The 56721-nt window shown below is 46.9% G+C and carries 60 protein-coding genes (2 of these 60 only partly in view); 31 read left to right on the plus strand and 29 right to left on the minus strand.

The window, feature by feature from the left end; all coding sequences use genetic code 11:
* The 7 genes from proW to ACTU3N_RS04845 form a co-directional block, all read right to left on the minus strand.
* Positions 1-455, minus strand: partial view of a glycine betaine/L-proline ABC transporter permease ProW gene (proW, locus tag ACTU3N_RS04815; protein ID WP_443084996.1) — the 5' portion only. The gene continues 613 nt to the left of window position 1, outside the view; 455 of the gene's 1068 nt are visible here — the first part of the coding sequence; the start codon lies at positions 453-455; its stop codon lies beyond the left edge, outside the window.
* Positions 448-1650: a glycine betaine/L-proline ABC transporter ATP-binding protein ProV gene (proV, locus tag ACTU3N_RS04820; RefSeq protein ID WP_443084997.1), complete on the minus strand. Its 1203-nt coding sequence runs from the start codon at positions 1648-1650 to the stop codon at positions 448-450. The genes proW and proV overlap by 8 nt, the downstream gene beginning before the upstream one ends.
* Before the next feature lie 387 nt (positions 1651-2037).
* Positions 2038-3000, minus strand: coding sequence for a class 1b ribonucleoside-diphosphate reductase subunit beta (gene nrdF / locus ACTU3N_RS04825; protein ID WP_443084998.1), 963 nt, complete (start codon positions 2998-3000; stop codon positions 2038-2040).
* Positions 3001-3010: 10 nt separating this feature from the next.
* Entirely contained in the window at positions 3011-5155 is a 2145-nt protein-coding gene (nrdE, locus tag ACTU3N_RS04830) for a class 1b ribonucleoside-diphosphate reductase subunit alpha (RefSeq protein ID WP_443084999.1), read from the minus strand.
* Complete coding sequence (gene nrdI / locus ACTU3N_RS04835) at positions 5128-5538, minus strand: class Ib ribonucleoside-diphosphate reductase assembly flavoprotein NrdI (RefSeq protein ID WP_443085000.1); 411 nt, start codon at positions 5536-5538, stop codon at positions 5128-5130. Before nrdI ends, nrdE begins: the two co-directional genes overlap by 28 nt.
* Entirely contained in the window at positions 5535-5780 is a 246-nt protein-coding gene (gene nrdH, locus ACTU3N_RS04840; protein WP_443085001.1) for a glutaredoxin-like protein NrdH, read from the minus strand. Before nrdH ends, nrdI begins: the two co-directional genes overlap by 4 nt.
* Before the next feature lie 248 nt (positions 5781-6028).
* Entirely contained in the window at positions 6029-6355 is a 327-nt protein-coding gene (locus ACTU3N_RS04845) for a DUF883 domain-containing protein (RefSeq protein ID WP_443085002.1), read from the minus strand.
* A 150-nt stretch (positions 6356-6505) separates the two neighbouring features.
* Here ACTU3N_RS04845 and ACTU3N_RS04850 point away from each other — a divergent pair, with 150 nt between their 5' ends.
* Entirely contained in the window at positions 6506-6850 is a 345-nt protein-coding gene (locus ACTU3N_RS04850) for a DUF2002 family protein (protein ID WP_443085003.1), read from the plus strand.
* 7 nt (positions 6851-6857) lie between these two features.
* On the opposite strand, the gene alaE is transcribed toward ACTU3N_RS04850, so the two are convergent.
* Complete coding sequence (gene alaE / locus ACTU3N_RS04855) at positions 6858-7307, minus strand: L-alanine exporter AlaE (RefSeq protein WP_443085004.1); 450 nt, start codon at positions 7305-7307, stop codon at positions 6858-6860.
* A 281-nt stretch (positions 7308-7588) separates the two neighbouring features.
* Positions 7589-7768, minus strand: a complete 180-nt coding sequence (locus ACTU3N_RS04860) for a hypothetical protein (protein ID WP_443085005.1) — start codon at positions 7766-7768, stop codon at positions 7589-7591.
* Positions 7769-7939: 171 nt separating this feature from the next.
* On the opposite strand from ACTU3N_RS04860, the gene ACTU3N_RS04865 reads away from it, so the two are divergent.
* Complete coding sequence (locus ACTU3N_RS04865; protein WP_443085006.1) at positions 7940-8098, plus strand: YqaE/Pmp3 family membrane protein; 159 nt, start codon at positions 7940-7942, stop codon at positions 8096-8098.
* An 88-nt stretch (positions 8099-8186) separates the two neighbouring features.
* Here the strand turns inward: ACTU3N_RS04865 and tcp are convergent, their stop codons facing one another.
* The 4 genes from tcp to ACTU3N_RS04885 form a co-directional block, all read right to left on the minus strand.
* The gene (tcp, locus tag ACTU3N_RS04870; protein WP_443085007.1) at positions 8187-9851 is read right to left on the minus strand and encodes a methyl-accepting chemotaxis citrate transducer; all 1665 of its coding nucleotides are present in this window, start codon (positions 9849-9851) and stop codon (positions 8187-8189) included.
* 213 nt (positions 9852-10064) lie between these two features.
* Positions 10065-11477: a DNA cytosine methyltransferase gene (locus tag ACTU3N_RS04875; protein WP_443085008.1), complete on the minus strand. Its 1413-nt coding sequence runs from the start codon at positions 11475-11477 to the stop codon at positions 10065-10067.
* A gap of 57 nt (positions 11478-11534) precedes the next feature.
* Positions 11535-12059: a rhodanese family protein gene (locus ACTU3N_RS04880; protein ID WP_443085009.1), complete on the minus strand. Its 525-nt coding sequence runs from the start codon at positions 12057-12059 to the stop codon at positions 11535-11537.
* Complete coding sequence (locus ACTU3N_RS04885) at positions 12059-12373, minus strand: ArsR/SmtB family transcription factor (RefSeq protein WP_443085010.1); 315 nt, start codon at positions 12371-12373, stop codon at positions 12059-12061. The genes ACTU3N_RS04880 and ACTU3N_RS04885 overlap by 1 nt, the downstream gene beginning before the upstream one ends.
* A gap of 407 nt (positions 12374-12780) precedes the next feature.
* Between ACTU3N_RS04885 and ACTU3N_RS04890 the strand changes: the two genes are divergently transcribed.
* From ACTU3N_RS04890 to hdeA, 3 genes are all read left to right on the plus strand, one after another.
* Positions 12781-14184 (plus strand): glutamate decarboxylase, encoded by a 1404-nt coding sequence (locus ACTU3N_RS04890; protein WP_443085011.1) that lies wholly within the window; start codon positions 12781-12783, stop codon positions 14182-14184.
* A gap of 68 nt (positions 14185-14252) precedes the next feature.
* Positions 14253-15800 (plus strand): glutamate:gamma-aminobutyrate antiporter, encoded by a 1548-nt coding sequence (gadC, locus tag ACTU3N_RS04895; RefSeq protein WP_443085012.1) that lies wholly within the window; start codon positions 14253-14255, stop codon positions 15798-15800.
* A 94-nt stretch (positions 15801-15894) separates the two neighbouring features.
* The gene (hdeA, locus tag ACTU3N_RS04900; protein ID WP_443085013.1) at positions 15895-16224 is read left to right on the plus strand and encodes an acid-activated periplasmic chaperone HdeA; all 330 of its coding nucleotides are present in this window, start codon (positions 15895-15897) and stop codon (positions 16222-16224) included.
* Between the two features lie 72 nt (positions 16225-16296).
* Here the strand turns inward: hdeA and phnE (ACTU3N_RS04905) are convergent, their stop codons facing one another.
* The 4 genes from phnE (ACTU3N_RS04905) to phnC all read right to left on the minus strand — a co-directional run bounded on the left by phnE (ACTU3N_RS04905) (position 16297) and on the right by phnC (position 19930).
* Positions 16297-17175 (minus strand): phosphonate ABC transporter, permease protein PhnE, encoded by an 879-nt coding sequence (gene phnE / locus ACTU3N_RS04905; RefSeq protein ID WP_443085014.1) that lies wholly within the window; start codon positions 17173-17175, stop codon positions 16297-16299.
* A complete protein-coding gene (phnE, locus tag ACTU3N_RS04910; RefSeq protein WP_443085015.1) occupies positions 17172-18044 on the minus strand; it encodes a phosphonate ABC transporter, permease protein PhnE in 873 nt (290 codons plus the stop codon). The genes phnE (ACTU3N_RS04905) and phnE (ACTU3N_RS04910) overlap by 4 nt, the downstream gene beginning before the upstream one ends.
* Positions 18045-18114: 70 nt before the next feature.
* The gene (gene phnD / locus ACTU3N_RS04915) at positions 18115-19056 is read right to left on the minus strand and encodes a phosphonate ABC transporter substrate-binding protein (RefSeq protein ID WP_443085016.1); all 942 of its coding nucleotides are present in this window, start codon (positions 19054-19056) and stop codon (positions 18115-18117) included.
* A 31-nt stretch (positions 19057-19087) separates the two neighbouring features.
* Positions 19088-19930, minus strand: a complete 843-nt coding sequence (gene phnC / locus ACTU3N_RS04920; RefSeq protein WP_443085017.1) for a phosphonate ABC transporter ATP-binding protein — start codon at positions 19928-19930, stop codon at positions 19088-19090.
* 775 nt (positions 19931-20705) lie between these two features.
* Between phnC and ACTU3N_RS04925 the strand changes: the two genes are divergently transcribed.
* Entirely contained in the window at positions 20706-21398 is a 693-nt protein-coding gene (locus ACTU3N_RS04925) for a winged helix-turn-helix domain-containing protein (RefSeq protein ID WP_443085018.1), read from the plus strand.
* Positions 21399-21634: 236 nt separating this feature from the next.
* Here ACTU3N_RS04925 and ACTU3N_RS04930 read toward each other — a convergent pair whose 3' ends face one another.
* From ACTU3N_RS04930 to ACTU3N_RS04965, 8 genes are read right to left on the minus strand one after another with little or no spacing between them, the layout of a single operon-like run.
* Positions 21635-22138: a lytic transglycosylase domain-containing protein gene (locus tag ACTU3N_RS04930; RefSeq protein ID WP_443085019.1), complete on the minus strand. Its 504-nt coding sequence runs from the start codon at positions 22136-22138 to the stop codon at positions 21635-21637.
* 51 nt (positions 22139-22189) lie between these two features.
* Positions 22190-22546, minus strand: a complete 357-nt coding sequence (locus ACTU3N_RS04935) for a hypothetical protein (protein WP_443085020.1) — start codon at positions 22544-22546, stop codon at positions 22190-22192.
* On the minus strand, positions 22547-23218 hold the full coding sequence (locus tag ACTU3N_RS04940) for a hypothetical protein (RefSeq protein WP_443085021.1): 672 nt from the start codon (positions 23216-23218) through the stop codon (positions 22547-22549). It lies immediately after the preceding gene.
* A complete protein-coding gene (locus ACTU3N_RS04945; RefSeq protein ID WP_443085022.1) occupies positions 23196-23753 on the minus strand; it encodes a hypothetical protein in 558 nt (185 codons plus the stop codon). Before ACTU3N_RS04945 ends, ACTU3N_RS04940 begins: the two co-directional genes overlap by 23 nt.
* Entirely contained in the window at positions 23750-24538 is a 789-nt protein-coding gene (gene sctJ / locus ACTU3N_RS04950; RefSeq protein WP_443085023.1) for a type III secretion system inner membrane ring lipoprotein SctJ, read from the minus strand. The genes ACTU3N_RS04945 and sctJ overlap by 4 nt, the downstream gene beginning before the upstream one ends.
* Positions 24538-24861 (minus strand): type III secretion system inner rod subunit SctI, encoded by a 324-nt coding sequence (gene sctI / locus ACTU3N_RS04955; RefSeq protein WP_443085024.1) that lies wholly within the window; start codon positions 24859-24861, stop codon positions 24538-24540. Before sctI ends, sctJ begins: the two co-directional genes overlap by 1 nt.
* Before the next feature lie 49 nt (positions 24862-24910).
* Positions 24911-25174, minus strand: coding sequence for a type III secretion system needle filament subunit SctF (sctF, locus tag ACTU3N_RS04960; RefSeq protein ID WP_443085025.1), 264 nt, complete (start codon positions 25172-25174; stop codon positions 24911-24913).
* Positions 25174-26409 carry a PrgH/EprH family type III secretion apparatus protein gene (locus ACTU3N_RS04965; RefSeq protein WP_443085026.1) on the minus strand — a complete coding sequence of 412 codons (1236 nt, stop codon included), beginning with the start codon at positions 26407-26409 and terminating at the stop codon, positions 25174-25176. Before ACTU3N_RS04965 ends, sctF begins: the two co-directional genes overlap by 1 nt.
* Positions 26410-26915: 506 nt before the next feature.
* Between ACTU3N_RS04965 and ACTU3N_RS04970 the strand changes: the two genes are divergently transcribed.
* The 21 genes from ACTU3N_RS04970 to ACTU3N_RS05070 all read left to right on the plus strand — a co-directional run bounded on the left by ACTU3N_RS04970 (position 26916) and on the right by ACTU3N_RS05070 (position 50865).
* Positions 26916-27773, plus strand: coding sequence for a helix-turn-helix domain-containing protein (locus tag ACTU3N_RS04970; RefSeq protein WP_443085027.1), 858 nt, complete (start codon positions 26916-26918; stop codon positions 27771-27773).
* On the plus strand, positions 27766-29544 hold the full coding sequence (gene sctC, locus ACTU3N_RS04975; protein ID WP_443085028.1) for a type III secretion system outer membrane ring subunit SctC: 1779 nt from the start codon (positions 27766-27768) through the stop codon (positions 29542-29544). The genes ACTU3N_RS04970 and sctC overlap by 8 nt, the downstream gene beginning before the upstream one ends.
* Before the next feature lie 14 nt (positions 29545-29558).
* Positions 29559-30674: an HrpJ domain-containing protein gene (locus ACTU3N_RS04980; RefSeq protein ID WP_443085029.1), complete on the plus strand. Its 1116-nt coding sequence runs from the start codon at positions 29559-29561 to the stop codon at positions 30672-30674.
* A gap of 36 nt (positions 30675-30710) precedes the next feature.
* Positions 30711-32774 (plus strand): EscV/YscV/HrcV family type III secretion system export apparatus protein, encoded by a 2064-nt coding sequence (locus ACTU3N_RS04985; RefSeq protein WP_443085030.1) that lies wholly within the window; start codon positions 30711-30713, stop codon positions 32772-32774.
* Positions 32775-32787: 13 nt separating this feature from the next.
* Positions 32788-33195 (plus strand): hypothetical protein, encoded by a 408-nt coding sequence (locus ACTU3N_RS04990; protein WP_443085031.1) that lies wholly within the window; start codon positions 32788-32790, stop codon positions 33193-33195.
* A gap of 17 nt (positions 33196-33212) precedes the next feature.
* Positions 33213-34508 carry a type III secretion system ATPase SctN gene (gene sctN / locus ACTU3N_RS04995; RefSeq protein ID WP_443085032.1) on the plus strand — a complete coding sequence of 432 codons (1296 nt, stop codon included), beginning with the start codon at positions 33213-33215 and terminating at the stop codon, positions 34506-34508.
* Entirely contained in the window at positions 34492-34953 is a 462-nt protein-coding gene (locus tag ACTU3N_RS05000) for a hypothetical protein (protein ID WP_443085033.1), read from the plus strand. Before sctN ends, ACTU3N_RS05000 begins: the two co-directional genes overlap by 17 nt.
* A complete protein-coding gene (locus tag ACTU3N_RS05005; RefSeq protein ID WP_443085034.1) occupies positions 34934-35986 on the plus strand; it encodes a SpaN/EivJ family type III secretion system needle length determinant in 1053 nt (350 codons plus the stop codon). The genes ACTU3N_RS05000 and ACTU3N_RS05005 overlap by 20 nt, the downstream gene beginning before the upstream one ends.
* Positions 35983-36909 carry a FliM/FliN family flagellar motor switch protein gene (locus ACTU3N_RS05010; protein WP_443085035.1) on the plus strand — a complete coding sequence of 309 codons (927 nt, stop codon included), beginning with the start codon at positions 35983-35985 and terminating at the stop codon, positions 36907-36909. Before ACTU3N_RS05005 ends, ACTU3N_RS05010 begins: the two co-directional genes overlap by 4 nt.
* On the plus strand, positions 36896-37567 hold the full coding sequence (locus tag ACTU3N_RS05015; RefSeq protein ID WP_443085036.1) for an EscR/YscR/HrcR family type III secretion system export apparatus protein: 672 nt from the start codon (positions 36896-36898) through the stop codon (positions 37565-37567). The genes ACTU3N_RS05010 and ACTU3N_RS05015 overlap by 14 nt, the downstream gene beginning before the upstream one ends.
* Positions 37564-37818, plus strand: a complete 255-nt coding sequence (gene sctS, locus ACTU3N_RS05020; RefSeq protein ID WP_443085037.1) for a type III secretion system export apparatus subunit SctS — start codon at positions 37564-37566, stop codon at positions 37816-37818. Before ACTU3N_RS05015 ends, sctS begins: the two co-directional genes overlap by 4 nt.
* Before the next feature lie 12 nt (positions 37819-37830).
* Positions 37831-38595: a type III secretion system export apparatus subunit SctT gene (sctT, locus tag ACTU3N_RS05025; protein WP_443085038.1), complete on the plus strand. Its 765-nt coding sequence runs from the start codon at positions 37831-37833 to the stop codon at positions 38593-38595.
* A 15-nt stretch (positions 38596-38610) separates the two neighbouring features.
* Positions 38611-39726 carry an EscU/YscU/HrcU family type III secretion system export apparatus switch protein gene (locus tag ACTU3N_RS05030; protein WP_443085039.1) on the plus strand — a complete coding sequence of 372 codons (1116 nt, stop codon included), beginning with the start codon at positions 38611-38613 and terminating at the stop codon, positions 39724-39726.
* Between the two features lie 132 nt (positions 39727-39858).
* A complete protein-coding gene (gene sicA, locus ACTU3N_RS05035) occupies positions 39859-40410 on the plus strand; it encodes a type III secretion system translocator chaperone SicA (RefSeq protein ID WP_443085040.1) in 552 nt (183 codons plus the stop codon).
* Entirely contained in the window at positions 40411-42465 is a 2055-nt protein-coding gene (gene sctE / locus ACTU3N_RS05040) for a type III secretion system translocon subunit SctE (protein WP_443085041.1), read from the plus strand.
* Positions 42466-42510: 45 nt separating this feature from the next.
* Entirely contained in the window at positions 42511-43875 is a 1365-nt protein-coding gene (locus tag ACTU3N_RS05045; protein ID WP_443085042.1) for a hypothetical protein, read from the plus strand.
* A gap of 65 nt (positions 43876-43940) precedes the next feature.
* Positions 43941-45014, plus strand: coding sequence for an IpaD/SipD/SspD family type III secretion system needle tip protein (locus tag ACTU3N_RS05050; protein WP_443085043.1), 1074 nt, complete (start codon positions 43941-43943; stop codon positions 45012-45014).
* 156 nt (positions 45015-45170) lie between these two features.
* Positions 45171-47696 (plus strand): hypothetical protein, encoded by a 2526-nt coding sequence (locus ACTU3N_RS05055; protein WP_443085044.1) that lies wholly within the window; start codon positions 45171-45173, stop codon positions 47694-47696.
* A 2-nt stretch (positions 47697-47698) separates the two neighbouring features.
* Positions 47699-47938 (plus strand): acyl carrier protein, encoded by a 240-nt coding sequence (locus tag ACTU3N_RS05060; RefSeq protein WP_443085045.1) that lies wholly within the window; start codon positions 47699-47701, stop codon positions 47936-47938.
* 78 nt (positions 47939-48016) lie between these two features.
* The gene (locus tag ACTU3N_RS05065) at positions 48017-48874 is read left to right on the plus strand and encodes a hypothetical protein (protein WP_443085046.1); all 858 of its coding nucleotides are present in this window, start codon (positions 48017-48019) and stop codon (positions 48872-48874) included.
* A gap of 344 nt (positions 48875-49218) precedes the next feature.
* On the plus strand, positions 49219-50865 hold the full coding sequence (locus ACTU3N_RS05070) for an SgrR family transcriptional regulator (protein WP_443085047.1): 1647 nt from the start codon (positions 49219-49221) through the stop codon (positions 50863-50865).
* A 736-nt stretch (positions 50866-51601) separates the two neighbouring features.
* On the opposite strand, the gene ACTU3N_RS05075 is transcribed toward ACTU3N_RS05070, so the two are convergent.
* The 4 genes from ACTU3N_RS05075 to flgA form a co-directional block, all read right to left on the minus strand.
* Positions 51602-51835: a hypothetical protein gene (locus tag ACTU3N_RS05075; protein ID WP_443085048.1), complete on the minus strand. Its 234-nt coding sequence runs from the start codon at positions 51833-51835 to the stop codon at positions 51602-51604.
* A gap of 811 nt (positions 51836-52646) precedes the next feature.
* Positions 52647-53093 (minus strand): flagella synthesis protein FlgN, encoded by a 447-nt coding sequence (locus tag ACTU3N_RS05080; RefSeq protein WP_443085049.1) that lies wholly within the window; start codon positions 53091-53093, stop codon positions 52647-52649.
* Between the two features lie 15 nt (positions 53094-53108).
* On the minus strand, positions 53109-53405 hold the full coding sequence (gene flgM, locus ACTU3N_RS05085) for a flagellar biosynthesis anti-sigma factor FlgM (protein WP_443085050.1): 297 nt from the start codon (positions 53403-53405) through the stop codon (positions 53109-53111).
* A gap of 73 nt (positions 53406-53478) precedes the next feature.
* Positions 53479-54174, minus strand: coding sequence for a flagellar basal body P-ring formation chaperone FlgA (gene flgA / locus ACTU3N_RS05090; RefSeq protein ID WP_443085051.1), 696 nt, complete (start codon positions 54172-54174; stop codon positions 53479-53481).
* Positions 54175-54454: 280 nt separating this feature from the next.
* Here flgA and flgB point away from each other — a divergent pair, with 280 nt between their 5' ends.
* The 4 genes in view from flgB to flgE are tightly spaced (at most 48 nt apart) and all read left to right on the plus strand, a layout consistent with a single transcriptional unit that may run on beyond the window.
* Positions 54455-54868, plus strand: coding sequence for a flagellar basal body rod protein FlgB (gene flgB, locus ACTU3N_RS05095; RefSeq protein WP_443085052.1), 414 nt, complete (start codon positions 54455-54457; stop codon positions 54866-54868).
* Positions 54869-54876: 8 nt separating this feature from the next.
* Positions 54877-55281, plus strand: coding sequence for a flagellar basal body rod protein FlgC (flgC, locus tag ACTU3N_RS05100; protein WP_443085053.1), 405 nt, complete (start codon positions 54877-54879; stop codon positions 55279-55281).
* 11 nt (positions 55282-55292) lie between these two features.
* Positions 55293-56030, plus strand: coding sequence for a flagellar hook assembly protein FlgD (locus ACTU3N_RS05105; protein ID WP_443085054.1), 738 nt, complete (start codon positions 55293-55295; stop codon positions 56028-56030).
* A 48-nt stretch (positions 56031-56078) separates the two neighbouring features.
* A protein-coding gene (gene flgE, locus ACTU3N_RS05110) for a flagellar hook protein FlgE (RefSeq protein WP_443085055.1) crosses the window boundary here: on the plus strand, positions 56079-56721 show its 5' portion. Its footprint extends 560 nt past the window's final position; the window shows 643 of its 1203 coding nt (coding positions 1-643); it begins with the start codon at positions 56079-56081; its stop codon lies off the right edge, out of view.

A 56721-nucleotide genomic window follows, 5' to 3' on the forward strand; every position in this document is an offset into this window, starting at 1 on the left:
AGCGCCAGCGTCACCATTGCCTGTGACCAGGCGCCAATGGCACCAATCGCAATCAGCGAAACCAGCGTAGCGATTCCCATGCCAGCACTGCTCATCTGCCAGGCAATCAGCGAAAACACAATAATGGCGACCGGCGCAGGCATACCCAGCAAAAGCTGCTGGAACGCGCTGAGGATATAATCCACCGGCACGCGGATGCCCTGAAATACCGGGCGGAAATGCATCACCACCCAGTCGATGCCTTGCGTGACCCAACTGTCGAGCGGGATCAGCGTTTTATGGAACGGATCCATAATATTAAAATGCTCAGGCGCCGGTGCGGGTGCACTGGTTAGCCAGTCTGCGCTACCGCCATCAGCGGGCGCGGCAGGCTGACCGCCGCCCCATGCATCGGCAGATTGTGCTGCGCTATCCGTTGCCGGTGCGCTATCCCACGGATTATTTTGATCAGCCATTGTTTACCCCCTCGCGATCTAAAGCTTGCAGCAGCATCCGTTTCGAGATGATGCCAACATACTGTTGTTCTTCCCCGACGACCGGTACGGCGCAGGGCGCGTATCCGACGTGGGAGAGCAACTCGCTGAGCGGCGTTTCTGCGTCCACCGCAAGGGGATCGTTAAGAAGCGCCGCATCAATACCCAGATTTTGCCCTAAGGCTTCTTTCAGGGAGTCGATGGAGACAATGCCGACAAATTTATTTCCGCGTTCAATCACATAGCCATATTCTCTGTCTTCATCCTGCAACAATTTGAGCGCAGATCGCGGGCCGAAGCCTGGCGTTTTGCGAATTAGCCCAACCGGGGTACGTCGCGCAATATCTTTTGCGCTGAACACCTGGCTAATATCCACGCCACGGAAGAAGGTGCGCACATAATCATTGGCCGGATTATTCAATATTTCATCCGGCGTGCCGACCTGCACCACTTCACCATTTTGCATAATGGCAATACGGTCGCCAATACGCATGGCTTCATCCAAATCGTGCGAAATAAAAACAATCGTGCGCTGGTGTTTCGCCTGCAGCTTCACCAGTTCATCCTGCATTTCGGTACGAATTAATGGGTCGAGCGCCGAGAAGGCTTCATCCATTAATAAAATATCCGGGTTGATGGCTAATGCGCGCGCCAGACCAACACGCTGGCGCATACCGCCAGAAAGTTCATCCGGGTAGGCGTGCGCATAATTTTCCAGCCCCACCTGACGTAGCGCATCCAGCGCTTTTTCCTGGCGTGTTTGTGCGGGCGTACCGGCTAATTCCATACCGAACGCAGTATTATCCAGCACGGTCATATGCGGCATTAACGCAAATGACTGAAAGACCATCGCAATCTTTTTCCTGCGCACCTCGCGTAATTCAGCATCTGATATTTTGGCAATATCCACGCCATCAATCAGCACCTGCCCGCGGGTGGGTTCAATCAGGCGATTGAGAAGGCGTACCATTGTGGATTTACCCGAACCGGATAATCCCATGATGACAAATATCTCGCCTTCTTCAATGGCCAGACTGGCGTCTTTTACGCCAAGCGATAGGCCCGTCTTTTCCAGTATTTGTTCTTTTGAAAGTCCTTTTTCAATATATTTGAAAGCCCGCTGTGGGTGCTCGCCAAATACTTTATACAGATTTTTCACTTCTAATTTAATTGCCATGCAATAAGAGTGTTCCTGTTATTTATAGTTTCGATAGAATATCCAGTGAGAATAATTGACTGGCTATACCCTAACATAGTTAGAATCTGAGACAACCCTCAATTTCCGCGCCTTTAGTATTTTCCCCGCGCGCAATCCTCTCTATTTCCCATGAGATAAGGCCTAACGGCGAGTGATGATTTTTTCGCATCATCGCGAAATCGCATCTGAATTGTGGGGATTCAGACGAAAATGACCAGAGAATTACAGTGTAGTGGCTGCAGGAATAATGTGCAGAGAAAATAAAAAATATTACGAAATGAAGAATAACCTTTTTAGTAAGAAGGTAATTTAAATTTAATTAATTAACCGATATTTCCCCCTCGCCTGGGCGGCGAGGGGCAACATTTAAAAATCCCAGTCTTCATCTTCGGTTTCGACAGCTTTGCCCATGACGTATGACGAGCCGGAGCCGGAGAAAAAGTCGTGGTTTTCGTCAGCATTGGGAGACAACGCTGCCAGAATGGCCGGGTTCACTTCCGCCATTTCCGCCGGGAAAAGCGCCTCATATCCCAGGTTCATCAACGCTTTGTTGGCGTTATAGCAAAGAAACGCCTTCACATCCTCCGCCCAGCCGCTGCCTGCATACAGAAAGTCGGTATACATCAGCTCGTTATCATAAAGATCCATCAGCAAGTCCAGCGCGAAGCTTTTCAGTTCTTCGCGCCTTTCAGCGCTCACTTTTTCCAGTCCTTTCTGATACTTGTAGCCAATATAGTAACCGTGTACCGCTTCATCACGAATAATCAGGCGAATCAAATCCGCCGTGTTGGTCAGCTTGCCACGGCTTGACCAGTACATCGGCAGCCAGAAGCCTGAATAGAAGAGGAATGACTCCAGAAACACGCTGGCGATTTTCTTCTTTAGCGGGTCGTCGGCGCGGTAATGGTGCAAAATCAGCTGCGCCTTGCGCTGTAGCGCGTTGTTTTCTTCGCTCCATAAGTAGGCCGCATCCACATCTTTGCTCTGGCAAAGCGTGGAAAAAATGGAGCTGTAGGAGCGGGCATGCACCGCCTCCATAAAGCTCACATTTGATAACACCGCCTCTTCATGCGGCGTGAGTGCGTCACCCATCAGCGCCGGTGCGCCAACGGTGTTCTGGATGGTATCGAGCAGCGTCAGGCCGGTAAAAACACGAATAGTCAGCTGTTGCTCCGCCGGGCTGAGCGTCTGCCAGGCGGGGATATCATTCGACAGCGGCACTTTTTCCGGTAGCCAGAAGTTGCTGGTCAGACGGTTCCATACTTCAAGATCTTTATCGTCCTGAATGTTATTCCAGTTCACTGCGCTTACGCGTGACAGTTGATTCATCCTGTTCTCCTTATAGCGCGCAGGACACGCAGCCCTGGATTTCGGTGCCTTCGAGCGCAAGCTGGCGCAGGCGGATGTAATAGAGGGTTTTGATCCCTTTTTTCCAGGCGTAAATTTGAGCTTTGTTGATATCGCGGGTGGTGGCGGTGTCTTTGAAAAACAGCGTCAACGACAGCCCCTGATCCACGTGCCGTGTGGCCTCGGCATAAGTATCGATAATTTTTTCTGGCCCAATGTCGTAGGCATCCTCGTACAGTGCGAGATTGTCGTTGGTCATAAACGGCGCCGGGTAGTAAACGCGCCCGGTTTTGCCTTCCTTGCGAATTTCAATTTTCGAGACTATCGGGTGGATGCTTGACGTTGCATGATTGATATAAGAGATAGACCCGGTTGGCGGCACCGCCTGCAGGTTCTGGTTATAGATGCCATAGCGCATCACCGCTTCGCGCAATTGCAGCCACATCTCGCGCGTGGGAAGGGTGATGCCGGCACGTTCAAATAGCGCACGGACACGTTCTGTTTTGGGTTGCCAGTCGCCTTCCAGATACTGGTTAAAATAGTCGCCGCTGGCGTAGCGTGAAGCCGGAAAACCGGCAAACGTCTGCCCGCGCTCACGAGCGATAAGCATCGACGTGTGCAGCGCGTGCCAGGTGATGGTATAGAAATAGACGTTGGTAAAATCCAGCCCCTCTTCGCTGCCATAAGCGATACCTTCCCGCGCCAGATAGCCGTGCAGGTTCATCTGACCCAGCCCGATAGCGTGTGAGGCAGCGTTGCCGGTCTCGACCGACGGCACGGAGCGGATATGGCTCATATCCGACACGGCAGTCAGCCCGCGAATTGCGGTTTCAACCGTGCGGCCAAAGTTGGGGGAGTCCATGGTATGGGCAATATTGAGCGAGCCGAGATTGCACGAGATATCGTGCCCGGTGGTGGCGTAATCCAGGTTCTCATCAAAGGTCGAGGCGCTGTTAACCTGTAAAATTTCCGAGCACAGGTTACTCATATTAATGCGCCCGGCAATTGGGTTCGCGCGATTAACCGTGTCTTCAAACATGATGTACGGGTAACCGGACTCAAACTGAATTTCTGCCAGCGTCTGGAAGAAATCCCGCGCCTTGATGTAGCTTTTACGCACTCGCGGGTCGGCGACAAGCTGGTCATACATTTCGCTGATGGCTACATCGCCAAACGGCTTACCGTACAGGCGCTCCACATCGTACGGAGAGAAGAGCGCCATCCCGGCATTCTCTTTTGCCAGTTGGAAAGTAATATCCGGGATAACTACGCCGAGCGACAGAGTTTTGATACGAATTTTTTCGTCGGCGTTTTCCCGCTTGGTATCCAGAAAACGCAAAATATCCGGGTGATGAGCGTGCAGATACACCGCGCCCGCGCCCTGGCGTGCGCCGAGCTGATTGGCATACGAAAAGGCATCTTCCAGCATCTTCATCACCGGGATCACGCCGGATGATTGATTTTCGATACGTTTAATCGGCGCGCCCGCTTCACGCAGATTGGAGAGCAAAAACGCCACGCCGCCGCCGCGTTTGGAGAGTTGCAACGCTGAGTTTACCGCGCGGCCAATGGACTCCATATTGTCTTCAATGCGCAACAGGAAGCAGGAAACCAGCTCACCGCGCTGCTGTTTGCCACAGTTAAGAAAGGTGGGCGTGGCTGGCTGAAAGCGCCCGGAGAGGATCTCTTCGCTAAGCTGCAACGCCAGCGCTTCATCGCCCTGCGCAAGCGTTAGCGCGACCATGCAGGCGCGGTCTTCGAAGTGCTCCAGGTAACGCTTGCCATCGAAAGTTTTGAGGGTATAGCTGGTGTAAAACTTCCACGCGCCCAGGAATGTCCGGAAGCGAAAACCGCGCGCGTGCGCTTTATCAATCAGCGAGATAACAAACGCCCGGTCATAACGCGCCAGCACGTTCTCATCGTAATAACCTTCCGCAACCAGATAATCCAGCCGGGCTGCCTGGCTGGCAAAGGTGACGGTGTTTGGGCGAACGTGGTGCGCCATAAAAGCGTCCACGGCCTGGTGGTCTTTCTCAAACTGTATGCGCCCGTCTTTATCATACAAGTTGAGCATCGCGTTCAATGCATGGTAGTCGGGCGCTTGTTGCATTACGCGCTCTGCGGTTGTCGTTGCCAAAATTCGCTCACTCCTTTACGCACGTTTTCGATGTCCTGGTGAGTACCCATTAGCTCAAAGCGATACAGATACGGCACGGCGCATTTTTGCGCGACCACATCGCCTGCGCGGCCAAAAGCGTCGCCAAAATTACGGTTACCCGCAGCAATCACGCCGCGAATTAACGCTCTGTTATGCGGATCGTTTAAAAAGCGGATTACCTGGCGCGGCACAGCGCCAGCCGTTCCACCGCCGCCATAACTGGGTACGATCAGGATATAGGGTTCGTCTACCTGGATGCGTTCGCGCTCATTAAGCGGTATGCGCACTGCCGGCAGCCCAAGACGCGTGATAAAGCGCCGGGTATTTTCTGAGCTGCTGGAGAAGTAGACGAGGGTGCTCATGCGCTGACCGCGCGCGCAGTGGGGCGTAAACGGTTGATCATATCCGGGCGAAAGCCGGACCATTTTTCTTCTCCGGCGATAACCACCGGCAACTGACGAAAGCCCATCGCGCGCAGCGCATCTGCCGCTTGCGGCGTATGGTCAACGTTCACCATTTCAAACGCCAGGCCGCGACTTTCCATAGCACGTTTGGTGGCATGGCACTGGACACAATCGTTTTTAGTGTAAATGGTAATGCGCATAATTCGTATTTCCGTTTAGAATGAAAGAACGGCGCGAAGAGTCGCGTCAGTTGTGTTTTGGTGCTTACAGGAATACTAGATGTAGATATAAAAAGTTTCAACCACACAATATATGGGAAAATGCCATAAGAAATGCCTGGCTAATAAGCAGAATGGGTAAGGGCAGATATCGCGCAAAGCACAGGCAAAACGGCAAAGAAAAACCCCTGCCGGGCGCGGATCCCGACAGGGGCTGTGTATTTTACGGTTTAGCGGCGCAGGCTTAACAGCGCGCCCAGGAAAATACCGACGGCGGCCGCAGCACCGACGCTGCACCAGGGTTTGTCACGGATAAAGGTATCCGCACAGCCAACGGCATCGCGCGCGGCTTGTTGCACACGGGTGCGGCCATGCATGCGCGCACGAGTTTCTTTCAGTAACGCTTTTGCTTTCAGGCGTGCGGCATCAGCTTCGCCTTTCGCATCACTACCCCAGGATTTCAGCACTTCTTCCAGGCTATCGGCTAACTGGCTGACATCATTCTGGATATCCTGAACACCGTCATCCACATCGCTACGATTGGGTCTGTTAAACATAGGCTTCTCCCTCCTTATTGGTATAAACAATGAGTTTAGACCAAATTTTGTATGCCAGACGGCGTGCCGGGCTTTATGGAATTTTCTGAAAGCAGCGGGTATGCCGAGTAATGTAAGGTTGCGGGGCTATAGCGTTGACGAGGATTTGATATGTATTTACGACCCGATGAAGTGGCACGTGTTCTGGAAAAAGTGGGCTTTACGATGGAGGTGGCGACGCCGAAAGCTTATGGTTATCGCCGCGGCGAAAACTATGTGTATGTGAACCGCGAGGCGCGCATGGGGCGTACTGCGCTGGTGATTCACCCCACGCTTAAGGAACGCAGTTCAACGCTTGCGGACCCCGCTTCGGACATTAAAATGTGCAATCACTACGAGCATTTTCCGCTCTACCTGGCGGGCGACACGCAGGAACATTACGGCATTCCGCACGGTTTTAGCTCACGCATCGCGCTGGAAAGGTTTATCAGCGGGTTGTTTGGCGAGTCGCATTAAAAGAACATCAGGCTTTGGCCTGATGATAACGGCTGACCCGGAACAGGCGACGGCAGTAATCAAGGAAGTAGCCGTATGCTGCACCCATCAACATTGACACCACGATATTGGAGCTGACCGCCGCAACGATCTGGTGCCAGTCTGCGCCAACCGACCATAAAATGGCGACATAGACCGGTGACTGGAAGGTCACATAGGCCACCACATCTGCCAGGTTTTTCATCCAGCCCGCCGGACTCACGCGACGGGCCAGGCGCATGACCGCATCGCGGTACAATCCATAGGGCCAGGCAATAATAATGTTCACCGGGATCGCCACCAGGCGTGAAGAAAGGGACTGCTCGAAGCTCATTCCTGAGAGAAAAACTTCAATCAACATGTTCACTACCGAGCAATAGACCACCATAGCAAAGGTGTCTGCTGCGGCGTGACGCAGGCGTGACTGCGAAGAGAACATGGTACTGCTCCTCAATAAGCGCTAAAAAGGATAATGGGCTGGTGGAATCAGGGTTTTAAAATGGCTGTTTCTATGTGCATAGATTATCTATCTGGTTTAAAACTCACAACTAGCGATAAATTTTTATTTTGTTAATTTTGTTGGATAAAGTGCTCTGTAAAAGAGAGTTTTTACCCCATTTCATTATTTTGAATCGCTGAAGTGTTAAATATGATAATAATCAATAAGTTAGTTTTGCGTGGTCAAGGAGAAGCGGCAAGCGAGCGCTCACCGCCGAACTGTCAGCAAACGCCGAAATCGCCGTCTTCTTTATACAGTGAGACGTCGTCCGCCTTCAGGGTAATTTTGGCCGCTTGTTCGTCGTGAGCCGGTACCGCTACGATTTGATCCTCATGCACTTCCAGCACTTTTAATTTCGGCCCGCCGACGCGTGGTTGCACAATGTCACCAGCAGAAAACATACGTTGCTCCTTTGTTACTTAAACGTGTGTCTAACCATAGTCTGCGGCGGCATAAAGTAAAAGAGGGTAAAAGCGGCAGATGCAGCTGGCAGCGGTGCGCACAGACGCTATCATTAAAGAGAAAATATTTTTCTTTCAACAACCTGGAATTTTTGTTGCTATGGAGGCTTTATGGGTTTCTGGCGTATTTTGATTACGATTATTGTCCCGCCGCTCGGCGTACTGCTGGGCAGGGGCTTCGGCTGGCCGTTTATTATTAACATTCTGCTGACGCTGCTGGGATACCTGCCGGGCGTAATACACGCGTTTTGGGTACAAACCAACCGCTAAAGCGTCAGGCAGATCCCGCAGCGCTGCTGATGAGGCTTCTTATTAATGTGTTTGCCCGGCGCAAATCTCTGCACCGGGCAGGTTAATGTCAGAACGTTTCCCAGTTATTATCACCGCTAGCCGGAGCCGCAGAGAGCGCCGGGCGAAGCAGCGCTGGCTGAGGTTTAAGCGGCTTGTTAACCGAAGCTGTGCCGTGGTCATTGACCCGGAATACCGCGACGGCCTGGCGCAGCTGTTCGGCTTGTTCTTCAAGTGCGGCGGAGGCGGCGGCAGACTCCTGCACCAGCGAGGCGTTTTGCTGCGTGACGCTGTCCATCTGCGAAACCGCCAGGCTTACCTGCTCTATACCTTTGCTCTGCTCATCCGATGCCGAGGCAATCTCACCCATAATGTCCGTCACGCGGGTCACGGCGGTGACAATCTCCTTCATCGTGTCGCCCGCTTCTGCCACCAGCGTTGTCCCGGAATTGACCCGGCCAACGGAGTTCTCAATGAGGGTTTTGATCTCTTTTGCCGCCTGGGCGCTACGGCTTGCCAGTGTGCGCACTTCGCCAGCCACCACCGCGAAACCACGCCCTTGTTCCCCGGCGCGGGCGGCTTCTACTGCGGCGTTGAGCGCCAGAATATTGGTCTGGAAGGCGATACCGTCGATAACGCTGGTGATATGTGCGATTTGCCGGGAGCTGTCGGAAATCTCGCTCATGGTGCGCACCACGTTACTGACCACTTCACCACCGCGAGCGGCGGTATCAGAGGCATTTTTCGCCAGTTGAGAAGCCTGGCGGGCGTTATCCGTGTTCTGTTTCACCGTCGCGGTTAATTGCTCCATGCTGGCAGCGGTTTCTTCGAGCGACGCGGCCTGCTGCTCGGTGCGTGAAGAGAGGTCGTTGTTACCGGTGGTGATTTCGCTGGCTCCGGTATAAATCGAATCTGAACTGTTACGTACCGCGCTGACGGTTTTGACCAGCGATTGCTGCATATTGCGCAAATCAGCCGAGAGCTGGCTCATTTCGTTACGCCCCTGAGCGGGGATATTTTGCGTCAGGTCGCCCCCGGCGATGGCGCGAATATGCCCCATCACGCTGTGTAAGGGTTTGAGCAACAAATGTTGCAAGCCCAGCCAGATAAGCGTGATGACCGCAATGACCAGCAGGAAAATGATACCGAGCGTCCATTGCATGCTGGTAAAACTGCTCTGGTTCTGTGCGGTGGCGACTTTCTGGAAATGGCTGTTCTCCAGGCGCCACTTCGCGTAACTGGCATCCATCGCGTCCTGTGCGGCTTGCGCATCCAGATTACCGTAAGCTTCGTAATTGTTTGCCCGCAGGAAGGTAATTGATTGTTGTAATACGTCGTGCATTTTCGCCACATCTGCGGCGATGGCGTCGGCTAACGCCGCGTCCTGCCCGGCCACACGCGGTGCGCCTTTATAGGTGTTGAAATAGCCTTCTGCCTGGTTGAGTGATTCGCTGGCAGCGGTAAGCAGTTTATCGATGCTGGCAAGCGAGGCCGGATCGCGCTGATTTTTTAAAAAGCGGATAGCTACGCGGGTGACGGTGACGCGCGTTTTGATAAGCGTGTTCACGCTGTCACCGAGGTTTTCCTGCTGGATGTTAAGTATGCCGGTGTTCTGGAAGTTCAGCCTGTCATTATTGACCGCCGAGTAGAACAGCCCGCCGGTGACCATCTGGAGAAGACAGAAAATGGCAAGAGCAATGATGATGCCGGTAATAACCCGTATATTTTTAAGCATGGCCGTAGTCCATAAAAGAGTCGGGATTGCTTAAATAGTATCGACCCGGCCGCAACTAACTTTATGTACGCTGGCTTGATAGTTTATTGATACTTAACTAAGTGCTTAATCAGATTAAGTTTTATTCTTTTTGTTGCCACGGTGTTAATTATAAGATCTATGGAAGGAAACTGCGCCAACCTCTGCTGGCGCGTTTCTCGTATTGCGAAGGGGTTAAGCGCGGCGCTTTCTAAGCTTTACCGCACGTTCAATGCGCGGTTCCAGTAACTTTGCCACAGCAGCAAATACCGGGACGACAACGGAGTTACCAAACTGGCGATAGGCCTGCGTATCAGATACCGGGATACGAAACGGTTTTCCACCGGGTTTCTCGAAACCCATCAAACGCGCGCATTCACGCGGCGTCAGGCGGCGCGGGCGGCGCGCCTGGTTTTCTGCATTGCTGAAATCGCGCTCGCCCAGCGCTTTGTCCCAGCCTCTGTCGATAAGGATCTCGCTGCCATCTTTGTGATAGCGTGCCGACAAGGTGCGGGCAACGCTGTCGGCGCGGGTTGGGTCCACCAGCCCGAAACCAAAGCCATTGCCTTTCGCCGCGTGTTTTTTCGCGTAGCGGTAGAGATAATCCCATAGCTTTTGGGAAAGCACATACTTACTGTCGAGAGTCGGTTCCAGCAACTGGGCGAAGCCGGGTCTTTGCGCGGGGTAGAAGCGGTCGATATCGCGCAGAGTGAAGCCTTCGCTAAGCTGAAGATCGCGGCGAAAACCCACCAGCACAATGCGTTCACGGTGCTGCGGCAGAAAATGTTTGCCGTCGATTATCTTCGGATCATCTTTACCGTTCGCCTGCGCATCGGCAACGTCGTAACCCAGTTCATCAAGGGTATTCATAATCACGCTAAACGTTTTGCCTTTGTCGTGGCTTTTGAGGTTTTTAACGTTTTCCAGCACGAAAATCGCCGGACGCCGGGCTTTGATGATCCGCGCGACATCGAAAAACAGCGTGCCCTGCGCTTCGCACTCAAAACCGTGTGCGCGCCCGAGCGCGTTTTTTTTGCTGACTCCCGCAAGGCTGAACGGTTGGCAGGGAAAACCCGCCAGCAATACATCGTGCTCAGGAATATGCTCAGTTATATGGGCGTAGGCTTCTTCTTCGCCGACCTGCGGGTTGCCGCTCAGCGTGACTTCGCGAATATCCTGGTTGAAGGTATGCCCGGTTTTGTCGTTATACCAGTTGGCTTTATAGGTGCGCACCGCGTTTTTATTCCATTCGCTGGTAAAAACGCATTGCCCGCCAATGGCTTCAAACCCGCTGCGAATGCCGCCAATACCGGCAAACAAGTCGATAAAACGAAAGCGGTAATCAGGATGATGCGGCGGCGGAGAGGGCAGCAATGCGCGCAGCAACGACTCTTCCGCGGCGGTCAGGGTCTTCGCCACACCTTTTCCGCTCATCCAGCGATTAAGCGACTCGCGGCTCCACGCCTGTTGGCCTGCGTTTTTTAACTGCTCCGCCACAAACTTCGGACCATAGATTTCGAGCACCTGTTCCAGTAACGCCCGGCAGCGTTCCTGCTCAATCTCTGTCTGCGTCAGCAGATCCTGCACCAGTGAATCAATTTCCGCCATGACATCTCCTTGGGGTTTCGCGTCGAAATATATCACTCATTTGGCTACAAGGAGAATTTAAGGCTTGTTCCACGGCATTTTTGCCAGCAGAAGCGCCATTCCGCACCAGCCGCTTAGCCCGGCGAATAGCAGCCCGGCTCCCACGAATGTGGCGAGCAGAAAAAAGCCCGGATGCAGCGTGAAACCCAGGATCTGGCCGAGCAGAATCAGGCTACCGGCAACAATTTGCACCTGCTGCATTAAAGGGCGCGGCTGGCGTTTATCCTGCACCGTTGGCAACTGCGCACGCTTCCAGTTGTTTAACCCACCTTCCAGGATTAGTGCGCTCGCAGGCTCAGCCGCGCGAGTGAGTGCCTCACTATTCTGCTCCGTGCGCATGCCTGACTGACAATGGAAAATCACGTGTTGTACCGAAGCGTCAATGTTCAGGTTTTTTCCGGCGAGCAGATCGGCCAGTGGAAAGGAAATGGCGCCCGGCAGATGCTCGCGACGAAACTCATCGGGTTGGCGAATATCAATGATTAGCGCGCCGGCTTGTTGCAGGTCTTGCGCTTGCGCAGGTGTGGTTTTTTGGGTGTTCACTATTCTTCCTCCGGGCAATACAGCCCCTTGAGTGTGTTAATTATTTTTTTTACCGCATCATCTTTGATGAAGTAGTTCACCCGCTGCGCCTGGCGCAAGCTTTCGATTAATCCTTCCTCTTTCATACGCGCCAGGTGCTGCGATGTTGCCGAAGGGCTGAGGCCTGTCGTGGCGCTTAGCTCTCCGGCAGGAGTGCCCGGCGTATCAATCAGCATGCATAAGATAAGCAGGCGATGGGGATTACTCATCGATTTGAGCAGGATAGAGGCTTTGTTAGCCTGTTGTTGTAAGCGGGTGAGTTCAGCGTTTTTCATCTTAGTTTAGATTTTTCTAAATTTAGATAAATCTAAACCTTTCGCAGGCACGTTGCAAGCGAAGCGGATAAAGAAGCTCTGTTGGCTATTTATATTACACCCAATAAAATATCGGAAAAAATTAATGTTTTTCTATTTACAACTAATGATTTTAATATATTTACGATGCGGGAAGGATAACTTATTAGTAATATTCTTTATGATTTTTTATGACGTTAAATAAACTATTTTGCCAGTGGGGTTGCAAGCATTTCAGATATCATCATGAAAAAGATAAAAAATATTCACTATTCTCCATCAGGTAATAATTTGGCTCGGAAATATTTATTTGAAAAGTTCCGGATTAGGGTTTATAGCTGTATTGTTATAAAAACGCTGTTTCTATCGGAACCATAAGGAGATTGGTGATGAGCAAAAGTGTAAATAACTACAGTGAAATAGATGATGTCTATGCCTCACTGGAACTTTCAACAACCCTGCCTAAGACAAAATTTCCCCGGGAAGAGCGGGATCCACGCAATGTTTTCGCCGCCGTTCGCGATGAATTAATGCTGGATGGTAATTCCCGGCAGAACCTGGCGACTTTTTGCCAGACTTGGGTGGATAAAGAAATCCGCGAATTAATGGATTTATCGATCGATAAAAACCTGATTGATAAAGACGAATATCCGCAAACAGCTGAAATTGAACAACGTTGCGTACATTTAATTGCCGATCTGTGGAATTCGCCGGATGCGGAAAATACGCTGGGTTGCGCCACCATCGGTTCGTCGGAAGCGGCCATGCTCGGTGGTCTGGCATTAAAATGGCGCTGGCGGAAACAACGTCTGGCCGCAGGCAAACCGGCAGATAAACCGAATATGATTTGCGGGCCGGTGCAAATTTGCTGGCATAAATTTGCGCGTTATTTTGACGTGGAGCTGCGCGAAGTGCCGCTTGAAGGCGATTGCCTGTTTATGAGCCCGGAAGAGATGCTTAAACGTGTCGATGAAAACACCATCGGCGTGGTACCGACCATGGGCGTGACCTTTACCTGCCAGTATGAGCCAGTAAAAGAGATTCACGATGCGCTGGATAAATTACAACAGGAGCGCGGGCTGGATATTCCGATGCATGTTGATGGTGCCAGCGGTGGTTTCCTTGCGCCATTTTGCGCACCGGATATCCCATGGGATTTCCGCCTGCCGCGCGTAAAATCCATTAATGGTTCCGGCCATAAATTCGGCCTGGCACCGCTGGGAGCGGGGTGGGTCGTTTGGCGTGAAGCGAGCGATCTGCCGGAAGAGCTCATCTTTAACGTCAACTACCTGGGCGGCAATATGCCCACCTTTGCGCTGAACTTCTCACGCCCCGGCGGGCAAATTATTGCGCAGTATTATAACTTCCTGCGCCTGGGGCGCGAAGGGTACACAAAAGTGCATAACGCCTGTTATGCGACGGCGCGATATCTGGCGAGCGAAATTGAAAAAATAGGGCCGTTTAAAATCATCTTCGATGGCGACAGCCAGAAAGGTATTCCGGCGCTGGCCTGGACGCTGAAAGAAGAGCAGGGTATCGGCGGCTATAGCCTTTACGATCTTGCCGATCGGTTACGCAGCCGCGGCTGGCAGGTTCCTGCCTATTCAATGCCGGCAAACCGCCAGGACCTGGTGATACAGCGCATACTGGTGCGCCATGGCGTTAGCCGCGACCTCGCCGCTCTGCTTATTGATGACATCAAACGCTCGCTTGAATATTTCGAAAAACATCCTGTCACTACCCCGCTGACTGAAGAAGAAGCGGGTGGGTTTAATCATGGTCAGGAGAAATAGTCGTCCGATAATTTGTTGCTGAATGGTGCTTCGGCATCATTCAGCCGTAGGAACTTTGGAGATCTGCCATGGAAAATACAAAGACAAGCGTATCGGCGAATCAATTATCAATGATAGGCTTTTTTGCCATGACCGCTTCAATGGTGATGGCTGTCTATGAATATCCGACCTTTGCAACATCCGGTTTTAGCTTAATATTTTTCTTACTGCTTGGCGGTATTTTATGGTTTATCCCTGTAGGCTTGTGCGCAGCTGAAATGGCGACAGTCGAAGGCTGGGAAGAAGGGGGCACTTTCGCCTGGGTATCTAATACGCTAGGGGAGCGCTGGGGGTTTGCCGCTATTTCTTTTGGCTATCTTCAGATTGCAATTGGTTTTATTCCGATGCTCTATTTTGTGCTGGGGGCGCTGTCTTATATTCTCGACTGGCCGGCTCTGAATAACGATCCGGAGACCAAAACCATTGCGGCGCTAATTATTTTGTGGGTGCTGGCCTTTACGCAATTTGGCGGCACAAAATATACGGCGCAAATCGCGAAGATTGGCTTTTTTGGTGGGATTCTGCTGCCTGCGGCCATACTGGTTGTGCTGGCTATCGCTTATCTTGTTAGCGGTGCGCCGCTGGCGATTAAGATGGATGCCGCTACTTTCTTCCCGGATTTTACTAAGATTGGCACCCTGGTCGTTTTCGTCGCCTTTATTTTAAGTTACATGGGCGTTGAGGCCTCGGCCACACACGTTAATGAGATGAGAAACCCTGGCCGTGATTATCCGATGGCGATGCTGCTGCTGATGGTGGCGGCTATTTGCCTTAGCTCCATTGGTGGGCTGTCGGTGGCTGCCGTTATTCCGCATGACCAGATAAATCTTTCGGCAGGGGTCGTACAAACGTTCAATGTGCTGGTGACGCATTACGGTGCGGATCTTGAATGGATAGCGCGTATTATTGCCGTCTTGCTGGTGATGGGGGTGTTGGCCGAAATTGCCTCCTGGATTGTCGGGCCTTCTCGCGGTATGTACGTGACGGCGCAAAAAGGCATCCTGCCAGCGGCCTTTGCGAAAGTGAATAAAAACGGCGTGCCGGTGACGCTGGTGGTTTCTCAGCTTTTGATAACCTCCATTGCCCTGGTCGTGCTGACCAATTCCGGCGGCGGCAGCAATATGTCGTTTCTTATCGCGCTGACGCTGACGGTGGTTATCTATCTGTGCAGCTATTTCCTGCTGTTCCTCGGCTACATTCACCTTATTGTGAAGCAGCCTGAACTGAAACGTGCTTTTCATATTCCTGGCGGCAAGGGGTTCAAAATAACCGTGGCGGTGGTGGGATTCTTGCTTTCGCTGCTGGCGTTTGTGGTCTCTTTCTACCCACCCAGTTCGGTTGGCGGCGAGCATGCGCAGGAAACCTATGTTTCACTGCTGACCGTGAGTTTTCTTATTGTACTGGCGATCCCGTTCCTGATTTATACGTTCCATGACAAACGGGGTAAACATACCCATGTCACGCTGGTGCCTATCAGGAAGCACAACGCGCCGAAAGGACACTTTTTCACGCATCCGCGTGCGCGATCGCCTCATCATCTCGTGGTCAATGATAATTCCACGAAGAAAAAATCCTAATGTCCATTTTGTTTCGCCTGAACTAAGGAGGGGTCCTGACTATTTCTCCAGACATCAATGTTTCAATCAGTAATCAACCAATAAGGATATGGAAATGAAAAAAATACTTGGTGCAGTTATCGGCGGCATTCTTCTTATTCCGGCAGCAACCTGGGCGGCAGATACCAGCAAACCTGCAAATACGAAACCGGTGAATAGCTGGAACTGCGAGGATTTCCTCGCGCTGGAAACAACTTTCCGCCCGACGGCAGTGGGATATGCAGAAGCGCTGAATAATAAAGACAAACCCGAGGACGCCGTGATTGATGTCCAGGGAATTGAAACGGTAACGCCTGCGGTGATTGAAGCCTGCACCCAGGACAAACAGGCCAGTTTCAAAGACAAAGTACAAAGCGAGTGGGATAAATTTAAGAAAAAAGTCTAAGCGTGTTATGTCATAGTCTTATGACTACATCCGGCCTTCCAGGGGAATAATCGCCCCTGGAGGCTACCGTCTTTAAAGCGGTTTAAACATAGCCACGGGTTTTCCGTTGATATAGCGCCTGCGTAACCACGCCGAGACGCTATCCATCAGCATCACGATGGCTACCAGAATCACCGTGATAAACATCACCACGTCCCAGTTCCATAAACGCATATTTTCCGCATAGATAAGCCCGATACCGCCCGCGCCGACAAAACCGAGCACCGCCGCTGAGCGGGTGTTCGACTCTATCTGGTAGAGGCTCAGCGCAAGAAAAGTGGGGAACGACTGGGTAAATGTGCTGAAGCGGTGTTTTTGCAGGCCATTGGCGCCAACGGCGGTTAAACCCCGGCCCGGGGATTTGTCTACTGCTTCGTGGCTTTCTGCATAAAGACGCCCCAGTAATCCGGTATCCTGCATAATAATCGCCAGTACCCCGGCGAGCGGGCCAAGCCCCACCGCGCGTACAAAAATTAACCCCCAGATGGCCATATCAATCCCGCGCAGCATATCGAACAGGCGTCGCATCAAAAACGCCACGATACCTGCTATCCCGCCGGACATAATATTGCGGGCGGCAAAAAAAGAGAGCAGTAATGCAAACACCGTTGCGGTCAGGGTTCCGGCAAAGACAATCGCCAGCGTGATGCCAATTTGCGTGAAGTAGTAGCCAAACGGCCAGTTAAAAAAATCATGCCAGACAAACATACGCAGAATATAACGACCAATTTGTTGCAGGCCAGTAAGCGCTTGCTCAGCGGGAATGCCAAACTGCATAAAAAACCACAGGTAATAGAGCGCAACGACTAACCCCAGCAAAGCGAGACGCAGGAGATAGCGCCGCTGCGCCAGGAAAAGCGCCTTATGTTGTTGGCGGATTTGCGCGACATTCGGTGCCGTTTGCCCGATCATTTTTTCTCCCCCAGCACCCTCTGGCGCAGATAGCCGGATAGGGTATCCAACATCGAAACAACAATAATGATTAACAGCAGCGTAATGCTGACCTGATCGTAGCGATCGAGTTTGATATTGGTCATCAGCTCCTGGCCAATACCGCCAGCACCGACGAGACCCAGAATGGTGGAGGAGCGAAAATTTATCTCCAGACGCATAAATCCGTACGAGAGAAAAACAGGTTTTACCTGCGGCCACAGAGCAAAGCGGATACGTTGCAAGTGCGTAGCACCGCAGGAGGCTAACCCGCGAACCGGGCGTTCGTGCGCATTTTCCACCGCTTCATAAAATAGCTTCGTCAGGCTGCCAATGGTGTGCAGCGTTAAGGCCAGAAAACCAGGTATCGCGCCGATACCAAAGGCCATCACAAAGATTACCGCCCATGCCAGCTCCGGCATGGTGCGCAAAAAAGCCACCAGCGCGCGAATAGCAAAACGCACGGGCGCGGGCGACCAGGTATTACCTGCCGCCAGAAAAGCGAGAATTGCGGCAATGGCGAATGAGACAAGCGTTGCGGCCAGCGCCAGTTGCAACGTTTCCCAGATAAGCGGCAACTGAATAGGTAGCCGGTAACCCCAGTAAGCCAGCGAGCCTTTGGTGTGGCTATCAGTAAAAAGAACTGACCAGTGTAATGAAGGAATCGTTTCTGACAGGTAATCGAAGAAATTTGGCAGCGATTGCCAGATAGTAAAAAGATTAAATTCGGCGGCGCTTCCGGCGGCAAAATAGAGTACTAACAGCACTAACGACCAACTGAGCGCTTCACGCTTCTGACGTACTCTTACCCGTTGGTAATACTGCTCAAACTGTATATTCGACGTGTTCATGCGTGGGCGGAAATCCAGTCAGGAAACCTCTGGTTTACGGCCAGAGGTTGATGATGCGGCATAAGGCAACTTAGCGCGCGGTAACCAGTTCGCGTTTCATCTCAATTATCTGTTTGAAATCGTCTACGCTACCGGGGCCGATATGCTGCGTACCGCCCATTGCTTTGACGAAGCAGGCATGGTCGTCGGTATCCAGTTTCTTGATTGCTTTTATTACGTTAGCTTTGAAATCTGCCGGCAGACTATTGCTGACCAGAATAGGTCCGTTCGGGATCAGGGGAGATTGCCAGATAATACGGATCTGTTTCATTAAGTCCGGGTGATCCATACGAATAAGGCGGTTAAATGCTCCCACGCTGTAACCCGTATTATAATCACCGACCATGGAAGTCCAGGTGACGGCTCCGGCAAACTGGCCATTCAGCACGCCGAGAATATCCTGCTCGTGACCACCGGAGAAGGTGACGCTGGAAAAGTAGTTGTTATATTTATTATCGGCGTTGCCGCCGAATTGCTGTTTAAAGGCATAATTTGGAATAAGGAAGCCGGAGGTCGAATCCGGATCGGCAAAACCAAAGGCTTTGCCTTTTAGATCTTCCAGCTTTTGATACGGACTGTCAGCTTTTACGATGACCACGGAGTGGTAGCCGCGCGATTGATCTTTATCATCAACGGCAATACCGACAATATCAACAGTTTTCGGGTTATTAATGTACACGGAGGCATAGGAAGAAGGCGACATACTGAGGACAACGTCTACTTTCCCACCCAGCAAGCCCTGAATGACGCCTGAATAATCCGATGAGTTACGTAATTTTGTATCGACCTTGAGTTCTTTATCCAGAAAGGCTTTCACGCACTGGTTGTCACCAATTTGCTGCGTTGCGTTCTGGCCGCCCAGGATACCCAGGTTGAGTTCTTTCGGTTGTTCAGCGGCAGATGCCTGCCAGGTTATTGCCAGTCCCACTATCAATGTAGAAAAACGTAATACACCCGAAATATGCTTTTTCATTGTCATTGCCTGTGTTGTTGCTTTTGAAGGATTAATGTACATGGCTTATCTCATCGCCATACAAATGCTGCAGAATATCCTGAGTCAGCAGGGAGGGATGATCGTCAAAAATAATCTCCCCTTGAGAAATGCCAATCACGCGTGTGCAATATTCTTTGACTAATTCGATGGAATGCAGATTTACCATCACGCTAATACCTTGCCCGCTTACGTCACGTAGCACTTTCATAATGCGCTGCGTATTTTTGGGATCCAGTGAAGCGACCGGCTCATCAGCAAGTAAAATTGAGGGGTTTTGTATTAATGCCCGGCAAATCGCAACACGTTGCATTTGACCACCGGAGAGGGTTTCTGAGCGTTGTAATGCATGCGGCAACATATTTAGCCAGCCGAGAAGGGCGATGGCTTTTGCCCTGTCTTCATCGGTGAAGAGTTTAAATAGAGATCTCAGCGTTGAAGTTTGGCTAAGTCGACCGAGGAGAACATTGGTCAATACATCAAGGTGTGGGACAAGGCAGAAATCCTGAAAAATCATGCCGCACTCGCTACGCCATTGATTAAGCGCCCGGCCTTTAAGCCGCGAAACATCGCGCGGGTTAGCGTCGTCAGCGTAAGTGATTATTTCACCAGAGGTTGCGCGATGCGTTCCGTTCAGCACGTGCAACAGAGTCGATTTCCCCGCGCCGGAGCGACCGATAACCCCCACCATCTCGCCGCTGTACAAATCAAAATTAATATCATGTAGCACGCGTTGATGCTCATTATAAGCTTTGCGTAAATTCTTTACGCTCAATACTTTCTGCTGCGGTACGCTGTTTAATTGATACAGTGACGAATAGTGGTCTTCAGAAAATTCTGCCAACACGCTGTTCATAAGTCATCCGGGTTTTCCATTAAACTGGCGACCATTAAGTACATCGCAGATGATCGTTTTATGACGAACATGCGAATAAATAATGAACGTCATAAACGAGGGCGGGGGAAAACAGAATGCAGAGCGATTACTGAATGTCTTAAGAATGAGATGAATAGGATTAAGATCTGCAAGGCGTTTTTTGATAGATTACATCAGGGTAGCATGTTATTTTTGCTTCCAGCAAGGAAAACAACGTTAAGTGATTAAAATTTCGTTTTGCATATATATTATTTCTGTGCGAAACGTTTTTCTTTGCAACGCACTAATCGATATATAGCGTAACCTCTGGGCGCTGATAATATCCTGCCTGATGATATCTTTATTCTCAAATCAACCCATTGTAATGACTTGCATTGTGGTTGAAGCAGGTTGCATTGTTGTAATTAATTGTGATTTGTATTTTGCGGGAAGTAAAAAATAATGCAATATCCGAATGTGGGAAATAATTTCGTTGCGTTAAATTATTAAGATTAATAATTTATTAAGCATGTAGGGTAATTAAAAAAACTTAATTAAATCATTAATTATCGCCTGATTAATCGGTTTAGAATTTATTTTATTATAAATAAAGCGTTGCCACACCACTGGTATAGTTTAAATATGACCAGAACGTTAAAGTGTTTTTAACGGAACAAGTCTTGTTAGAAATCATTAGGGCGGGAGGTAACAAATTTAATCACATAGTTATGATAGGGTGGGTTCATTGATGACTCAAAAGGATAGCAGATCTAGAATGAATAACGATGTAATGGATGGCGGGAGTATCTGTTTTCTAAATTTTACATTCAACCGAAAGCTGAGAACATTACAGCGTTCTGATGAGGTTATTCAACTGAGAAAAAAGGAAGCTGATGTGCTTGCGCTTCTTTGTGATAAATTTCCTAATCCGGTATCGCAGAATGATTTCCTTTCTGAGGTATGGGGAGGAAGCTATGTCACCTCGCAAAGTATTGCTCAGGTTATCCGTTCACTCAGATTAATTTTGTGTGATGAAAAGAAAAATATTATCCTCACTATACCAAAGCTTGGCTATAAACTAGCCGTCACTCCCACTGTTATTGAAGCAGCCAGCGCCCGTCAGAGTCATGATGAAACCACGACTAATGTGAACGGAAAGCAAGGTCCTGTTACGATAGTGCCTGGTGCCATAAATTTAATTTCCTCATATATAAGCGCAATGCCGCTTATTTCGCTTGCGCAACCGGATAAAAAATCATCTGTCTTTAAAAAGGTACTTTTATCAGGATTTATCCTTTTTTTCAGTGGGTTGGCCTGCTGGACGCTGAGTTACGAGAGCTGCTCATTTGGGTTTAATAAAGATAAATGTGAAGTGGACTTAAGTGTGAGTAAACAGTATTCTCCTGGGCTTAAGGAAGATCTGTTCTCCACGCCTGAAGAAGACAGTAAAGAATACCCTATGCCCTAATAAGCGAGTTTAATGTACGCTTTCTTCATGCCTGGTGATTGTTTTTATAATCACCAGCGTTGTTTTTGCTTAAGTGATTAGAACGCATTTTTATGTGAAGTGTTATTAAGTAATCAATAATATTCTGATTGCTATTTTAATTATGTAGAATTCAAAATCATATATTGTTAATGATAAGTGGAAAATAACGCTACCCTGCGTTTGTTGCTGAAATAATAGCAATCAGATTTTAATGTTTACTGGCATGTAAATTTTTCGCGAATACCGGCCTGATAGGCGACCTGTATATTATCAATCAGATGAGATTTACGTGCAATGATAGCGGTGAGTCTTTCAACGTATTTATCATGATGGACAGGTGTATGGGAATGATAATTTCCGATACCTTCCCAGGTATAACCATAGCGTTCAATAACGTTTCTTAATATCCATGAACCGGAAAATACATTTGCACAGCTATTTTCTCGTAAATCTTTCTCAGAGATCCCTCGGGCTTTAAGAGAATTGAAATGGATGCTATTAATTTGCATCATTCCAACGTCCTGAGTGTGATTGCTATTTTTATTAAGTGCACTTTGTTTATTTCCCGATTCTTGCCATATTATGGCTTTAATTACTAATGGGTTTATCTGAAAACAAACAGCTGCCTCATTAATACAATCACTTTGCTGTGCTAAAGCGAGCGGGGAAAATAATAAAGTGAATAAAAACGTATAAGGGTGTTTAAATATCGATGACATAAGCGTGAATCCCGGCATGACACCGGGAGGATTTAATTAAAGTGGTTTAATTTACAAAAAGTCCTGCTCTTCTTCAGATGATGTGAATTTTTCCATCATCTTATTAGTCAACATGTTGATACCAAGCATCTGTACTGAGTTCTTATCCAGAGTTTCAGAGGTATATTCCTGATAGTCGGGATTAGCACGCAGAATAGTGTCGGCATACAACAATGCAGAATTAAGCTGGGACATCGTCATATTTTCTTGCGGAAAAAGTTCTTTCGCTTCTTCCATCAAACTCTTAAGATCGCCGTCAGGCTTGTTCTCTTTAATATAGTTCAGGAACTTGTCATTAAAGCTTAATTCATCAGAGTCTGTTGCGCTTCTGCTCTGATAAGCAGAAGCAATATTATTGATTGCGGTCATTTACTCTTCCTCTGAATGCAGATAAGATGCAACGGTTTTATTATCACTGAGATCCAATAACTGGTTGCCCAACTTATGAAGTAATTCGGGTATCAGGGTATTTATATTTTCGTTCATAGGCGTAATTTCATTTTCGGCTTGTGTAAGCCACTGCCGACATAATGCTCCTCCCGGGAAACGGATAGAATCCGTATCTGTCTGGATAGTAATGTGGTTATCATCACTAAACAGATAATTAGACGCATCAGCCCCAACAGGAAGAGGAACTTCTTTGGGGATTATGATCCTCAGTGCTTTCTGATGCCCGCATTTCTCTTGTAGATGGTGAATAATCCTTTCCACGATCACTGGATCATGTAAGGATGATTCAAGAGCGCTATTTAAATTATCCCGTAATGCATTGAACCGTGCATTCTGGCGCTTCTCGTACTCATCCAGCAAGGTTATAACCTGAGAGAAAAAAAGCGCAAAGCCAGCTGAGAAACCTTCTTTTTCGCTATATTCTCTGATTGCGACAGTTTGCGATTCATATTCGGCATGAATTTCACTACAACGTGTCAGCGTGCGTTCCAGTGCCGTTGCCATCTGGCGATAGCGGCTTCGTTCACTGGATTTTATCAGCGTTTGAGCGTGCCAATCTTGTGGCAGTTCATCGTTGGAAATTGTTCGCATAACTAATTGCCATTCTAAATAAATTGATGTGATTAGGCGTTATCTCTGCCTGAATTTCCGGTAACTCGATTTCCGCCTGGAAACAAAGTAGCAGGCGTTGCTGCAAAGCCCTGGGAAGGCCAGCAGCAAGCCCAAGAATAAAGGCTGCACCCCATGCAGAAGGATTAATATTTTCTACATTCTGTTCAACCTTAATATGGTGTAACAGCGGCAAGGAAATAAAGGCTAACAACTGAGGATCGGACATTAAAGCTGCGCCCCGTGTCATTAGCTGTGTGCGTAAGAGATAACCACCAATCAAGTGAGCAACGTTCGGCAATTGCTGCCAGTGCGAAAGGATAAGCGTGGCGGCGATACCGGCTGGTGCCCAGCTCTCACCCACATCCTCAAGCTGGCAATGCTTCATAATCCAGTAATTGACCAGCACATCACCCCAAACTCCTCTGTCCTGAAGCTCCTCAGGCAAATGACTTGGGTGTATATAATGTGCCGGTGAATACAGGATTTTCATTATCCGATCGTCTTCAGGTCTCATTGTGCTGGCGGCTCCTCATGTTTCAGATTCTGCTCCAGCGCCTTATCTTCTTCCTTTTCTTTTTCAAGCGGAGAACGACGCATGCTTTTATAGAAAATGTAGCCCCCTGTACCAGCCGAGCACAGTACTATGGCAGCCAGAAGAATCATCCAGGTTTCAGGCGCAGAAGAGGGCGCTTTAACCGGAGGTGCATACTGGATTTTTGGCGCAGGGAAGAGCACGACAGAGATGTTTTCATAACGAACATCATCAAGGCTATTTTTAATTAATGCCTTAATTTGCGGGATGAACATACTCTCGTCGATTTCGCCTTTATAAGAAATCAGTACACCAACGTGACCGGTCTGCGGTTTTGCACTCGACGTATTATTAAAAGCCGGATAGCTAATATGTACACGTGCATTCACAACCTGGCCAATAATCCTCAGTGATTGTTCCAGACGCTGCTCTTGTAAAGAGAGAACGCGTGCCTGCTCGGCATTTGGGGAGGCAACCAATGAACTGTCCGGGAAGGCCTGGCCTATCTGCACTTCTGCAGCCCACGGGAGCTGATACTGATTAATAATCGAAAGTGCTGCGGTGGTTTCCTGCGGCTCGACAGTAATGGTGTAACCCGCTTTTAATGTGCCATCTTTGTGCGCAGCAATATTATGCTGCTGCAAAATAGCAAGAACCTGGTTAGCTTGTTCCTGGGTCAGGTTATCAAGAACTTTTTCTTGATTACACCCGGCGAGCAGCGCAACGGTAAACAGAATTGCTATTGCTCTTAAAAATTTACCAGCCATTATTGCGATTTTTCCAGAGTTTCGATTGTACTCACCCCTTTGCGTGCAATTGTGCTAACAAGGGAAACGTAGTTACTGTATTCACCGATATAACTCTGAAGCATTAACAGCGCCTGTGGATCGCTGGTGAACTGCGGGGACTGACTAAGGGCATTAATCATATCCTTATACTGCATATCCGTTTCGCTGACTTTTTTAAAGGAATTGGTTACCAGATTATTAAAATTCTGGTCATGTACCGCTACCGATAAATTATCATCCGGTTTGTCAGTAAAAGGGGTTAATTTTGTTAACGAGGACAGAGCTTGCAGAGGCTGGCTCATAATTACTCCTTAAAAAGAGGTACGGGAGGATACCCCCGCACCAAAGCTATTAACGGAAGTTCTGGATAATCGCAGCACCGATATCCTTATACGCTTTGACCGTACTGGTCTGGGCGTTGCGGAACAGGGTGTATTCCTGCAGTTTTGCTTGATAGTTAGCGAGTACAGACGGGTTTGATGGATCTTTTTGCAGTGCCGCTTCAGCATCCTGCAGGTCGGTCATCATTTGAGTTGCGCCATCTTCGAAATTGCCGGACAGATTATCAAGAAAATAATCATTGTTGTAAGTTAAGGTTGGGTTAACGTAAGCCATTAATTTAAATCTCCATGTTTGATTGGGAAATACCAGTGCCGTGGGTTCAAAAAGAGGTAACCATTGTTAGAGTCAACGTAGGATTTATTTTGTAACCAGTTTTCATCAAGATTAATTGAGAAGGTGATTACCGAATTACCCCATTGCTGATGGAACCCCTTAATAAACTTTTGTAAGGCGCTAAGCGATGTATCGCTGAGTGCATCACGAACGACCAGGGCATAGCCTGTAGTGGTATCAATTTGTCGATAATATATATGTAAACGATCCAACCCCTGACGAGCATCTTTAAGCAATTGGTCTTTTGATTTCACTGTCGTGCGGATATCTTGCGCGAAAGGAATTTCTTTCAATGCAGCAGCTTTTAATGTTGCTTCCTCATTGATAGACAGTTGTCGATAAATCGCCACAACAGGATGTTGGGGGGTCGTGTAATCAATTTGTAATACGGGATAGCCCGCTTTACTCATATGTGCAATAACATTCTGTCTTTGTTTATTCAGCCAGATTGGTACTACGTGGGTCTCATCCTTTATTTTATACAGCGCTTCCTGTGCCCATTCCATTTCTGGAAGTTTATGGGCTAAAACATAAATAGATTTATTATCTCTGCTTTTGACAATCTCAAGAGGGGCCGGGGCACCGGCGAGAACTTCGTTGAGGGTTAATACGCGACGATCATATTCAGCGTTTTTATACCAGACAACGACTGCGAGGATCAACAATATCAGGAATAAAATTGATCCGATTATTATTGCACGCCGTTTTTTTGTATTGAAAATGTTAATTTTGTCATCAACGGTAAGTTCAGGTTCAACTATAGTTGGATAGTTGAAATTTTTAATATCCTCCGTCCATTCATCTTCACTACGTTTGTAAGCAAAGCAAATGTGTTCGTATGTGAATATTTCATTCTCTTTAAGGGTAGTATTAAAACTACCATTGACATCCTGAACCTCAACGCGAATGCCTGTCTCTTCCTCATTATTAAGGTACTCGGAGAGACGCAGAATAATATTTGGTGATGCCTTGTCATAAGGAATGTACAAAGTATTCTGCGTGTAGTATGCGGCGTGCTCTTGAGAAGATGTTTGTACGGCTGTTTTATCCTGCAGTGCTAAACCAGCATTGATAATGAGGAAATAGTCATCAGCCGGAAGATGAAGTTCGCAGCCAAACATCGGCCCAAACAATATCTTCAGAGTGTAGTTTTGCTGTGTGTTTTCTTCCATCATAACGCTAATTGGCTCTTTCTCATTACTGTTCATATAAATAAGGGTTATTTAATTTAAGGCGATAACCGTTTGCGATTACTAATATGAAACGGTTAATTAAGCTGCAAGAATGAAGCTTATTCGAGCTATTCTCACATTTCGCATTCTGGGATTCATTTAGATATATAAATTATATGGTGTAAGGTATTGACATATATAGCGTCACGCGCCATCTTAAATGTTGTCACCCACCAGAAACAGATAGCCATGGCTAGTCTGGAGTGAATAGTAAAGCTATCTGATAGGTCAGCACTGTAAGTTTTTCTGGTATTAATTACAACGCCTGCCGATTATTTTTTTTTGAATTTTTTATTAATTTGTTTATTAAATTATTAAGTTTGCTTGCCCTTGTTGACTCGGATGATTTTTATGATTAGATTTTCATCCGAATTTGAACTTATGGCTGTTTTCCAGCTTTGTATTATAACTTCCTCAACATTACTTTTTGCAGAAATTACTGAGGTTCCATGAAAAATACATTGATAAATGGTGCGGATTGTCGCCAGTCAGGCCTGCAAGGTTATGAAAGAAAATTAATGTCTAAGCCTGATGAAGTAGCCGATGACATTATTGAAGTAAATAACGCATTGCTCTTGGCTAGCCCAAAAAACACTGATTCAACGCTTTCTTGCTTTAGCGCTAATAATTCACTTGATGTAATTGACGGCATTAGCGATACGGTAGTTATCGCCTCTCTGGATACCGTAAATGCAACATTTACGGGAAGCTGGACTGTTGAGTTATTTCCTTTATCACAAATTACCACACTATTTTCTTTTCTGGACTATCAGATGAAGCCTTGTGCTAAAACTACTGGTCCGGGAACTAATAAAGATAATAGTTCAGTATTGTTGGAAAATGAACGCAGCATTATTTTACTGATGGAAGGAAGCAGTAGCAATTTAATGGATATGCTTATAAATGGCATGCTAAATCCATTAACACATAACTTACAAAATATTTTTAATTTTGTGCGTAATATTGAAAGTTATTGGGTGTCGTATTTCTTGTTATCTCAGGTTTTTAATGAAGATAAAGAAAGCGATAGTCATAAACTTTATAATGCATGCAAAATTTATGGTGTGTCTGAGTCTTATTTTAGAAAGCTGTGTCATAACGCTTTCACTCGAGGCCCCAAAAAACAATTACGTATGTGGCGGGCAGCGCATAGCGCTTTACAACTTATCGAGAAGGATAAATCCATTTCCACTATAGCTGGTAATAATGGTTATTCTTCGTCATCACATTTCTCCAGTGAAATAAAATCACTTTTTGGCATCACGCCTCGGGAGTTCAAGAAATTGGAAGGTTTGCTTCATGAATAAACTGGCAACAAGAAAAGTTGGATCTGGTTTAATTGCCTTACTCATTGGGATGTCGCTTTGCTCCCAGAGTTCAGCCGCGTTACTTGATAACAAAGATACACGTAATCATTTTTCAGATTCTTACGCCGCCACGCAACATAATGATAATGTCTATGTTGCAAGTAATAATAGTATTCAACAATTATTTTATGTTCTCGGTGGTGCGATCAATAAACCTGTTATCGTAAGTACTGAAGCAGCTAAAAAACGTGTTTCTGGCAATTTTGACCTCAGTAATCCAAAAACTTTATTAACTACCTTAGCGGCACGCACTGGTCTTATCTGGTATGACGATGGCAGTTCGATATATATCTACGATAATAGTGAAATCCAAAGCAGCGTAGTCCGTTTGTCTTATGCGCCTTTTGATCGTCTGATTACTTATCTGCAGTCGTCTGGTCTATATGATACGCGCTTCCCATTGCGTTCTAATGGGCAAGCAGGTTCGTTTTATGTCTCTGGGCCGCCGGTTTATGTTGAGTTAATTTCTGCTGCGGCAAAATACATCGATGCGACGTATGCCAGGCCAGGAACCGGAGAAACAACAATTCGCGTTATTCGACTCAAAAATACCTTTGTTAACGATCGAACCTACACCCAGCGTGACGCGCCTGTGACTATACCTGGTGTTGCTTCTGTACTGAATCAGCTACTGAATAACCAAACCGACGGCTCGGGTAACCGAGCGGCTGCGGCCGGAGCTCGCATTACTATTGATAACGATACTCAGCATGCGATGGAAGCTGCTGCTGCGGGTCAGACGGGAAATTTTCCGCCGTTACCAGGTTTCGGTTCGAGAGCTCCTGCACCTACACCCGTAAACAATCCGGTTATGGAAAGTCAAAACAATATCAATATTGTGGCGTATTCCGATACTAACAGCTTGCTTATTCAGGGTTCCGAACGTCAGGTCAGTTATGTTGAAGATTTGGTAAATGCCATCGATATTCCTAAACAGCAAATTCAACTTTCGTTGTGGATCATTGATATTTCTAAAGATGATATTAATGAGCTGGGTGTTCGTTGGCAGGGTGCAGCACAGTTAGGTGGCACAGGGGTAACATTTAATACCAGTTCTCTTACGCCTCAAAATAGCATTCATTTCCTGGCTGATGTTTCGGCTCTGGCTCAGAAGGGCAACGCGCAAGTCGTTTCGCGCCCTGAAATTCTGACTCAGGAAAACGTACCTGCACTGTTCGATAACAACAGCAGCTTTTACGCGAAGCTGATTGGCGAACGTACTTCATCGCTGGAGAAAATTACGTACGGCACCATGATTAGCGTGCTTCCACGTCTTGCTCAACGTCAACAGGAAATTGAGATGATCCTCAACATCCAGGACGGAGGCCTGCCGCTCGCTGCTGATGGTACGATTGAAGATGTTGATAATTTGCCGGTGGTTAATAACACCCAGATTAGTACTGAAGCTCGTGTACCGGTTGGTTATAGCTTATTAGTAGGTGGCTACAGCCGTAATCAGGATGAACATCATAAGCTGGGTATTCCGGTGCTGCGCGAAATTCCTTATTTAGGAAAAATGTTTGATTACAGTTATACAAGCCATAAAAAAATGGTGCGTTTATTCCTTATTCAGCCGCGTTTAATGAAAAATGGAGAGACCTGGGAAGGGCCTGACGATAGCAATCCGGTGCTTGGACGTAGCTGGGTTGGTAACGAGACGACCTTGCAGTCAACGGTATCCATGTTACGCGAAACGATGAACAGAAAATAAGGGCAGGGTTATAAATGGCTATTACTTCCATAGGCACCAGTGATTTTACGCGTATAGATTTACAACCTGCCATTATTAGCTCTTCGCAAAGTGGCGACGATGCTGTTGAACTAGCTCCGGTTGTTAATTTACAGGCGGAGATTAACGACGCTGCTGAGGAAATGGCCGATATTCTTAGTGCCTTTGGACGGTTCAGCAGGGCAGGTCGTAAAAACGATAGTGCAGATAATGACTTTGTCTCTTCTATGTGCGAAGAGAAAGCTGACGAGAAATTCGAGACGTTGGTTCGCCAGGTTGCCAGGTTGCGCGATCATAATCAACTTATCAACTTTGCGCGAAGTCTGTTCCCAAATGACAGTGATTTGATGCTTGCCCTGCGCGAGCTGCTGCTAAGCCGGCAGCTCACTGAGTTACAAAAGAAGAAGATCAAAGAATCTATCGCCGATTTAGAAAAATTCGGCGATACGCAGAAAATGAAATCGGGAATGAATGTCGGACGTACGGCAAGGCGTTTTAGTGAAGGCACTGGCGACAAGCAACTTTCCGCCAAGGATTTGCGTAATAGCTATCTTCGTTTTCTTGAGCTAGACCTTCCAGCAGGCTTTATTTACCAGGACTGGATCGATGAATATGGCTACCGCAACCGTAAGCGTTTACTCGCTTTTACGCTGGCGGCGCTTGTTGCAGATATGAAAGCCAGTGAGCCGGGAATTCATTTTGATGAATTCGGCCCGCTGAGCGCTAAGTTATCGGACGCTCGTGTTTTACATACCATGGATAAGGCGTTGCTCGCTCGTTTTGCTGCTTTCCCATTCGGCGCGTTAATGGCGAATAAACAGGGATTATTGACAGAAGAGGACATCGTAAAGCTGTATATGACGGGAATTATTGATTTTGACAATTTACAAAGCGCATTGCAGGCATTTAGCCATGATTTTATGTCGAAATTATTTGTAAATCATCGAGCAACAGTCATTCAGACATTACGCGATGTGTTCAACACGACTCCTGAATTCTTATATGCCAGTGTTTCTTATCGTAACGTGGTATTAGATTTTATGTCTGAACTCCTGACTTCTTTATATGCTAAAGAGAGAACGTCTGGTATCTGGAACGAGCATTACAAATGATGGCAGAAATGTCCGTAATATTTATTACTGAATTATGTGTTAATTAATATGCTGCAGAAATTTATTTCTCAAATCCGCTCCAGACCAGAGCTGATTATTTTAGTAATCATGGTAATGGTAGTGGTTATGTTGATCATTCCATTACCAACATGGCTGATTGACTTTTTAATCGGCCTTAATTTGACGATGTCCTTGTTGATATTCCTGGGTTCTTTTTATATCCAAAGAGTTCTTGAATTTTCGACATTTCCATCGATTCTATTGATCACGACTATTTTTCGTCTCGCTATCTCAATTAGTACCAGCCGTCTGGTATTAATGGATGCTGACGCAGGGGAGATCATTGCCAGCTTCGGTGATTTTGTTATCGCAGATAACCTGGTAGTGGGTTTCGTAATCTTCTTCATCGTCACCGTTGTCCAATTTATCGTAATCACCAAAGGTTCTGAGCGTATTGCAGAAGTCGCCGCACGCTTCTCTCTGGACGCAATGCCTGGTAAACAAATGAGTATCGATGCCGATCTCAAAGCCGGTGTTATTGATGAGAAAGAGGTTAAACGACGCCGTAGCGATTTAGAAGCAGAAAGCCAACTGTATGGTGCCCTGGATGGGGCAATGAAGTTTATCAAAGGCGATGCTATCGCCGGGATAATCATCATTTTCGTAAACCTCCTGGGTGGGATTACAGTCGGTGTGTTGCAGCATGGTATGGATCTTTCTCATGCAATGTCGGTCTTTACGCTCTTGACTATTGGTGATGCGCTGGTTGCGCAAATCCCGGCGCTGCTGATCTCTATCAGTGGTGGTTTGATCGTAACCCGCGTGAATAACAGCGAGAATGACAACCTGGGTTCAAAAATCCTTCAGGATTTGTTCTCGAATAAATTCATACTGGTTATCACTGCGATCCTGGCCGTTGGTTTAGGCCTGTTACCCGGCTTCCCCCTTCCGGTTTTTGTCGTGCTTGCGATGATTCTGGTAGGAATGTTCATTAAGCATAAATATGATGAAAAGAAAGGGATCAAGTCGCAGGGCGCGCACGAGCTGGAAGAAGAGAAGCCCGCCGTGAAAAGCAAACCAGTAGTGATCGATGGCGAGTATATTCCCGAAACAATCCCGTTGATTATTACTGCGTGGAAGGGTTACGAAGAGTATTTCAAAGAGCATAACCTCTCTTCACTACTGAAACGTAACTTCTTTGTCGAATATGGTGTGCGTTTACCCGACCTGGTGATGAACTATGACGAGAATGTTAGCCGCGGAATATTAACGGTTGCAATCAACGAAATTCAGGTGGCGAGCTACAATATTTTACCTGGAATGAGCAAAATCTTAATGCGCGGTGAAGAGCTGCAAATTATTGATGAAACAGTTCAAATGATTGAAACCCCCCAGGGCAACGCATATTGGTTACCTGAGGATCGCAGCGAGAAGGCACTGCAGCTTGGTTATTATACCCGAAGTGCCGTGGATGAATTTTATGCATGCGTATCTGGTTTATTGGTACATAACATTTCTGAATTCTTTGGTATTCAGGAAGCTAAAACACTCCTTGATGATCTGGAAGGTAAATATCCAGAGTTATTAAAAGAGTGCTACAGGAATAATACCGTCCAGCGCATCACTGAGGTGTTTCAGCGTCTGCTGCAGGAACGTATTTCAATTAGGAATATGCGCTTGATTCTGGAAGCATTAGTACAATGGGCACCGAAAGAAAAAGATCCAATTATGCTGGTTGAGCATGTGCGTGGCGTGTTAGCTCGTTATATTTCAAGCCGTTTTTCCGCACATGGGCGTATCAGAACATTGGTCATGTCTCATGAAATGGAAAACAATATTCGCGGTGGTATTCGCCAGACTTCTGCTGGTACCTTTATCAATCTACCCCCGCCGGAAACGGAAGCCATAATTAAATGTGTAGATGAAGCACTTCAAACGAATGGTGTAAGCGCACGAGATATTATTTTGATGGTATCCCTCGATATCCGTCGTTTTGTTAAGAAAATTGTTGAAGGCAGCTACCCGGAAATGGAAGTACTTTCTTTTGCTGAAGTTTCCAGCGGTGTAGAAGTCGATGTTATTGGTTCACTTGAAAACTAATTTGAGGTAAAAAATGAAATATGATTTAGTAGCACTGTTGTCCTCCATTCTTAGTGATGCTGGTATGGGCGACATTATTGATAAAGATTTGAGCAATCACTCCACTATTTCTTTGAATATGAAGAATGATATTCCGACTATTCATATTAAAAGTGAAGAGGATGATGTATGGGTATGGGCAAAACTGGGTGATTACAACCCGTCAACTTTAGCTTACTCCAGCGCAAACCTTTTCCCTGTAATGTTCAATTATAACGAAGAAGTGTTCTATTGCGGTCAACCTTGCTTATATCCTGTTGACGGTACGCTTGAACTGCGTGCTCAGGTTAAAGAGAAGCACCTGGAATCTCCAGATGCATTCATGTCGATGCTGGATCACTATTTGACGATCCTGCAAGACTATCGTTCTGTTTTAGCTTAATTACGGCGGAAGAAAAGATGGTTGCGCAATGTATTGTTCACCTCGCTCACCCATTACGTATCCAGGGTAATGTGATCGAAGCGCATTTACCGGGAACAAAAATTGGTGAAATTTGTGAAATTCAACGATCGCTTCTTGAGCCTGAAGTATTAGGCTTCGCGCAGGTCATCGGCTTCAACAAAGAACATACATTGCTGAGTTTGCTCAATGATAACCAGGGCTTTTCTCGCAGTAATGTGTTGTTGCCCACCGGTAAACCGTTCCGTATCGATGTTAGCGAAAATATCGCTGGTGCTATCATTGATGCGACCGGGACCGTTCGCGGTCGGCTGGATGATAACCCTGTTGCCCCATTAACTGGGGCTATCAGTCTCGAAGCTGTCGGTGAACCGCGAGACTTTACTCAACGTAAACCGATCGCAGAGCCGCTATCCACAGGAGTTCGGGCGATTGATGGTTTGCTCACCTGCGGGAAAGGGCAGCGTATGGGGATCTTCGCAGCAGCAGGCTGCGGTAAAACCTCATTGATGAGCATGATAATTGAGCATTCTGAAGCAGATATCTATGTAATTGGATTGATTGGTGAGCGTGGTCGTGAGGTTACGGAATTTGTTGAAGAACTGAGACGCTCATCGCGTAATGCACAGATTGTACTGGTATATGCAACTTCCGATCGCTCTGCTGTGGAGCGCTGTAACGCTGCGCAAATTGCAACAACGGTAGCTGAATATTTCGCTGAGCAGGGCAAGAACGTATTGTTATTCGTCGATTCAATAACGCGTTATGCTCGCGCGTTGCGCGACGTGGCGTTAAGTATGGGTGAACTGCCGGCTCGACGTGGCTATCCCGCATCGGTGTTTGAGACGCTGCCAAAACTACTCGAACGCCCTGGCCGTTTTCTGACCGGGTCAATCACCGCCTTTTATACGGTATTGATTGAGAATGAAGAGGAGCCGGACGTCATTGGTGATGAGGTTCGCTCTATTCTTGATGGTCATATTTACCTGAGTAAAAAACTTGCCGCACAGGGGCATTATCCGGCGATCGACGTTTTGCAAAGTATCAGCCGTGTGTTTCAGCAGGTCACGGAGACACCTCATCAGCAGTTGGCAAAGAGTTTTCGTGAACGCCTGGTTCGCCAGAAAGAAATGCAGCTTTACATTGACCTCGGGGAGTATCGCCGTGGCGAAAACCCTGAAAATGATGCCGCCTTTGATAAGAAAAGTGTGATGGAAGCGTTTCTTAAACAGGATATGGCGCATAAAACGGATATGCTGACTTGTCTGGACGGTTTACATGGATGCGTGGCGTAGAGGAACCGGTTTTGTACGAATGCTGGAGCGTAAACAGGAGATTCTTCAGGGCAATATTGCCAAAACGGAGAGTCAACTTAATCAAATAAAAATATTAATCGCTCAATATCAACAAGAAAGTACCTTTATTAATCAGCAAATAAAACTTTTAACCCCTTCAGGCGTGTTATCCCAGGCCGATATATATAAGGGGATACGTCGTCAGGGGGCGTTGATCTCGCACCAGCAAATCGTTATTCAAAAAATAACTCAGCTGGAAGATGAGAAATACGCTACTGAAGACAAACTTGAACAGCTTCGTACAGCAATGAATGTGTTGGATAAAAGACACTATAAATTAACTTTTTATTTACAGCAGCTACGGCGTGAGCATTTACGCCGTCTTGATAACAATGCCGAAAATGAAATACAGGAGATAGCCGGCTATGGTAGAAAAAGTTTCTGAAAGCATAGCAAAGTCTATCGCTGAAATTGACGTATCGTCTGATAAAAATGATTTTTTAGATCTTATTAATAAAAAGAAAAAAGATAAAAAACCTGCCGATATGCATGACATGGCTGCAGTTGTTCTCGGTCATATCCCCCAGTTGCTAAACAATAGTGCTACCCATGGTGGCGGAACAAAGTCAACGGATGCATTGGTCACTGCAAATGCAAAACAATCGCTGAGTCATTTATTGCTGGAAGAAACCAGTGATAAAGCGCTGCGTAAGAAAATCTTAGCCGCGGCTGGCCAGCATAGTGCAGGAGTTAAATCACCTCATGATTCCGCGCTATCAAAAGATAACGTCTCTGTAAGCGAGAGCACAGCAAAATCACATGACAAAGCGGTAGCAGCGGCATTGGCGAACGTTAGCGCTCAGTCTGGAACGCTAAACAAAGCTTCCGTCCAGGGCATGGAGGACGCTTCTGAAAGAATCCGTTCACTCTCCTCGCGCCAGATTGAGGCTGATTTAGCCGCAGCGCAAAGCGATGTAACCGATGCTGCCTTAATGCATCGTGGTCAGGCAGCAACTATGCAATTTTCTGAAGCTGCATCCTCTGGCGCGCCACGTAACGAAACCGCTGCACGAAGTGAAAAAGTGCCGGTTCAAACTGTTAACACGCAGGCCGCTAGTGGTGAGGTTAAAGAAAAACAGTCGATGGATCTTAACTATCAGTTCCAACGCTGGTCCGGCGATCATTCAGTAAAAGTGTCGATCCCTACGGATATCAGAGGCGATAGCAAAATTACCATGCAACCTTCGGACACGCGTGCGGCAGATGCGCTTTCTCGCCATATTTCGCAGTTGCCGGGGCAGAAGGCTGAGGTGCTCCACACTGCTTTGGCAGTTACCGATCCGCGTACAGTGGACAATTCTGCACGTATGACCGCACAGTCACCTGAACCCGCCCAGGAGCTTTACCACGCGCAGCATGATTCAGAAGAACGTGAACGGCAGCGTCAACATAATGCGCAGGAAGAGGAACAAGAATGAGTTTGCGGCATCATCTGCGTTTGATAAATCAGGAGCATACAGCGCTGGAGCAATTGCGGCTTCAGCATCCTGAAAGTGAAATCGTGGAGGTTAAACCCGAGGAGCGCTATCTGCAAATGCACATGAGCGACGAACAGGGTGTGGAAACCGACGCCTTTATCAATATTGACAGCTGGTTGCAGAAGATGGACATGCACCTTCCGGGCATTCCCTGGCAGGACGTGCCTTTGAGCTACCTTGCGCGTTGGCTGAACAATTTGCAGCTCAGCTTTTTGGTGGAAGATATTGTATGGGACGTACAGGGCATTGCTCTGCCTTCTGATCACTTACCGGAAACTCTGCTTCAGCTCCCCGCGCAGCCAAGCTCGCTTTTATGTATCGACTGGCCTGTCAGTAACGAAGCCATGCAGCAAGAAGGGGTCTCGTTAACCGAACTGCCATTTAACGTACGTTACGTGTTGGGGCACAGCCAGTTACCGCTTTCTGTGCTTGCCGGGGTGGCCATCGGAGACCTGTTAATTATCGCTGACTATGCCCCGAGCATAAATATCGGAAAACGTCGGCTATTTAGCTTTAATCATATAGAAAATCAAGGAGTTATTGTGGAAGAGTCGTATCGTGACGAGATGGACGTTTATCAGCCAGAGGAAGAAACCCTGCTGGAGTGGACGTCGTTACCTGTTGATATTGAATATGTACTGGATAGCAATACGGTCACTCTTGCTGAGTTAGAAGAGATCAGGCCAGGCGTAGCCTTACCGATTACCGCTGGCGCAGAACATAAAATTAAAATTTATCTGAACAGAAAACTTTTCGCTTTAGGCGAACTGGTTGCTCTGGAAAGTGGAGCACTGGCGGTAGAAGTCAATCAGATCAACCCGGGCAAGGTTGGGGAATCGGGTTACTCTGATGCTGAGCAATGATATTTCTTTAATTGCGGTTCTTTCGTTTTTTACATTACTGCCCTTTATCGTAGCTGGCGGAACCTGCTTTATTAAATTTTCTATTGTTCTGATCATGGTGCGAAATGCGCTTGGTATTCAGCAAGTACCTTCCACGCTCACGCTGAATGGCATCGCTTTGATCCTGAGCGCTTTCGTTATGGCTCCGGTATGCCAGCAAATTTCGAGTTATATCGAAGCTAACCATATTGATTTCAATGATACAGGCTCGGTAAGTCAGTTAATGGACGAGGGATTAGTCAGCTATCGTGATTACCTGGTGCGTTATTCTGATCATGATTTAATTCGCTACTTCAACAAAGTACAGCAGCAACGTATAGGTGAGCCTGCTCCGCAAGTAGAAGATCATGAGTTAAGCTCGCTGTCATTAATGACGTTGATGCCAGCTTATGCACTGAGCGAAATCCAAAGTGCTTTTAAAATTGCATTCTACCTTTATGTACCCTTTGTCGTTATTGACATGGTGGTTTCCAGCATATTGTTGGCATTAGGTATGATGATGATGAGCCCAGTGACCATTTCTATTCCAATTAAATTGCTCTTATTCGTGGCCATGAATGGCTGGAGTTTATTAACTAAAGGGCTGATCGCACAATATGCCGATCTGATTATGACATGAATAATGTTTTATTTATTGGCAACACGGCGCTACTGGTTGTTTTGAAATTAGCGGCAGTTCCTATCGCTTTTGCAACAATCGTGGGTATTATTGTTGGTCTTTTCCAGACAGTAATGCAAATTCAGGAGCAAACACTGCCTTTCGGCCTGAAAATGTTAGCAGTATTTGCCAGTATTTTTATGTTACTTGAGTGGTTCTCCGCCGAAATGATGAATTTTGCGACCGAGGCTTTCATGATGGCCTTTCGTTAACACGGTAATATTATGCTGTTTATTGCCCTTTACCTTAATTTCGAACACAGCGTGATCACTTTTGTCATGGCCTATGCCCGGCTGGCGATTGTATTTTATATGTTGCCTGCCTTAGGTGACCGGGTAATGTCAAATTTGATTATTAAGAATACTGTCGTTGCGCTGACGATTATTGGCCTGTGGCCATGCTTTGATCACGTTATTATTCCTGAACAAGGATGGTTTATTCTCCTGGTTAAAGAGTTTGTTGTAGGGTTAATGCTCGCAATGACTTTATGTGTTCCTTTTTGGGTGATTATTGGACTTGGGGAGATACTGGATAACCAACGAGGCGCGACAATCAGTGACAGTATAGACCCAGTTAATGGTGTGCAAAGTTCAATCTTATCTGGTTTCCTTAATTTCGCCTTTGGTGCCATTTTCTTTTTAAGCGGAGGCATGCGCACGCTGCTTGAGGCAATGGTAGCTAGTTATCAGGTCATTCCTCGCGGTGGCGACTTGTTCGCATTACATGGGGAAAAAGCCGGTGATCTGCTTATTGCTATAATGCAGGGATGCATTATCCTGGCGGGCCCTGTGCTCATTGTCATGATGATTGCTGAAATATTACTTGGTGTATTTGCCCGTTATTGCCCTCAGCTCAACCCGTTTTCCTTATCGTTAACAATTAAAAGTTTTATTGCTTTCGCCATTTTCATGTTTTATGGCTTCCAGGCGATGGCAGGGAAACCTTTGCAGATGTTCTCCAGCGCAACGTTTCAACACTTTTTTTCCTGACCGGAGTGCATATTAATGGCAGAAAAAACAGAACAACCTACCGACAAACGGCGCAGAGACTCAGCCAAAAAAGGTCAAACATTTAAAAGCAAAGATCTCATCACTACACTTATCTTGTTGATCGGTATTTATTTCTTAGCTAATGCTCTAAGTTTTAAAAGTTTTATTGAACTTTACATGCAAGTTTTGCAACGCGGTACCGGGATCAGTATTAATGACTTTTTAGTATCGTTAGCGCGGGTGTTTTTTGAAATATCGCTTCCTTTTATTGCTGTCTGTTGTGTGGTCGGTATTGCAGCTACATTAGTGCAAACGCGGTTTACCATTGCGACAGAGGCAATTAAGCTGAATTTCAAAGCGTTAAACCCTGTCGAGGGGGTTAAAAAAATATTCAGCATGCGTACGGTAAAAGAGTTAGTGAAAGCCGTTTGTTATGTGATTGTTTTCGCGTGGACTTGTTATCTATTAATTCATAACGATCTCCGAGAAGCTATGGCTGTTTATAATGGCGGCATAGCAGATTTAATCTCACACTGGGTAGCGTTAACGGTTAAAGCAATAATTGTATTTATCGGCTGCTCAGCGTTTGTTTTAATTGCTGATTTCCTGGTCGAGTATTTCCTCCATTTCAAGGATTTGAAAATGGATAAACATGAAGTGAAACAGGAACGTAAAGAAAGTGATGGCAACCCTGAGATTAAAAGCGCCCGGCGCCGTGCCCATCATGAAATACTTTCCGGGGAAGAAATGGCAGCTATCAGAAACTCTGAAGTGGTCATGGCTAACCCCACACACATTGCGATTGCAATTTATTTTAATCCGGAAGTGGCATCACTACCATTTATCGCTCTTCGCGTAACTAACCAGAAAGCAAGAGCGGCTATTGCTTATGCAGAAAAGATTGGTGTACCTGTGGTGCGTTACATTCCGCTTGCACGCCAGCTTTACCATACCTATAGCCAGTACAGCTTTATCTCGCTGAATGATGACGCGTTGATGGAAGTAATGAACATACTCATCTGGTTGCGTCAGGTTGAAACGGCAGGGATGGAGTTGCCAGTTCGTGAAGAAATTCCTGCAAAAAATGATGCAGAAGTGAACGAAAATTCGCCAAGTGATAACGCTCGGTGATGTATGCAGTACGGTTTTTTTATATTAACTCCCGGTTCCCGACAGTATGATTCTACCATCCTCTGTACTGTGTGCATCCGGGTTAATTAAAAATGTATCTAACCTATTTAATTAATAATGTACGAGGTAGCAATGACTTATAAAGATACTATCAACTCTCTTAATGATGGTGTTACACCGGATGAGAGTGAAATTGAGGCTTATTCTGAGAACCTGCTTGAGGCGATTCAGAATGGTGCAACGCTTAAAGATGTGCACGGCGTTTCTAACGAAACCATGCACGACGTTTATAAGCTAGCTTATGATTTTTATCATCATGGCAAACTTAATGATGCTGAATCGCTTTTCCGTTTTTTATGCATCTATGATTTTTATAATCCAGAATATGCGATGGGGCTTGCAGCAGTTTACCAGCTGAAAAAAAGCTACCAGAAAGCAATTGATTTTTATGCACTGGCCTATTCATTGTCGAAAGATGATTTCCGACCCATGTTTTATGCCGGACAATGCAATTTAATGCTGCGTCGCGCAGAACAAGCTCGGAAATGTTTCGAAATTGTAGTTAACCGATGCAGCGATTCACAATTAAACGAAAAAGCTCAGAATTATTTGTCGGCACTGAACGAAATAAATAATGATGGGACAGATGATTCTCTACGGGAGAAAATTGATGAGGAGTCATAAATGAGTATGCGTGTTGATGGTTATGATTCATTTGACCATCTGAAAATTGGATTGGAAGCAAGTGAGCTAGAATTAAAAAAACAAAGCAATCAGGCAAAGCGTTTAGGAAATAGTGAATTAAAAAATCACCCTCAGCTGGAAAAACTCCAGGGGGCTTTTAAAACGCTTCAGCCAGAGCAGCTACTTAAAATTTTAAAAAATACAGGCAATGCGATTAGCGGGCAGGGCGGAACTGTCAACCTAACAAAAGAAGAGTTGCCTCAGCTGCTTTCTCCGCAAAGCATGTTCTCTGAAGCAGCACCGGAAATGGCTTCTCGTAGCGCTGAGCCGAAGCTTTCGAACGCTGCGCAGATGACGGCTCTGCTGGGCAGAATTACCCAGCTCAGTTCTGAAAGTACTCTGGAGAGTTTGCAAGGGAAGTTGCAGAGTTTTAACGCGATGATGTCCGGTGCGGTCAGCTCATTTACGGCGATGGCAAAGCAACTGGAACAGCAAGGAATCGCACTGGCAGAAGCGAAAGATGCGCTGCAAGAAGCCCAGAAGCAGGCTGATACCCTGCTGAAAGAGAGCAATACCGCGCAATCAAAGCTTACTGATGCCAAAAATAAATTAAGCGATCTGGAAGCGGAAGCGGCAAAAGATCCGGATTCAAAAGAATTAAAAGAAAAAGTCGCGCTGGCTAAGCAGGACGTAACCACTGCTCAGGCAAATGCAACCAATGCGAAAAATGCTTACGACAATCATGTTGAGAATACGCTTAACCCAGCCACGCAGGCAGTAACTGATGCTGAAACTGCGCTTAAAAACAGCCAGACTGTGACAGTGGTGATGATTTCCAGCGTATCTAAACAGCAGCAAGTCGTAATTGAGACCAAACGTAAAGAGACCGACGCTGAAGCGAAAAGCCTGACTTTCCTGATGGCGTTGATGTCTCAATTGATTAACGAAAGCTCTAATGAAGACCTTAAGGCTACGGCTGAGCTAAAAGCGAAACTGGCCGAAGCATCTGCGAAGGACGCGCAGAAAAAAGCGGAAGAATACGAACAACAAGTTCGTGAAGCCGAAGAGATGCAGAAAACGATGGGCTGTATTGGCAAAGTACTGGGCTGGCTGATTACCGCAGTGAGCTTTGTAGCGGCAGCCTTTACCGGTGGTGCATCTTTGGCGCTTGCGGCGGTAGGTTTGGCTCTGGCCATTGGTGACGAAATTAGCCAGGCGGTAAGTGGGCGCTCTTTTATGGCCGATGCTATGCAGCCTCTTATGGATGCCATTGTGAAGCCGTTAATGGAGCTATTCGGCAAAATGTTTTCCGAGATCCTTCAGGCCTTTGGTGTAGATAAAGAATCTGCAGATATGGCCGGGCAGATCATGGGAGCGATCGCAGCCGCCGCAGTCCTGGTTGCCGCAGTGTTCGTTGCAGGCAGCGTAATGAGCAAAGTCGCTGGCGTCGTGATGCAAAAACTCGGTGCGGATGTTGCAGCTGAAACCAGCAAGACGGTGGCGAAAGAAGCCAGCAAGGCTGTAGGTAAAAGCATCGCTACTGAAGTGGAAAAACAGGTTGCAAGCAACGTTGCGAAAACCGTAGCCACTGAAATTGCAAAGGATGTCGCCGAAGAAGTAGCAGAAGAAGTCGCCAAGAAGACGCTGCAGTCGATTATTAGAAAACTTTTAGACAGCACCATTGGCCAGGCTCTTAAAAAGATGAGCCAGGGTATTGGTCGCAATATTGGTATGAGTGAAACCAAAATGGCACAGGTTTCAACGCGTAGCCAGATGGCGGTTGCCGGTGGGCAAATGCTGAATACCACAATCCAGGTTACGGGAAGTATCGTTGCCGCAGACATGATGGTGGAAGCGTCGAAAGCAAGAGCAAAAATGATGCAGGATGCCGCATTGCAGTCTCTGCTTAATGAAATGATGGATCGTGCTGTGGATACGTTTACTCATCGTATGGAAACGATGAATGCAATTATTCAGAACATTTCTGTTATTGCAGAAAACCAAATGCAGGCTGGGAAATATATTACCAGACAAATGGCATCCGTTGCCGGTTAAATATTTTCTCGCAAATTAACATAAAATTACAGGATACAAAATTTCATGGAAATTAATTCTTCTCTTTCTGGTATTAAATTTGCTCCAGCGCAGTTTGATACTGCTGATAATACAGTTTCTGATGTAACTAAATCATCAGCCCAGGCTTTTGCTGATTTTGCAGCTCAGCCTGGTGTTATGAACACCCTACTTAACGGTAAAAGCCTGATGTCAGACAATCAGGCAGTTCCGGCACTTTCTCTTCCTGTCGGGGGGAAATTAAGTGCGGAGCAATCACAATCTATCGTTGCGATGTCTGCTAATGTGAGCGCTGGCGATGCCCGTGATCTGGAACAGGTTGCATCTACTGTATCAAATGCACTGGATTCTAAATTAAGCCAGCAGCAGCAAAATGCAGAAGTGGCGGCTCAGGTCGCCGCGCCTTTGCAAAACGGCGATGCTAACAAGTCCGAGCGTATTGCAGCGACTGCGGCAGCCCTGTTCAGCGCACCTGCGACTGCTAACCCGGTAAGCAGCAAAGTGGGCGAAAACAGCAAGGCTTCAACCGAAGCTACGGCAACTACCGCTGTTTCCTCAGCCACTCCGGTTCGCTCTCAGGCTGCGGTAGAAGGCGGTACGGATATCACTGCGGCTCAAGGCACTGGTACAGGTACGGGTCCTGTATTCTCCAACTTGTTTGGAGATGCGAGAATTCTCGAGCTGAACAATATGCTGGTTAGTGTATTGAACAAGGCTGAGAATGAATTCAACAAATCATCTGCATTGGCTTCCAGCCGTGCAATGTCTTCTGCCATTCACGCCGGAGATAAAGGAATTGCTGCTGCCCAGCAGAACATGACCGGGGCGATTACCAGTGGGGTAATGGGTATGGCTCTTCAGGGCGGCACAACCTTCGCTAACGTTAGAGCGCTTAATAAAGAATCGACTTCTATTAATACGAATCTTAAAAACGCTAACAAACTTGATATGGGTCGCATGCAGAACCAGAGCGCGCTCAAATCCAGTTCAGACAGTCTGCTCAGCAAAGGTAAGCAGGTTGATCGCAACGTTGAAGGTCTTATCGATCAGCCGCATGTTAAATCTCAGATCGATGCATCTGAACTGCGTGATGCTCACAACATTAAACAGATGAATACCACGCGTACACGTGCAGTTGGGGATGCGGCTAACCAGGCAAACCACTCTGCTCAGGGCATGATTCAGGGCGCTTACGGTGTAGAGGCTGCTGAAGAAAACAAACAGGCAGATATCGCACGTGCCGATCAGGCGGTCAACAATGAAGTGGCTGATATGCATAAGCAGACGTCGAAGAAGGCTGCGGATACTCAGTCTGCAATGCAACGTGTACTCGAAAATACGCTGAGCAACAACAACAGCGCAGCTTCCTCTATAGCAGAACGCATGCGGTAATTAATTTAAAGCAATATAAAGCGGAGAATATTTCTCCGCTTTTCTTGCATCTACAGGAAAATTTTATGGAGCTTATTACTCAACTCTCGACATTCAACTCCACTGCACTTATGTCACTGGATAACAGCAACGTCAACGCTAACTCTCTGGTTAACCAAAACGCAGCCATGACTTCTACCCTCGAATCAGATCTCAAAGAAGCGCTCAGCCTGATTGATAAGATTGTTGCGCCAGCCTCTTATAACGAACCTGTCAGTAGCCAGACCGTTACGGCTCTTGAGTCTTTAGGTGAAGCTTACCAGGCCAATAATATTACGTCACAGGAAACAGAGCCGCAGATTGGTGCAGAAAAAACAATGTCTGATCAGATAGCGCTGGTCGATAAAACTGCGGCTTCTCTTGAAAAAGTGCGCTACTCCGTTAAAAACGATGTCCTGCAGACAAAAACAGCAGCAAGTGAGTTGCAGAGTTTGAATGCGGAATATCAAGCTATTGAAACCAGCAGTAGCGCCATTGATACCGGCACCAGCTATGCAGACTTGTGGGCAAGAATTGCCGCTGCTACGGCAACGATTAAAACTGAGTACGTCGATTTTTACGCTTCACTGATGCAGAAATACACTGAAATGTATGAAGCATTTAATGAAACTTGCCAGAAGGCATCTTCCTCTGCTGTATCTACTGGCGATGACGGGAATAATGTTAAATTCGATTCTGGTGTGATGAATACGGGTTATAATAATTTTAATACCAAAATAGACTCAATTAATAAATCATTGGGTAGCGTAGAGAACTGGGGAAGCATGAGCGCTGAAGAGCGTGAAAGTATGGTTGCTACTCTGGAGCCAGCATTTAAAGTCGATAGTAGTGGCAAAATTTCTTTTAATATGGATCAGTATAATTCTGTAAAAGGCACAGGGCCTTCCGGAATTAAAGACAGCAAAGTTTCTACCGCCAGCTATCAGGCCTGGCTTGCTACGTTTAACGCGGCAGGCAGTGCGTTTCAAAGCAATATGCAGTCTTTCGCCCAACGTTATAGCCAGGCAAACAGCACCTTTGATAACTTAAATAAAGTGTTAAGTGGTGCGATTAGTTCGTTGGCAGACAGTGCGAAAGAAGTGTTGAAATCACTGGGTTAATAAAATTTGTCCACGTATTCGCTGCTGCCTGTTGCTTGAAGGCATAAGCGTTATACAAATTAAGCTAAATAAAAAATAAAAATAGTAATAAGGGGAGCACTGCGCCTGTTGTCAGTTGCTTCTCTTTACCGAATAAAGATACTGAGGAGAATATTGATGGATGTTAGCGGAAATATTTATGCTGCTAATCGAAGCCATATAACCTGGACAAATGCAGAGCGCGCGGATAAAGCTCAAAATACAAGTGTTCAAACGAGCCCGTTGATGAGTAATATCTCCAGTGTCAGCAGCCAACAGACCACTGCGTCGCAATTTCATAAAGCTCCAGGTCAGACGCATTTGGCGCAGCAACACGTCAGGAGTATGGCACATGAGGGGCTGCCTAAGGCGTTGCAGGAAGCCAAACTCAGCCGCCAGGCCGAACCGCTTAAAACGCTGCTTGGTATCATTGGCAAAGACATCTTACCGCAGGATAAAGCAACGTTTAATAAAGTTTGCCAGAAGCTGGTTGACGCAAAAGGTAACCCTAAAAAAGAAAGCAAAGTTGCAGATAACCTCAGCTTATTGCTTATGAAGTATGGGGAAGTTTCACTTAACAAATTCATTACTAGCTTTACCGAAGACTGCCGCGAAGCATGGAGACAGAACCATACTGGCTTTGGCGATACTGTTGCTGATGAAATGATTTTCAACAGCAGCATGCTGGCTTGTCAGGAAGTACTGGAAAAACAAATTCAGTTCCTGACGGGCCCAAATGTATCCTGGGTCAACATGGGGCAATATGCTGACTTCTTTGAGCATACCTGTACCGCCGTATCCAAGACGCTTATTCATTATGATACTGAGGCGGATAAAGCGAAGCCAGCTGCCGGGCCGGATAATCCCGCATCGCCAGTTATGGATACTCCGGACGCTCCTGTACCCCCTCAAAGTCCTGACAGCGGTACTCAGTTCTCACTTCCGGGAGGTCCGGGTCACGGGCCAATTAATATTACTATTGCCGGGCCTACAGCAACGGCGACGGCGAATGGTGCATCTGCAGAAACAGCCGGTGCGGCAAAACCCGCGACCAATGCTTTCGATTTTGGTATCGAACTTCTGAAAAATCCGCCGAAGAACGAGTTTGAGGCCGGGCTAATCAGAGATTATATGAATCGTGTTCTGCCTCAGGTACAAAGCGTTTCTAATAGTGATAGCGATACGCTCAAAACGTCAACAACGACCCAGGGCACGCAGACTGATTTTATGGGCGCGATGGATTTTGCCAGCACTCAGACAGAACGCGCCGGGAAAGGCGTAGATATTGCAACCGATCCGTTCGTGGATGGAGATAGTGCTGGTGCATCAGAACTCAACGCAGATCAGTCAGTGCAAATCTCGACAGGACTGTTAGATGAGCTGCTGACGCCTCCGCAAACTAGCGGGAATGATCATGTAGAAACTCAACTCGGTAATAACGAGCTGATAGATCTACAAGCTGATGATACTGAGAGCCTTTATGACGTAAGCCGTCAGGTTGCTGATGCCTTATCCGATCTGGTCAGCGAAATGGGTTCCCCTCCGGCTTCCCCTTCATTATCTGAGTCGGGCGCTTTCTTTTCCGATCAGATACAGCAGCAACAGTCTGCTGTGGGCCAGGTAGCGATGCAGACCCTGGATGGCTCTGCCATTGAGATTGAAGGGGCTTCGCAGGATACTATCGGAACTGGTTTCTCATCGACTCAGTTTGCGACCAGTCAGGCATTCACAACGGCTGAAACCGCGACGCTTACTGGTACGTCACGTCTGCAGTTCGCTGCAGATGCTCCGGCTATCAGACCGCAGGGTGCAAATATACAGGCGACTAATGCTGATGAAGTCCAGGAACAGCCTTTGCAGGGAGCAGGTGCTAATTCTGCAGATCTTTCTTCCGCAATGGGCGGTAACAGTCGTCTCATGCAGTCTGTAGCCGATCGGGAAAGAGGTGTGAATGGTCAGGAAATGTCAGCCGTTCAGGGGAAAATCATGGACGGAGCTGAGGCAAATACCGCAACTATTACCTCTCCGGTAAGAGGTAATGGTCGCGTCATGCCATCTCCAGCAGGTCTGGGAGATCGCGTGAATGCTCAGGAGATTACGGCTGTTCAGAGGCAAGCCATGCAGGGGGCTGATGCAAATACCGTAACCATTACCTCCCCGGTAAGAGGAAACGGTCGCGTCATGCAATCCTCCCCGGCTCAGGAAAAACAAGCGAATGAGCTGGAGCAGCCGGCCGTTCAGGAGCACTTCATGTCTGGCCCTGATGCGAATAACGCAACCGTAACTTCCCCGACGAGAGGTAAAGGCCGCGTAACGCAGACGATCGCGGACTGGGAAAAGCGGGCGAATGATCAGCTTCAGCAAAACGAACAGTCTGCGGGGCAGCCAGGAAGCGGTATGAACGGTGCCAAAGTGCGTAATAACGCGATGGGAACTAATATTAACTACGGTAAAGATTTCTTCCAGCCTCTGAAAGGTATGAAAGAGACCAACAGTAATTATACCTCTCATCCTGTATATACCACGAACCGTACAATCGATCCGTTTAGCCGTGTTAGTGCACCGAACAATAACTTTGTTAAACAGTTCAATCCGTTTGAAGTAAATACCAAAGATCATCGTAGGCTCAGCACTGGCTCCATTAGCTCTGGCTTTGAGGAATAAGTATGAGTAGCGAAGACATCAGCAGAAAATTAACACTGGTATGCAACCTCATCTACCAGGTTAATGGTACGCTTCCGCAAAATATTAAAGCTGACGATAGTTTAATTAATGATTTAGCGATGGATTCGGTTGAAATGATTGATTTGCTAATGCACCTGGAAGAGTACGGAGTAGTTCTTGAGGATTCTCAACTTTCTAACGCTTTGACGGTGGGGCAAATTGCGCAACTGATGCCTGACTAAGCCTGAATTATCAGGTGCCTTGAAGCAATTTGAGGCACCTGTATAACTTAATAATAATTTTAAAATAAAGAGTGATTAATGATTTTTCATTTGCCTGATTCTATGAGAAATGGTGGTTCGCATAACATTGGTTTTGCCGCTGCCTATCACCAGGGCCTGGTAATTGGTGGTAAAGCAATTGTTGGCTTCAAAAACGGCTTTTTATCCTGCCTTCGTAGTATTTCAAATTCAGTTGAAAATCTTATGCGTCCTCTTTTCAGACCATCGACGAAATATAATATCAGTAACCATGTCGCATCATCTCATGAAGCGGAGTTGTCATTGCCCGGTGGTGCATGGAGTATAAAAAAAATACCCGCAATCAGAATTGCGCAGGTTTGTCAGACAGTTATTTCGGCAATGGAGAAGCGGGAAAATGTCAATGATATGTTTCGTATTAGTCTGCCTGCCGGGAGAGCGGAGCAACTAAATTCTGAGCTTCAGCAAGATCCGGCATTCGCTTCACAGATTGAGCGTGGAGATATCCAGCCTTATGAAGTGAGCGTATTAGTAAAACTATGGTGCGATCAGATAATGGCCGATCGGCAGTTTACTCTTACGGAAGCGCAAAGCTTGATCGAAAATAAATCGGATAAGGAATATCTGAAGCAATCGTTAGTAAACAAACTGGCACCACTTGACGCGCAAACGGGCGAAACATGGGATAAGCTAAAGTCTATCTTTTCACTTTTTAATGCTTATCGTGATGTTTGTCGCATTGATGGAGCAAATGAAAAAGGTTCAGTTCTGAAATATAATGAGGACGCGTTACTGATCTGTGTCAGTCCCCGTTTTTTTGATATCACAGATGGCGGAAAAGCGACGCTTGCCGATGGGAATAATAATGTAACCCTCAGTAAAACCGCATTTTTACCGTTGCTGGATGCCTTCAATTAAAGCCAGGATTGTGAAGTATATAAACCGGGATATTTTTAATGGAAAAGAGTTCCGGTTTTTCTCAGAATTTGAAAGCTAAGCCAGTCGGCTTACAAAAAATGGCTCGTAAGTATCATCTCATTCTCAAAAAATTTGCAATGAATAGTCTGTAAGGTTTTTCTTCGTTGCCAATTACACACTGAAACATTTTTGACATTAATATCGTTGAAAAATAAAATTCAGAAAAATCACGCGTTAATTCATCGCTAATTACTCTATTATTCATAGCACGGGCAATATATTTGTGTTTGCTCGAACTCGTGTTGTTTGTTTCTGGCTTAGTCGCGTAATCACGGTAAAAAACAATGACCGATAATTCCGCATTTAAAAAAAGTGGCCTGTTGCGTCGATATAATCGATTGTTAACACGCTACAGTACTCATCGTCATGAATTGTCGCTGGCGCAAATTGCCGATACGTTAGCATGCACCGCGCGTTATGCGAGAACCCTATTACATCAAATGCAAGAGGAGGGCTGGCTGGTATGGAGCTCACGCCCGGGACGCGGTGCGCTTGGCGTGTTGCAATGCCGGATGAATACCGCTGCGCTGCAAACATTACTAGCCGGTGAATATCCTTCGCCGGAAGCGCAAAAATCTCCTGGCGTGGTTGACCAGATATATTCCAGTGACGGTTATCGCTACATTATTTCTTTTTATCGTCCGTTACTTGCACCAGTACCCTCAATACATACCGACCGTGCGGGGCGTCATATTTTGCAAATGGTTCACGCCGGGCTTACCCGGCATATTCCTGAGCGTATAGAACCACAGCCAGGCCTCGCACATACAATAACGGTCAGTGAAGACGGATTAGAGTGGCGCTTTGTTCTGCGCAGAGGGTTAATCTGGCATAACGGTGAATTAGTCCAGCCAGAGCAATTATTGGGAACATTGCAGCGTTATACGGGCGGACCTGGGTTACCCCATGTTTTATCTGTGTCGTTAAAAGGGCATACGATAATCATGCAGCTGAAACAGCCTGATATAATGCTGTGTTATCGGTTGGCTAATCCGGTATATGCATTGGCTCATCCGCAAAATGGCACTGTCGGGCTGGGGCCGTTTCGCCTGAGCGATCATTCTAATACACGTTTGATCCTTACGCGTGCGGCGACATGGTATGGCGAAACACCACAGGCAGCTGAGATTGTTTACAACACACCGTTAAGCAGCGCGCCAATGCCAGCAGTGGTTCGAATGGATACGCCCCGCTCGGTACTGGCATCGGAATCTGTTAGTGCAGCAGACAGTGCCGATGCCTATTACTTTTTATCATTTAATCACTCGCGTGGTGGATTAAGCGAGGATCAACAAGCGGTTATCAGGCAAATTACGCGCTCACTTAGCCTGATATTGCAGGCGCGTTCAGAAGATATGGTGCCGTTACCCGACTGGCTCGAACCGCCTGAAGATTTCCCGAAACAGGCGCTATTACCCGTCACCCTGAACCTTATCTATTTCCGCTCCACCGATATGAAGCTATTGGTAGACGAACTGGCGAAAAGCCTCAGATATCGCGGATGTAAGGTCAATCTTACGCCTGTTAGCGTAACACACTGGTTGCTGCAGGATAAAAGCTGGGAAGAGCAGGATATCTGCCTGGGTTTTATGCGCTTCGGTCAGCATGATGCTTTCACTCTTGAAGAGCGTTTTCGTCACAGCGTCATGCTCCCCTGGTTTTGGGGGCAGGCAAATTGGTTGCGAGGGATAAAGGTGCTGGATCGCGTCGATGCCGGGCGTGAAACGCTTTATCGACAACGCATTCTGCGGTTGATGCATTTTTTAATTGCCCGGCGCAGGCTGGTGCCGTTATTTGCTCAGCGTTATCGCCTGATTGCTTCCCCCTGTATACGTGGCATTCACTGTTTTCCCCAAAGCTGGCCCGATTACACTCGTCTGTGGACCGATGAGCAGGAAGAAGAAAAACTGGCGGCATTTACCGTGGAATGATGTTGTTTCAGATAATAATATTGATTTTCTTGTCTAACATGGTTTTTAAATCCGGTTATTGAGGGTGAATAATGCCGTAGTGAAGTTTTTCGCTGGCGGAGAGAGAGTTTATCAATAGAGTTTTCAATATTCCATTATATAACAATGGATTAATCTTTGTTCTGCCTGGTCCTCGTGTTCAGAGCGTGTGCATCTGGAGCGAATGAAAATAAGTGCGCAGTATAATCATCTGCATCGCAGTTCATGAATATTAAGAAGAATAAAACGGCAGATGTTGCGTGAACATCTGCTAACTATTTTTAATAGATTCTGTTTTAAAAATTAATATCATGCATTATTGATATGGTGTTAGTTTTTCTTGATAAATAATAAGCTCACTCTCTGTATTATGAATTTATGCTTTTTTTTTAACATGTTTTTATAATTACATAATGCAGCGATGCCATTATTTTATATGTCTTTATTTATTGATTTTTTATTGTTAACTTTTTGAAAAAAAGCAAAAAAAATGCCACCCGTAGGTGGCAATCGAAAAGTGGTTTTAGATCACATATGACAACCAGGATTACTGTTTAATCTGGTCAGTAATGAGGTATGTCACCGGCCATCCCGAAAGGGGCTAACAAAAAATAATCTGCCTTTCATTGGGAGGGATATATTGCCAATGCACCATTCAGAACTACCGGTAAATCGTCTTGATGTATGGCCTGAACGTATTCTCTCCATTTTTTACTGTTTAGTAAATACCCTTTTTTTGGCGGATATTTCGTTTTTTTCTAAAAAGTGGCAAATGTCCACTGCGAATCATTAACATTTTTTTATTTAGTTCTGATAAATCACGTTTTGCAGAGTTTTTAACCGGATAAAAAGGATCTAAACTTGCCGTTTTACTGTTTAATGCGACGCTCTTTTCGCCCATTAAAGATTTCACTGAAACATTTTGACATATATTTCTTGAGAAAAACTTCATTTCCTTTATTTCATGTTTGGATTATGTGTTTTCGTTGTCAGTACCTCAGAAGATAACGTCGGCTGGCGCTGGCCCAGGCATGGCTCTGCCCTTGGTTAAGGCTATGTGGTCTGGCTTTGAGGATGGCTATGAATACACCAGGGAGCAAACTGCGGGGCCGTGGTGACAGAAAAGGCATCGCGGCGCGCATAAATTATTGGGAATCTTAATGCAGTGAATATGTAGGGTGAAACCGGGTCCAGAGAAGAGCTATCAACTGAAAACCGGGTAACAATGGCGCCGTGTAATGATGAACTGAGACGCTTTTTTGATAAGAACATCGCAAAAGTGAATCTCGGCAGCAGGGGAAAGTAGTCCTGCCAGCAGGTGCAGCTTACTAATAAACTAAAAGCGTTTTTTGATAAAGCCCGCAAGAGTGAAGCCCGGCAGCGGCGCGGGGAAACGCCCCTGGTTGCAGGAAGCGCATACATCCTTCTGCCCGCAGGCGCAAATGTCCTTCGCTAAGCGATACAAGGTGAATTAAACAACGGGCAGCGTACATAACCGGCTAATGCAAACAACGCACCTGTAAGCTCCTTCATCAAAGAGCAAAATATCAGCGGTTACGTGGAATAGCGTCTTTTCGCAAAGCTCAGCAATTATGCAAGCATCGCAGTGTTAAGCACTAAAAGAGCGCCACAGAGAAAGGCAAAGTGAATGCGGTGCAAAGACCGATAAATCATGCTCAGGAACTGGAGAAGGTGATACCCCATCCAGTTCCTGATGCAGGTGTGGAAAAGTAGTGCAGAGCAAACAATTTTGTACAGGCAGCCTACACGGAAATGCGATAAGCATTAACTGAACCATCACTGTTATGGTTCCCGCTTTGTCCATACAGTGAACCCGCTACAGCCGTTTGCTTAACAATCTTTTTGAAGTCGTTAACCTTCTTCATGTGCATTTCAAGCAATTGATAACTTTTCTGGTTCAGCTCGTTAGATTTTTTTACCACGCGGGTAATACTCTCCCACTGTGCTGCCAGCTCCGGCTGCTGTGTATAAGGAGAGGCAAGGTTTGACTGCTTCTCCTCCCGCTTACGCTGCTCATCATAGAAATTAATTGATGACAGCAGGCGGCTTTTATTATCCGAAATGATTTGCAGCGAGATCGGATTGATCTGCGCATGGCTCAATTGGCGGATTTCCTCGGTAAGCGTGGTTTCCAGCTCGTCCAGCAGGGTATAAAGCTTGTTCAGTACAACCTGTAAATTTTCCATCATGTATTCATATAGGGATTATGAGAATCGAAAAATGTCGCGCACCAGAGCGCTGGCGATCTTGTCGCTATCAAGATGAAGTTCACCTGCATCCATTTTCGCTTTAATCTCGGCGAGGCGCTCTGTGTCAACATCGTGGCTGCTGTCAGCATTTAACTGTTGTGTCAGCTGACTGAGTTTGACCTGAGTTCCGGCGTCCTGAGCGTTTGTTTTCCCTGAACTATCCACGTCATAGCTATGCGCACGCGTATGCGTTTTTTGCTGCAAAGTACTTGCCTGGATAGGGCGTGCCTGATTTGTACGTTCAATGTTCATACTGATCCTAACCGTGTATGAGATGTTGTTGCTCTATACATAAACTATCGGCACGGGGAAAATAAAACTGAAATCAGTTCGCCATGTTAATTGTTACTTTCCCCTCTCCTGTGACGGTTGCAATCCGGGTTTGCCCGGTCCGGGTCTGTATTCTGAGTGTGTCATTTATTGCGGCATTCTCCAGCGCTTTCCCCTTCGCATGGATCATAAAACCCTCTCCTGGTGCTGTAATATCAACATCCCGGTTCGCCAGCACTGCCCAGTGGCGGCGCAACTGACGCTCCGTTAGCGGCTGTCCTGGCTGGATAATCCGTGTCGGCGTCGTGCCCGTAATTTTTTGCGCATCCAGAATCAGCCCGGTCGGAAGGTTGTCCAGCTCACCGGTTACGGGCTGGATATCTGTACTATTGATTGTTTCGCCCGGCGCCAGGGTTTTGGTCGCAACCCAGTAGGTCCCGGTCGCGCTTACCCGCACCTGGATGAACTGCTGCTTATTATCACAGCGCGCGATGATGCTGCGATTACCGGTCAGGCGGGTAGGGCGTCCAGAGAGACGCAGATCGGGCGCAGAACATAAATCTGCAAGCTTTTTTTCAGGTGTCAGTATTTCGATGTGAAACGCTGGCTGGTTATCTTCTTTGTTATTTACCGCCAACAGGTTAGCAATACTGGAGCGCAAATCATTAAACTCTGCCGCATGCACAGGTAAGAAAAATGAACAACATAACGTTAATAAAATGCAGCGTGTTCGCAAGAGAAGCTTCAGCATTCAGCGGGTAACCTTCTGTATATATAAAGAGATAAACGAGAGCGAATTTCTTTAATTGTAATACACAGACGCAATTTATCGTTGTGGTATATGCGCGCACTTCTGCCGCTATTTCACTAAATCACTGTTTCTATATATGAAGGCAATAATTATTCCGCAGAGCAGTTTGCGGATGAATTATACAATAGCGCTTACTTCTGACAGATTTTCAAGGTATAGATTTAGTTGGTTGTCTCTTAGACTATGCCTCGTAAACATTAGCTACCAAGCGAGTCGTATCATGTTGGATAAACTTGATAATGAATTTCGTTTTCAGCAACAGGCATTAAGTCTGTTGTCGAGACGGCAGGATATTTTAGCATCGAATATTGCTAATGCCGATACGCCGGGTTATCAGGCGCGAGATATTGATTTTTCACAACAATTGAAAAATGCAATGTCAGAAGATACCCAGAGTACTAATTCATTAACATTGTCTTTAACATCCGGAAAACATATTCCGGGTGTAGCGCCTAAAATGCACGATCAGCAATTACTTTATCGAATTCCCGATCAACCCAGCGCTGACGGAAACACAGTAGATATGGATCGTGAACGCGTTAATTTTGCTGATAATAACGTTAAATATCAGTCAAGTTTAACTCTCCTCGGCTCTCAGATTAAAAATATGATGAGCGTGATTAATCAGGGTTAATAAATTTCATGTCGTTGTTTAGTGTATTTGATATTTCAGGTTCGGCGATGACGGCGCAGTCCAAAAGACTCAACGTCAGTGCCAGTAATATGGCAAATGCCGACAGTGTTGCCGGTCCTGACGGGAAACCTTATCGCGCTCGCCAGGTTGTATTTAATGTTGATAACGCCCCCGGCCAGGAAATTGGCGGGGTAAAAGTAAGCGATGTAACGGAATCAAACGATCCGGATCGTCTGGTATATGAACCGTCGAATCCTCTGGCTGATGAAAAAGGCTATGTCCATATGCCAAACGTTGATGTCGTGGGCGAAATGGTTAACACCATTTCTGCTTCCCGCAGTTACCAGGCGAACGTTGAAGTGATGAATTCAGCGAAAACCTTAATGCTGAAAACGCTGACGTTAGGCCAGTAAGGAATAAATAAATGGCTATTTCACCTTTGATGACAAACGCGAGCACGACGACGCGTAGTACCTCTGGTTCGGCAAATACGTCCGCCACAACCAGTACGGCCAGCACGACCAGTTCTTCAAATATAGGCACCGGTTCGTCGGCGGAAGATATCACGAATAACTTTATGACGCTGCTGGTGGCGCAGATGCAAAACCAGGATCCGACAAGCCCAATGGATAACAGTCAGCTGACTTCACAGCTGGCGCAATTTAATACCGCGGCGGGTGTTGAGAAATTAAACAGCACCATGAACAGCGTCGGAACGCTGGTCTCCAGTATGCAGCAGATGAACTCTGCCCAATGGGTTGGCCGCGACATTATGGTCGAAGGCGATCCGGTGGTGTCAACGGCAACCGATAGCGATCAAAAAGTCGGCTTCTCGCTTAACAGTGCAGCAGATGAAGTCACCGTTACGCTGACCGACGCGGAAGGCAATGCCTACAGCGCGAAGCTGAACAATGTAGAAGCGGGAGTGCATCAGTACTCGCTGGACGACTTGTCAGACTTCCAGCCAGCCGACCCGCTCGCGCAGGCCGACAAGACATTCAAAGTGTCGTTCTCCACCACCAATGCCGATGGCAGCACGCCGGGCATCACGGCGCTGAAGCCGGCAAAAGTGGAGAGCGTCTCCTTTACCAACACTGGCGCAGTATTGCAGCTGGGTGTGAACGGTACCGCTTCACTTGGCGAAGTATACCTTATCGAGTGATGTGTTTTATTTCAGTTTGGTGCGTATAACGCACAGGAAGAGTAATCAATGGGTTTTTCTCAAGGTCTTAGTGGATTAAACGCCTCTTCGCAGGCACTGGATGTTGTGGGTAACAACATCGCGAACTCACAAACGGTCGGTTTTAAATCTGGCTCCGTTGCTTTTGCCGACGTGTTCGCCGGTTCGCAGGTCGGGATGGGTGTGCAGGTTGCAGGCGTCAACCAGAACTTCAGCGATGGTGTTCTGGGCGCAGGGAGCAGCGCGCTGGATATGGGTATCCAGGGAAATGGTTTCTTCCGCATGGTAACAGAAGCCGGACGCGTCTTTTACAGTCGTAACGGCCAGTTTGAAACCGATCAGAATGGTTACATCGTCAACAACCAGGGCATGCGCCTGACCGGTTATATGGCAACGGGTACTCCTCCGTCTATTCAACAGGGCTCACCGGTTGGTGCAATTCAGATCCCGACCGGGCAGATGCCAGCGCGCGCCTCCGATGCCGGTTCTGTCTCTGGCAACCTGGACTCCGGTTCTGAAGTTGTCCAGAAAACGCCTTTCGATCCCAAAGATGGCGATACCTATAGCTATTCCACGCAGGTCAATGCCTACGATAGCCTCGGTAATGAGCATGCTATTAACGTTTATTACGTAAAAACCGCCGACAACAAATGGTCCGCATACTCCATCGACT

Origin of the sequence: Vagococcus sp. WN89Y (genome assembly GCF_052220145.1) — a bacterium.
In the GTDB taxonomy this organism is placed as follows: Bacteria; Pseudomonadota; Gammaproteobacteria; order Enterobacterales; family Enterobacteriaceae; genus Kosakonia.

What these genes read in the sequence shown, in the direction of transcription:
- proV (WP_443084997.1), bottom strand. Translation starts at nt 1,650, where the DNA reads ATGGCAATTAAATTAGAAGTGAAAAATCTGTATAAAGTATTTGGCGAG.
- nrdF (WP_443084998.1), bottom strand. Translation starts at nt 3,000, where the DNA reads ATGAATCAACTGTCACGCGTAAGCGCAGTGAACTGGAATAACATTCAG.
- nrdI (WP_443085000.1), bottom strand. Translation starts at nt 5,538, where the DNA reads ATGAGCACCCTCGTCTACTTCTCCAGCAGCTCAGAAAATACCCGGCGC.
- nrdH (WP_443085001.1), bottom strand. Translation starts at nt 5,780, where the DNA reads ATGCGCATTACCATTTACACTAAAAACGATTGTGTCCAGTGCCATGCC.
- ACTU3N_RS04845 (WP_443085002.1), bottom strand. Translation starts at nt 6,355, where the DNA reads ATGTTTAACAGACCCAATCGTAGCGATGTGGATGACGGTGTTCAGGAT.
- ACTU3N_RS04850 (WP_443085003.1), top strand. Translation starts at nt 6,506, where the DNA reads ATGTATTTACGACCCGATGAAGTGGCACGTGTTCTGGAAAAAGTGGGC.
- alaE (WP_443085004.1), bottom strand. Translation starts at nt 7,307, where the DNA reads ATGTTCTCTTCGCAGTCACGCCTGCGTCACGCCGCAGCAGACACCTTT.
- ACTU3N_RS04860 (WP_443085005.1), bottom strand. Translation starts at nt 7,768, where the DNA reads ATGTTTTCTGCTGGTGACATTGTGCAACCACGCGTCGGCGGGCCGAAA.
- ACTU3N_RS04865 (WP_443085006.1), top strand. Translation starts at nt 7,940, where the DNA reads ATGGGTTTCTGGCGTATTTTGATTACGATTATTGTCCCGCCGCTCGGC.
- tcp (WP_443085007.1), bottom strand. Translation starts at nt 9,851, where the DNA reads ATGCTTAAAAATATACGGGTTATTACCGGCATCATCATTGCTCTTGCC.
- ACTU3N_RS04875 (WP_443085008.1), bottom strand. Translation starts at nt 11,477, where the DNA reads ATGGCGGAAATTGATTCACTGGTGCAGGATCTGCTGACGCAGACAGAG.
- ACTU3N_RS04885 (WP_443085010.1), bottom strand. Translation starts at nt 12,373, where the DNA reads ATGAAAAACGCTGAACTCACCCGCTTACAACAACAGGCTAACAAAGCC.
- ACTU3N_RS04890 (WP_443085011.1), top strand. Translation starts at nt 12,781, where the DNA reads ATGAGCAAAAGTGTAAATAACTACAGTGAAATAGATGATGTCTATGCC.
- gadC (WP_443085012.1), top strand. Translation starts at nt 14,253, where the DNA reads ATGGAAAATACAAAGACAAGCGTATCGGCGAATCAATTATCAATGATA.
- hdeA (WP_443085013.1), top strand. Translation starts at nt 15,895, where the DNA reads ATGAAAAAAATACTTGGTGCAGTTATCGGCGGCATTCTTCTTATTCCG.
- phnE (WP_443085014.1), bottom strand. Translation starts at nt 17,175, where the DNA reads ATGATCGGGCAAACGGCACCGAATGTCGCGCAAATCCGCCAACAACAT.
- phnE (WP_443085015.1), bottom strand. Translation starts at nt 18,044, where the DNA reads ATGAACACGTCGAATATACAGTTTGAGCAGTATTACCAACGGGTAAGA.
- phnD (WP_443085016.1), bottom strand. Translation starts at nt 19,056, where the DNA reads ATGAAAAAGCATATTTCGGGTGTATTACGTTTTTCTACATTGATAGTG.
- phnC (WP_443085017.1), bottom strand. Translation starts at nt 19,930, where the DNA reads ATGAACAGCGTGTTGGCAGAATTTTCTGAAGACCACTATTCGTCACTG.
- ACTU3N_RS04925 (WP_443085018.1), top strand. Translation starts at nt 20,706, where the DNA reads ATGAATAACGATGTAATGGATGGCGGGAGTATCTGTTTTCTAAATTTT.
- ACTU3N_RS04930 (WP_443085019.1), bottom strand. Translation starts at nt 22,138, where the DNA reads ATGTCATCGATATTTAAACACCCTTATACGTTTTTATTCACTTTATTA.
- ACTU3N_RS04935 (WP_443085020.1), bottom strand. Translation starts at nt 22,546, where the DNA reads ATGACCGCAATCAATAATATTGCTTCTGCTTATCAGAGCAGAAGCGCA.
- ACTU3N_RS04940 (WP_443085021.1), bottom strand. Translation starts at nt 23,218, where the DNA reads ATGCGAACAATTTCCAACGATGAACTGCCACAAGATTGGCACGCTCAA.
- ACTU3N_RS04945 (WP_443085022.1), bottom strand. Translation starts at nt 23,753, where the DNA reads ATGAGACCTGAAGACGATCGGATAATGAAAATCCTGTATTCACCGGCA.
- sctJ (WP_443085023.1), bottom strand. Translation starts at nt 24,538, where the DNA reads ATGGCTGGTAAATTTTTAAGAGCAATAGCAATTCTGTTTACCGTTGCG.
- sctI (WP_443085024.1), bottom strand. Translation starts at nt 24,861, where the DNA reads ATGAGCCAGCCTCTGCAAGCTCTGTCCTCGTTAACAAAATTAACCCCT.
- sctF (WP_443085025.1), bottom strand. Translation starts at nt 25,174, where the DNA reads ATGGCTTACGTTAACCCAACCTTAACTTACAACAATGATTATTTTCTT.
- ACTU3N_RS04965 (WP_443085026.1), bottom strand. Translation starts at nt 26,409, where the DNA reads ATGATGGAAGAAAACACACAGCAAAACTACACTCTGAAGATATTGTTT.
- ACTU3N_RS04970 (WP_443085027.1), top strand. Translation starts at nt 26,916, where the DNA reads ATGAAAAATACATTGATAAATGGTGCGGATTGTCGCCAGTCAGGCCTG.
- sctC (WP_443085028.1), top strand. Translation starts at nt 27,766, where the DNA reads ATGAATAAACTGGCAACAAGAAAAGTTGGATCTGGTTTAATTGCCTTA.
- ACTU3N_RS04980 (WP_443085029.1), top strand. Translation starts at nt 29,559, where the DNA reads ATGGCTATTACTTCCATAGGCACCAGTGATTTTACGCGTATAGATTTA.
- ACTU3N_RS04990 (WP_443085031.1), top strand. Translation starts at nt 32,788, where the DNA reads ATGAAATATGATTTAGTAGCACTGTTGTCCTCCATTCTTAGTGATGCT.
- sctN (WP_443085032.1), top strand. Translation starts at nt 33,213, where the DNA reads ATGGTTGCGCAATGTATTGTTCACCTCGCTCACCCATTACGTATCCAG.
- ACTU3N_RS05000 (WP_443085033.1), top strand. Translation starts at nt 34,492, where the DNA reads ATGGATGCGTGGCGTAGAGGAACCGGTTTTGTACGAATGCTGGAGCGT.
- ACTU3N_RS05005 (WP_443085034.1), top strand. Translation starts at nt 34,934, where the DNA reads ATGGTAGAAAAAGTTTCTGAAAGCATAGCAAAGTCTATCGCTGAAATT.
- ACTU3N_RS05010 (WP_443085035.1), top strand. Translation starts at nt 35,983, where the DNA reads ATGAGTTTGCGGCATCATCTGCGTTTGATAAATCAGGAGCATACAGCG.
- ACTU3N_RS05015 (WP_443085036.1), top strand. Translation starts at nt 36,896, where the DNA reads ATGCTGAGCAATGATATTTCTTTAATTGCGGTTCTTTCGTTTTTTACA.
- sctS (WP_443085037.1), top strand. Translation starts at nt 37,564, where the DNA reads ATGAATAATGTTTTATTTATTGGCAACACGGCGCTACTGGTTGTTTTG.
- sctT (WP_443085038.1), top strand. Translation starts at nt 37,831, where the DNA reads ATGCTGTTTATTGCCCTTTACCTTAATTTCGAACACAGCGTGATCACT.
- ACTU3N_RS05030 (WP_443085039.1), top strand. Translation starts at nt 38,611, where the DNA reads ATGGCAGAAAAAACAGAACAACCTACCGACAAACGGCGCAGAGACTCA.
- sicA (WP_443085040.1), top strand. Translation starts at nt 39,859, where the DNA reads ATGACTTATAAAGATACTATCAACTCTCTTAATGATGGTGTTACACCG.
- sctE (WP_443085041.1), top strand. Translation starts at nt 40,411, where the DNA reads ATGAGTATGCGTGTTGATGGTTATGATTCATTTGACCATCTGAAAATT.
- ACTU3N_RS05045 (WP_443085042.1), top strand. Translation starts at nt 42,511, where the DNA reads ATGGAAATTAATTCTTCTCTTTCTGGTATTAAATTTGCTCCAGCGCAG.
- ACTU3N_RS05050 (WP_443085043.1), top strand. Translation starts at nt 43,941, where the DNA reads ATGGAGCTTATTACTCAACTCTCGACATTCAACTCCACTGCACTTATG.
- ACTU3N_RS05055 (WP_443085044.1), top strand. Translation starts at nt 45,171, where the DNA reads ATGGATGTTAGCGGAAATATTTATGCTGCTAATCGAAGCCATATAACC.
- ACTU3N_RS05060 (WP_443085045.1), top strand. Translation starts at nt 47,699, where the DNA reads ATGAGTAGCGAAGACATCAGCAGAAAATTAACACTGGTATGCAACCTC.
- ACTU3N_RS05065 (WP_443085046.1), top strand. Translation starts at nt 48,017, where the DNA reads ATGATTTTTCATTTGCCTGATTCTATGAGAAATGGTGGTTCGCATAAC.
- ACTU3N_RS05070 (WP_443085047.1), top strand. Translation starts at nt 49,219, where the DNA reads ATGACCGATAATTCCGCATTTAAAAAAAGTGGCCTGTTGCGTCGATAT.
- ACTU3N_RS05075 (WP_443085048.1), bottom strand. Translation starts at nt 51,835, where the DNA reads ATGAAGTTTTTCTCAAGAAATATATGTCAAAATGTTTCAGTGAAATCT.
- ACTU3N_RS05080 (WP_443085049.1), bottom strand. Translation starts at nt 53,093, where the DNA reads ATGATGGAAAATTTACAGGTTGTACTGAACAAGCTTTATACCCTGCTG.
- flgM (WP_443085050.1), bottom strand. Translation starts at nt 53,405, where the DNA reads ATGAACATTGAACGTACAAATCAGGCACGCCCTATCCAGGCAAGTACT.
- flgA (WP_443085051.1), bottom strand. Translation starts at nt 54,174, where the DNA reads ATGCTGAAGCTTCTCTTGCGAACACGCTGCATTTTATTAACGTTATGT.
- flgB (WP_443085052.1), top strand. Translation starts at nt 54,455, where the DNA reads ATGTTGGATAAACTTGATAATGAATTTCGTTTTCAGCAACAGGCATTA.
- flgC (WP_443085053.1), top strand. Translation starts at nt 54,877, where the DNA reads ATGTCGTTGTTTAGTGTATTTGATATTTCAGGTTCGGCGATGACGGCG.
- ACTU3N_RS05105 (WP_443085054.1), top strand. Translation starts at nt 55,293, where the DNA reads ATGGCTATTTCACCTTTGATGACAAACGCGAGCACGACGACGCGTAGT.